Source organism: Streptomyces alboflavus, assembly GCF_000716675.1.
Classification (GTDB): Bacteria; Actinomycetota; Actinomycetes; order Streptomycetales; family Streptomycetaceae; genus Streptomyces; species Streptomyces alboflavus.
Map to the genome: position 1 here is coordinate 1 of NZ_JNXT01000056.1, position 55,308 is coordinate 55,308.

Consider the following 55,308-nt stretch of genomic DNA (forward strand, 5'->3'; position numbering starts at 1 on the left):
CACCGCAACCCCCCACCCCCCAATCCCCCTTTCGGGTTTCGATCGTTGGGCTTTCCGGGCATGCCGTCCACCGTCCGTACAGGCTGGTGACCCCACCCGCACACCCGGAGGACAGCCATGAGCAGCCCCCCGCCCCTCGCCGGAGGACCCCAAGGCCCCGACGCCCTGCGGCCGCTGCTCGCCACGGTCCTCGACGCGCTCGCGGCGGGCGCCGAGGCCCGCGGCGGCCCGCTGCCGCCCGGCGGCCCGGAGGCGGTGGCGGCGAGGGTCAGGGAGGCGGCGGGCGACCTCCTGCCGGAACGGGGCACCGGCGCGGAGGAGGCGCTGCGCGCGCTCGTGGGCGCGGTGGGGGAGGGCGCGGCAGACCCCGCCGACCCCCTGTGCGCGGCCCACCTGCACTGCCCACCCCTGGCCGTCGCGGTGGCGGCGGACCTCGCCGCGTCCGCCCTGAACCCGTCCATGGACTCCTGGGACCAGGCCCCCGCCGCGTCGGCCCTGGAAGCACTCCTCACCGAGGCGATCACCACCGAGGTCCACGGCGACGGCGGCGACGCCCTCATCACCACCGGCGGCACCGAGTCCAACCAGCTCGCCCTGCTCCTGGCCCGCGAACGAGCAGCCGCCCACGGCCACCCCGTGCACCTCCTCGTCGGCGCCAACGCCCACCACTCACTGCGCCGCGCCGCCTGGCTCCTCGGCCTCCCCGAGCCCGTGACCGTGCCCGCGCCCGCAGGCGTCCTCGACCCCGCCGCCCTCGACGAGGCCCTCACCGAACTCCCCGGCCAGCGCGGCCACTTCCTCGTCGCCGCCACCGCGGGCACCACCGACGCCGGCCTCATCGACCCGCTCACCGACATCGCCGACCTGTGCGCCACCCACGGCGCCCGCCTGCACGTCGACGCCGCCTACGGCGCGGGCCTGCTCTTCAGCGACACCCGCAGAACCAAGCTGCACGGCCTCGACCGCGCCGACAGCGTCGCCCTCGACCTGCACAAACTCGGCTGGCAACCGGCCGCAGCCGGACTCCTCACCGTCCGGGACCGCGCCGACACCGCCGCCCTCCGCCACCGCGCCGACTACCTGAACGCCGACGACGACACCGAAGCCGGACTGCCCGACCTCCTCGGCCGCTCCCTGCGCACCACCCGCCGCCCCGACGCCCTGAAGATCGCCGTCACCCTGAAGGCCCTGGGCCGCACCGGACTCGGTGACCTGGTCGACCAAGTCTGCGACCATGCCAGGGAGTTCGCCGACCTCGTCGCCGACCACCCCGGCTTCGAGCTGTACGACAAACCGGCCATCAGCACCGTCCTGTTCCGGCCCACCGACGCCGACGACGACCACATCGCCCACATCCGGAGGAAACTCCTCATCGACGGCACCGCCGTCCTCGGCCGCGCCCAGCTCGACGGCCGCCGCTGGCTCAAAGTCACGCTGCTCAACCCGCACACCCGCCCCGAAGACCTCGCGGCCCTGCTCACGCTCGTGGAAGGAACCACTCCCCGATGACGGCGACGCCCGAACTGCCCGACCGACCGCCCCAGGCACCCACCGCCCCCAGCGCACCCCGCGACCTGGTCGGCATCGGCATCGGCCCGTTCAACCTCTCCCTCGCCGCCCTCGCCCAACCCCTGGACGGCCTCGACGCCGCCTTCTACGAACAACGACCCTCCTTCCACTGGCACCCCGGCCTCCTCATCGACGGCGCCACCCTCCAAGTCCCCTTCCTCGCCGACCTGGTGACCCTCGCCGACCCCGCCAACCCCTGGTCGTTCCTCAGCTACCTGCGCGCCCGCGACCGCCTCTTCCCCTTCTACTTCGCCGAGCGCTTCCACATCCAGCGCGCCGAGTACGACGCCTACTGCCGCTGGGTCAGCGAGAACCTGCCCGCACTCCACTTCGGCCACCAGATCGACGCCGTCCGCTGGAACCCCGAACGGAACCTCTTCGAAGTCGACTTCACCCAACTCGACTCCGAAGGCGAAGCCGAAGCACTCGGCCGCACCCACGCCCGCAACATCGCCATCGGCGTCGGCACCGCCCCCTACGTACCCGAACCCCTCAGGCCCCTCGCCGACGCCCCCACCGTCCCCGTCATCCACGCCGCCGACTACCTCCTGCACCGCGACCGCTTCCTCACCGCCGACCACATCACCGTCATCGGCTCAGGACAGTCCGGCGCCGAAGTCTTCCTCGACCTGCTCCGGCACCGCCCACCCGGCGCCGAACGACTCCACTGGCTGGCCCGCACCCCCGCCTTCGCCCCCATGGAGTACTCCAAACTCGGCCTGGAACACTTCACCCCCGACTACACCCGCTACTTCCACGCCCTGCCCGAACCCGTCCGCGACCGCCTCGTCCCCGGCCAGTGGCAACTCCACAAAGGCATCGACGCCGACACCATCGCCGCCATCCACGACGAGCTGTACCAGCGCACCCTCCACGGCGGCTGGCCCGACGCCGTCCTCACCCCCGGCGTCGCCGTCCGCACCGCAGGCCGCGTCGGCGCCACCCGCGTCGAACTCCACCTGGAACACCTCGAACAAGGCAGCCGCTCCCGCATCACCACCGACGCCGTCATCCTCGCCACCGGCTACAAGGAACGCCCCCTCGACCAACTCCTCGCCGGCCTCGACCCCTACATGCGCCGCGACTCCTCCGAACGCCCCCGCATCGACGAGCAGTACCGCCTCGTCCTCGACCCCTCCATCACCGGCACCGGGGCATCCGTCTACGTCCAGAACGCCGAACGCCACACCCACGGCGTCGGCGCCCCCGACCTCGGCCTCGCCGCCTGGCGCAGCGCCACCATCCTCAACACCCTCACCGGCAAGAACCCCTACCCCCTGCCCGACCGCACCGCCTTCACCAGCTTCGGCCTCGCCGACCCCCACCCCCGCACCCCGGACCGGCCCACCACCACGACCCACCCCAACCTCGTACGCCTCAAGAACTGACACCCCGCCGCCCCACCCCGGGCGCGCCCGACTCCCCGAGCGCGCCCACCGGCGCCACCACCCGCCGCGACCGGGGACACGACCACACAGCCACACCCCCGGCCACCGACGCGTCCAGCGGATGCGACGCCGGATGATCCGGACACTCCGGCCACGTCGCGGGCAGCAACTGCGCGGCCAGCGCCTCCACCGCCCAGTCCTTCACCTGCTCCGCGAGACTCGCCACCTGCTCGGCGGCCGCGGCACCCTCCGGCACCGAGACCCCCACCCCCGAACCATCGGCCTCATAGAGCACGACCAGCGGCTCGTCGTCGAAGTCCAACTCCTCACGGACAATCGGCTGCACCACACACGTCGCCCTCAGATCGCGCTCCACGACAGCCAGCGCCACGGCCAGTTCCTCGTTCATACGGCCGAGGCTAGCCTCGGGCTTTCACGCGGCAGGTGTCCGGTGAGTGATCAGAAACGCGAAGAGCGCTCCTGACCAGCAACGATGGAACTTGGCAAGGTGCCAGGTCGTCGCATGAAAGAAGCACTCTCCGGGGTGGACAGGGTGCTAACAGCGGTACTGGCGCCATGGCGCGAACCACGGATGGTGCTCGACCCGGGCAAGGTCCTGCTTGATGTAGCGCTCGCGGTCGCACTGGGCGGTGACTGCCTTACAGGCGCCGGTCTGCTGTATTTCGAGAGTGCGCTTCAGTAACCTGCGGCAAGTTGCACAGCGGCGGCGGCGCCGGCCAGGTAGGCCGACGCCATGGCGGCCGCCATGGACGGCGGGACCGAGGTGGCCGCATCCCCGGCCGCGTACAGCCCGGAGACACCGGTCCGGAACATTGCGTCCACCTTGATCGCCTCGACACTGAGCATCTCGTCCGGTTCGGTCAGGGACGCTCCAAGGTCGCGGGCCAGCGTGGAGCGCTGGTAGAGAGTCGTCTTGACCAACAGCGCACCGATGGGGAGTTCTCCGCCGTCGGCGAATACCACGGCCCGCAACTCGGCCCCCGGCCCATCGAGACCGTTGATCGGCCGCTCGTCGAGGCCCACTCCGCCGACGGCCAATTGCTCGCGGTGCTGGTCGGTCAGCTCGCTGCCGTTGGTCAGCAGCGTGATCCGATCGCTCCAGGCACGGAGGTTCAGCGCTCCGTGCACGCCGACCGCGCCGACCGCAAGAACACCCATGGGGCGATCGCTGACTTCCCAGCCGTGGCAGAACGGACAGTGGAAGACCGAATGACCCCAGCGCTCGTTCATGCCGGGCAGCGATGGGTAGCGGTAGTCCATTCCTGGGGCCAGGACCATGCTCCGGGCTCGCTCACGACGGCCGTCGCTGAGGGTCACAGTGAAGCTTCCGTCGTCCTCCTGCACACCATGGGCGACCTCGCCCTGGCACAGCTCGACGGACGGGTAGGCCATAAGTTCCGCGCGCCCTGCGGCATAGAACTCAGCGGGAGGGCGTCGATCGTGCCCGAGCAGGCCTCCGATAGCCGCGGCGGCGAGGTTGCTCTGTCGGCCGGCGTCGATGACCAGGGTGCTTCGCCGGGCCCGGGCGAGTGTGAGCGCGGCACTCATCCCGGCGGCTCCCGCGCCGACCACGATGCAATCCCTCATGCCGGTGTCGTTTCGTGTCATGACACTCACAGAACCAGCTGCTGAGGTGCGCGGACATACACAGTTGGTGCGGCTGAATACGAGCTTGTACGGCGCATAGAATCGAGCGGGTGGACATGATCAGTCAGGCGATCACCAGCCTCCGGGTCGGACGTGGAACCGTCCGACGATTCCGGCAATCGGGTTCGTGGGGTATGCGGTACTCCGGCTTGACCGGGAGCGGTTTCCACGTGGTCCTCCGGGGCAGCGGCTGGCTCATCGCCGTTGACGCGCCGCCCGTCGCACTCCGGCCGGGCGATGTCGTCCTGATCACGTCCGGAGCAGACCACGGGCTCAGCTACGCTCCGTGTGCGCTCCGCGGGCTGCCACAGGTGGTGTTGAGCCTGGACCAGCCGGTTTCCGGCCCCGCCGACTTCGAGTTCCTCTGCGGCGCCTACCGGCTGGACCATGGTCAGGTGCACCCGTACCTCGGGGCGATGCCGGACCTGCTCGTGGTGTCTCCCGACTATGAGCGGTTCCCGGCGTTGCGATCGGTCGTCAGCCTGCTCGACGACGATGCGTCGCAAGCACGGACGGGTACGGAGGTGACGCGGTCGGCGATACTCGATCTGATGCTCATTCACGTCCTGCGTCAATGGATGGAGGATGAAAGCTCGAAGGGCCGGCCCGCGACTTCCGACCCGGCTATCGCTGCCGTCCTGCACACGATCCACAACAGTCCGCAGACGCAGTGGACGGTTTCGCAACTCGGCGAGACTGTGGGCATGTCCCGGACGGCGTTCACAAGACACTTCACGTCAGTGGTCGGCAAGCCACCCATGACGTATCTGAGGGACTGGCGACTCAGTTGTGCCGCGCGCCTGCTTCGAGAAACCGACGCATCATTGGCCGCGATAGCCCGGCAGATCGGCTACTCAACGGAATTCGCTTTTGCAGGGGCGTTCCGTCGCGAGTACGGCGTCTCACCGGGTCGGTTCCGGCACCGTGAACAAGGCACCCCATCAGCAATCCAGCGGGAGATGACGATGAGCATCACGCAGAGTCACACGGCAGGGGCGTCCGGTGGGTGATCAGAAACGCGAAGCGTGCTCCTGACCTGTATCGATGGGACTTGTCCAGGGTCCAGGTTGTCATGAAAGGAGCACTCTCTAGGTGAAAAAGCGTCCCGGGTCCTACCCGCGTGTCCGCGTCGAGAGCGGTGGCCGCGGGGTGGTGTCCCAGGCCGGCGGTGTGCTGCTGGTCGAGACGATCCGCAAGTCCGGTCTGGATCAGGCGGTATCGGCGGCACTGTCACCGTGGCGCAAGCCGCAGGCGGTGCATGATCCGGGCAAGGTCCTGCTGGATGTGGCGCTCGCGGTCGCGCTGGGTGGGGACTGCCTGGCAGACGTGGGCCTGCTGCGGGCCGAACCGTCGGTGTTCGGGCCAGTGGCTTCCGACCCCACGGTGTCCCGGCTGATCGACGCGCTGGCAGCGGGCGGGAAGAGCGCGCTGACCGCACTGCGGCAAGCCCGCGCTCAAGTCCGTGAATACGTATGGACGTTGGCCGGTGACGCGGCACCGGACACGACGGGGCAGGTGGTCGTGGACCTGGACGGGGTGCTCGTCATCGCGCATTCCGAGAAGCAGGACGCGGCCGCCACCTGGAAGAAGACCTTCGGCCACCATCCGCTGATGGGGTTCGTCGACCACGGCCGAGGCGGGTCCGGGGAGCCAGTGGCCGGGCTGCTGCGGCCCGGGAACGCGGGCAGTAACACCGCGGCCGACCACATCGAAGCCGCCCGCCTCGCCCTGAAGCAGCTGCCAGCGAAGTACCGACGAGGACGGCAGACGCTGGTCCGCACCGACTCGGGTGGGGGCACCCACGAATTCGTCGATTGGCTGTCGGCCCGCGGCCGGTGGCTGTCGTACTCGGTCGGTATGACCATCACCGACGCTATCCACGCCGCCGTGCTGAAGGTCCCGGCATCGGCCTGGACGCCGGCCGCCGAACCCGACGGCGAGATCCGTGACGGCGCCTGGGTCGCCGAACTCGACGGCGATTGCCTGACCGGCTGGCCCAACGGGATGCGGCTGATCGTCCGCAAGGAACGGCCGCACCCCGGCGCCCAGTTGCGTTTCACCGACGCCGACGGCATGCGCCTGACCTGCTTCGCCACCAACACCAAGAACGTCGCCATCGCCGCACTCGAACTGCGCCACCGCCAGCGCGCGAGGGCCGAGGACCGCATCCGCGCCGCCCGCGCCACCGGCCTGCGCAACCTCCCCCTGCACGACGCCGCACAGAACCAGATCTGGCTGGAGATCGTCCAGATCGCCCTCGACCTGCTCGCCTGGATGCCCATGCTCGCTCTGGCCGGCCCCGCCCGGCTGTGGGAGCCCAAACGTCTGCGTCTGCGGCTGTTCTCCATCGCTGCCCAGTTGGTCGCCACAGGAAGGCGCCGCATCCTCCGGCTCGCGAAGCACTGGCCCTGGACCAACCTGATCACCGACGCCGTGGCACGACTCGAAGCCCTCCCCAGCCCCGGCTGACCAGTACTTTCTCGTCCCTGCGAGCAGTACCACCCCACCGGAGCCGTGGAACCCGGCGCCCACCCGACGCGACTGCGGGGCCGATGTCGTGCCCGAAACCCGCAGCACAGACAGAATCAGCCCGCCAGATGAACCGGCGAGCTGTCGTGAAAGCCCGATGCTAGACCTCAGAACACCGGAGCGCCCTCACGGGTCAGCCGCCACCCCACCGACGCGAACTCCGCCGGATCCACCGTGCCCTTCGCCTTCACCCACGAAATGATCGTGTTGCGGATCTCGTCGGAATTCGCCCACACCTGCTTACCCGCCGCCACATGCGGGAAATTGCCGCCACCACTCGCCCGGTAGTTGTTCACCGCGAGCACGAACTCCGCCTTCGGGTCCAGGTCCTTGCCGTCGAATCGCAGTTTCGTGATCCGGGACCCGACCGGCTGCGCGATGTCTATCTCGTACGTCACCCCGTACAGCGCGTCGTAGTTGTAGTCCGGAATGGCATCCGCATTCGTCAGCTTCGCCGGATTCACCGGCGCACCCACCGCCGTCCGCACGTAATAGCGCGCCGAGAACTCCAGATAGTCCTTCAACTGCGCACCCGTGATCAGCCGCGCCTCAAGGGTGTTCTCGAACGGATACAGGCCCGCCGCGTCCCGGATCGTCACCTCACCCGCCGGGATCTTCGCCGTCCGCGAGAAACAGGACGCCTGCGAGAGGACCGGCAGCTTCGCGTACGCGCCACCCGCGAGCGCCGCCCGCACCGTCTCCGCCTGCACATGGTTGATCAGGTCGATGATCGCGACGTCCTTGTACGGGCCCTCGGCCGTGCTCATCGCCTCCTTGGAGGTGCCGATGACCTGGTTCACGTACGCCACGACCTTCTTGTGCTCGTCCCCGAGCAGCCGCGTGATCCGCCGGTCCTCCGCCACCGCGTTGGAGTTCAGGACCTTCGCCCCCGCCTTCACCACCCGCCAGCGGCCCTTCGACCACTCCACGTCGAAGTCGAACAACGTCAGCCGCTGCCCCCACTTCAACGGCTCGGACAGCACCACCTTCTTGCCCGTCTTCTTGTTCTCCACCAAATACTCGGGAATCTCCGTGTGCGCGTGCCCCACCAGAATCGCGTCGATCCCCGGCACCTGCTCCGCCACCAACGCCGCCGCGTTCTCGATGTACGGCAACTGATCCCCGTACGACGACGTACCACTCGACCCCGAATGCGCCGACACGATCACCACATCCGCACCCATCGAACGCAGCCGCGGCACCCACTTCGCCGCCTGCTCCTCAAGACCCGGGAACGTCATCTTCCCCTGCACATTCGCCTTGTCCCAGATCGCGATCCCCGGATTCGTCAGACCGAGCACCGCAACCCGCACATCACGGCCGTGCGGAGTCCACAGACGATGCATGCTGTACGGCGCGAACGCCGGCCGCTGCGTCTTCGCGTCCAACGCGTTCGCCCCCAGCAGCGGGAAGTCACACTGCTGCTCGAACTTCCGCAGCACCGGAATGCCGTAGTTGAACTCATGATTGCCGAGCGCCGCCGCGTCATAGCCGATCGCGTTCATCGCCTGCGCCATCGGATGCACCGGACCCCGCGCCGCCGTGATCGGATCGACCTTCGCGTAGTAGTACGACAACTGCGTGCCCTGGATCGTGTCGCCCGCGTCGATCAGGAGCGTGTTGCGGCGGCCCTTCTCCTTACGGACCGCCGACACCAGCGTAGAGATCTTCGCCAGACCCACATCGTTGTGGTCCTTGTCGTCGAACTCCTTGTCCGTGAAGTAGTCCCAGTTGAAGACATTGCCGTGCAGATCCGTCGTCCCCATCACCGTGAACGAGTAACGCCGCGGCCGCTTGCCCGGACGAGCCGCACCCGGCACCACGGCCGCATCGGCCGCATCGGCCGCTTCGGCCGCCTCGGCCAGGGGGGCCGCCACCCCACCCGCGAGCGCCACCCCCGCACCCGTCGCAGCGGACCGCCCCAGGAACTTCCTGCGGTTCAGTGGCATCTCGGCTTCCTCCAACACGTCGTACGACAACAACGAACAGTGGTAACGCGCGTAGATTCTGACCTGCCCGACCCGCTCGCGACAGACCCGCCAGGTTTCGATCCGATGACTGTCCGCCACCCGCCACCGATGCGAGAGTGGGCCCATGACCACCGACGAACCCCAGCAGAGCGTCCCCTACGGCACCCCCGAAGCCCCCCGCCTCGCCGTCCGCGGCGAAGCCCACCTCGAAGTCGACCCCGAGATCGCCCGCATCGGCATCACCGTCAGCGCCCGCGGCACCGACCGCCGCGATGCCCTCGCCGACCTCACCCGCCGCAACACCACCGTCATCGACCTCGTCAAGACCTACGGCGAAGCCGTCGAACGCGTCGAGACCGGCTCCTTCTCCATCACCCCCGAACTCACCAAACGCGGCAAAGGCGAACGCGTCCGCACCTACCACGGCCGCGTCCACATCACCGCCGAACTCAGCGACTTCACCGCCCTCGGCGAACTCACCACCCGCATCGCCGACCTGGACCTCACCCACGTCGACGGCCCCTGGTGGTCCCTGCGCCCCGACTCACCCTCCCACCGCCGCGCCCGCCAGGAAGCCGTCAAGGAAGCCGTCCAGCGCGCCCGCGAGTACGCCGAAGCCCTCGGCACCGCCCTCGCCGCCCTCGTCGAGATCGCCGACATCGGCGCCGACAACGCCCCCTACCCCCCCTTCGGCGGCGGCCCCGCCGCCCCCGGCATGGCCCGCGCCGCCTACGGCGGCGCCCCCGAAGCCGCCGCCCCCCTCGACCTCGAACCCCAACGCCAGACCGTCTACGCCCAGGTCAATGCGCGCTTCACGATGAACCCTCCACGACTCTGAGCAACCGCAACCATCGCAACTGTGACCGCACGACGCCCCGTTGACCTCTGAACGCGCTCATCAGAGCAGGCGCGCGCACACTTCAACACTTGTCAAGACCCTTTCATGCAAAGGACGTTGAGTAGTCACCCACGGCCAAACCTCTACCCACCAGTAAGGCCTAGGCTCGACCCATGCGCCGAGCGAAAATCGTTTGCACCCTGGGACCCGCCACCGACACCTACGACCAGATCAAGGCCCTGGTCGAAGCCGGAATGGACGTGGCACGCTTCAACCTCAGCCACGGCACCTACGCCGACCACGAGGAGCGCTACCAGCGCGTGCGCAAGGCCGCCGACGAGCTCGGCCGCAGCGTCGGCATCCTCGCCGACCTTCAAGGCCCGAAGATTCGCCTCGGCCGCTTCCACGAAGGACCCGTACTCCTCGAGCGCGGCGACGAGTTCACCATCACCGTCGAACCCGACACCCAGGGTGACCGCCAGCTCTGCGGCACCACCTACGCCGGCCTCGCCGAAGACGTCACCCCCGGCGAACGCATCCTCGTCGACGACGGCAAAGTCACCCTCGAAGTCACCGCCGTCGAAGGCCCCCGCGTCACCACCACCGTCATCGAAGGCGGCATGGTCTCCGACCACAAGGGCCTCAACCTCCCCGGCGTCGCTGTCTCCGTCCCCGCACTCTCCGACAAGGACGAAGCCGACCTCCGCTGGGCCCTGAACACCGGCTTCGACGTCATCGCCCTCTCCTTCGTCCGCAGCGGACGCGACATCGAAGACGTCCACCGCATCATGGACGAGGAGAACCGCCGCCTCCCCGTCATCGCCAAAGTCGAAAAACCCCAAGCCGTCGACAACATCGACGACATCGTCGCCGCCTTCGACGGCATCATGGTCGCCCGCGGCGACCTCGGCGTCGAAATGCCCCTGGAACAAGTCCCCATCGTCCAGAAGCGCGCCGTCAAACTCGCCAAGCGCAACGCCAAACCCGTCATCGTCGCCACCCAGATGCTCGACTCGATGATCGACAACTCCCGGCCCACCCGCGCCGAAGCCTCCGACGTCGCCAACGCCGTCATCGACGGCACCGACGCCGTGATGCTCTCCGGCGAGACCAGCGTCGGCAAATACCCCATCGAAACCGTCCGCACCATGGCCCGCATCGTCGAAGCGGCCGAAGAAGACATCCTCGCCAAGGGCCTGCCACCCCTCACCGAACGCAGCAAGCCCCGCACCCAGGGCGGCGCCGTCGCCCGCGCCGCCGCCGAGATGGGCGACTTCCTCGGCGCCAAGTTCCTCGTCGCCTTCACCCAGTCCGGCGACACCGTCCGCCGCCTCTCCCGCTACCGCTCCCCGATCCCCCTCCTCGCCTTCACCCCCGTCGCCGCCACCCGCTCCCAGCTCAACCTCACCTGGGGCGTCGAGACCTTCCTCGGCCCCCACGTCGAGTCCACCGACGCGATGGTCCAGCAGGTCGACGAGCACCTCCTGAAGATCGGCCGCTGCCAGAAGGGCGACATGGTCGTCATCACGGCGGGCTCACCCCCCGGCGTGGCGGGCTCCACCAACCTGGTCCGCATCCACCGCATCGGCGAGGACGACGGCGCCCAGTAGGCGCCCGCTCTCAGTACTTGGGGCCGACGTGGGCGTCCATGAGGGCCACGGAGGCCTTGCGGGCGACAGAGATGTTGTACGCGTTGCCTTGGCGGGTGCAGTGCGTCCAGGCGACCCCGAGTTTGTCGAGGGTGTCGGTGTAGAGCTGACGGATGTCGTCGGACTTGTTGGTGAAGAAGTACCGGGGGTACTCGTAGCGCTTGCGCTCGCTGCCGATGAGCCGGGTGGTCCAGTTCGTGAGGCGGCAGCCGTCGGAGTGGATGAGCCCCCGGATGAAGTCCCACGGGTGAGCGTCGACGATCTCCTGCTGCCAGGGTTCGAGGGCGATGACGCGGTCGTGCTTTTTGCCGGGGCTGTGCTGGGGGAACAGGCAGGGCCAGTGTTTGCTGCATGCAGTGACTGCGACGTAGCCCTGTCGCTGGACGCGGAACACCTTGTTGTCAGGGCGTACAGAGCGCACCGCTTCCTCGCACGCCTGGATTAGCCCAGGCCAGGCGTCGGCGCAGGCGACTCGTAGGAAGGGCACGCCGTTCGGCAGCGTACTGACGCACCCGTCGCCGAGGTAAAGGCCCAGGAGGTACGAATACGCCAGCTCATCCAATGGCGCTTCGTCACACCGTGGGCACTTCGGACTGGGCCTGCCCGGGCATTCGCCGCGTAAGGACCGGTCGACATGGAGCCACTTACCGATGGTGCCCACGGGGATGTTCAGTTGGCGAGCGACATCCGCGTTCCTGGCGCCCCCGCGCAACAAGGTCAGCGCATTTTGTCGCGCCTCTGTGCTGTGATTGACCATGGGGCCACTCTGTGCGACTGATCGTGGCCCTGCGTAGCAAAAGGCGGAGGTTCACGAGAACGTGAACCTCCGCCTTAGCGAAATTGTGCCCGGTGTGGGATTCGAACCCACATGCCGCGATGGGCACGGTGGTTTGAGCACCGCGAGTATGACCAGTTCCTCCAACCGGGCTGGTTGTGAAGCTGCAGGGAAGCATACCGGGTCACCGCACAGCGCCGCAGCTAGGTACCCTGACGAGGCAGTGCACCTGCCATGAACGAGGAGCCCCCGTGACCACCCCCGAGTCGCCCGAGCCCGCTGACGTGTCCGACGAGCAGTCGCACGTGCCGCCGCTGACGACCCGCGTCGTCATCGCCGAGGACGAGGCCCTGATCCGGCTCGACCTCAAGGAGATGCTGGAGGAGGAGGGCTACACCGTCGTCGGTGAGGCCGGTGACGGTGAGAAGGCCATCGAGCTGGCCCGTGAGCACAAGCCGGACCTCGTGATCCTGGACGTGAAGATGCCCGTCCTCGACGGGATCTCCGCGGCGGAGAAGATCGCCGAGGAGTCCATCGCGCCGGTGCTCATGCTCACCGCGTTCTCGCAGCGGGACCTCGTCGAGCGGGCCCGCGACGCCGGTGCCATGGCGTACCTGGTGAAGCCGTTCAGCAAGAGCGACGTGGTGCCGGCCATCGAGATGGCGGTGTCCCGGTTCACGGAGCTGAAGGCGCTGGAGCAGGAGGTCGCGGACCTCACGCAGCGCCTGGAGACCCGCAAGCTGGTGGATCGGGCGAAGTCGATTCTCCAGACGGAGTACGGCCTGACGGAGCCCGCCGCGTTCCGCTGGATCCAGAAGACGTCGATGGACCGCCGCCTGTCGATGCAGCAGGTGGCTGAGGCGGTCATCGAGGACGCGGAAGAGAAGAAGGCGGCCAAGGGCTAAGCCCCGTAAGGGGCGCGGGGAACTGCGCGACCAGCCCCCACCGGCGCACAGCCAAAGAACGCACAAGGAGGGCGGTCACCCCGACACCGGGGTGACCGCCCTCTTCGCTGCTCAGGGCCCAGGGGCCAGGTCAGTCCTCGCCTAGGTACGCCTTGCGTACCGACTCGTCGTGCAGCAGGTCCTGCCCCGTACCGGAGAGGACGATGTTGCCGACCTCCATGACGTGACCTTGGTCGGCGAGGGACAGCGCGGCCTGGGCGTTCTGCTCGACGAGCAGGATGGTGGTGCCTTGGGCCTTGAGTTCGCTGATGGTCTGCATGATCTTCTGCATCATGATCGGCGAGAGTCCCATGGAGGGTTCGTCGAGCATGAGGAGTTTGGGCCGGGACATCAGGGCGCGCCCCATGGCGAGCATCTGCTGCTCGCCGCCGGAGAGGGTGCCAGCGGCTTGCTTGCGGCGTTCTCCGAGGATGGGGAAGAGGTCGTAGGCGCGCTGGATGTCCTTCTCGATGCCTGCCTTGTCGTCGCGGAGGTAGGCGCCGAGTTGGAGGTTCTCGGTGATGGTGAGCCGGGGGAAGATGTGCCGGCCTTCGGGGGAGTGGGCGAGGCCGAGTGCGACGATCTTGTGGGCGGGGATGCCGTTGAGCGGCTGCCCGTCGAACATGATCTTTCCGGCGAGTGGTTTGAGGAGGCCGGAGAGGGTGCGCAGGGTGGTGGTCTTGCCGGCGCCGTTGGTGCCGATGAGGGTGACGACCTGCCCGGCTTCGACGCTGAAGGAGATGCCCTTGACGGCTTCGATCTTGCCGTAGGCGACCCTGAGGTCCTCGACCTCTAGCAGTGTGGTCACAGGCTTTTTCCTTCCGAACCGGTGGTGCTGGTACCGGAGTTGCCGGTCCCGGTGGCGCCTGGTGTGTCGCTGGGCGCGTCGTCGGGTGCGGCCGCGGCTTCGGCTTCTGCCTCGGCTGCTTCGACCTCGGCGACTTCTGCCGCGCCGGGGGCGCCTTCGAAGGGGGTGCCGAGGTAGGCGGCGACGACGCGTTCGTCGGCCTGGACGGTTTCGGAGGTGCCTTCGACGAGTTTCTCGCCTTGGACGAGGACGGCGACGCGGTCGCAGAGGTTGAAGATGAACCGCATGTCGTGCTCGATGACGAGGACGGCGATGCCTTGGTCGCGGATGGCGAAGACGAGTTCTTCGGCGGCCCGGGTTTCTTGCGGGTTCATGCCCGCGGTGGGTTCGTCGAGGAGGAGGAGTCCGGGTTCGCTGGCGAGTGCGCGGGCGATTTCGAGCTTGCGTTGTTCGCCGTAGGGGAGGTTGCGGGAGAGGTGGTCGGCCTTGTGGGCGAGGCCGATGAATTCCAGGAGTTCCATGGCCCTGGCGTGGGAGGCGGCTTCGGCTTTCTTGAAGCCGGGGCCGCGCAGCAGCGCCGACCAGAGGCCTTCCTTGGTCCTCGTGTGCCGCCCCACCAGCACGTTCTCCAGGACGGTCATGTTGGCGAAGAGCCGGATGTTCTGGAAGGTGCGGGCGATGCCGGCGTCGGTGACGAGGTGGGGTTTGGCGGGCAGGACGGTGCCCTTGTAGGAGACCTTGCCTTCGGTGGGGACGTAGAGGCCGGTGAGGCAGTTGAAGAAGGTGGTTTTTCCGGCGCCGTTGGGTCCGATGAGGCCGACGATTTCGCCGCTGTTGACGGTGAGGTCGACGGAGCGTACGGCGGTGAGGCCGCCGAAGCGCATGGTGACGCCGCTGGCTTCGAGGACGGTGGTGGTGGTTGTGGTGGTCATGGTGGTCACGCCCCCGCCTTGCTGGCGCCGACGGTTCCTTCGGGCAGTTTCTGCTGGTCGGGTACGTCGAGTTGGTCGGTCTCGTGGTATTCGAGCTGTGCGCGCTTGTTGGCGACGAGGCCTTCGGGCCGGAAGCGCATGAGCAGGATGAGCGCGAGGCCGAACAGCAGGAGCTGGTAGTCCTCGAGGAATTGGAGTTTGGCCGGGATGAGGTAGAGCAGGGCCGCGCCGATGAGGGGTCCGCTGATGGTGCCCATGCCGCCGAGGATGACGGCGGCGAGGAGGAAGGCGGAGTTCGGGGGCACGGTGTTGGCGAAGAGGTATTGCTCGGGGGTGATGCTGTAGGAGACGTGTGCCTGGACGGTGCCGGCGAATCCGGCGAGGGTGGCGCCGAGGGCGAAGGCGATGAGTTTGACGCGGAAGCCGTTGATGCCCATGGCGGTGGCGGCGGTCTCGTCTTCGCGGATGGCGACCCAGGCGCGGCCGATGCGGGATTCCCCGGAGCGGCGGAAGACGAGGACGACGACGGCGGTGAAGAAGAGCATCAGCAGGTAGTAGTTGGCGGGCCTGCTGAGGGTGAAGCCGAGGACTTCGTGTTCGATGCCGAGGTTCCAGCCGAAGATTTCCAGGTCGGGGATGTTGGGGATGCCTTGGGCGCCGTTGGTGAGGTCGGGGCCTGCGCTGCCGTTGAGGTTGTTCATGGTGATGCGGAAGATCTCGCCGAAGCCGAGGGTGACGATGGCGAGGTAGTCGCCGCGCAGTCGCAGGGTGGGGGCGCCGATGACGATGCCGAAGACGAGGGATGCGGCGGCGCCGGTGAGGACGGCGGCCCAGAAGGGGAATTTGACGTCGAAGGTGGAGGCGGGGGACCCGGAGACGAGGGCGGCGGTGTAGGCGCCGACGCCGAGGAAGGCGACGTATCCGAGGTCGAGGAGTCCGGCGAGGCCGACGACGACGTTCAGGCCGAGTGCGACGGTGGCGAAGATGAGGATGTTGACGCCGATGAGGGCGTAGCTCGCGTCGCTCTGGGTGAAGGGGAACATGGCCGCGGCGATGATCGCGGCGGTGAGGGTGACGTTGCGGTGTTTGGCGGTGAGCGCGTTGAGCCGGGGGATGAGGCCTGCCCGGTTGAGTGCGGTGGCGCCGAAGACGGTGGTGATGAGGAAGCCGATGAAGAGTTCGGAGTAGGCCTCGATGCCGTAGGCGAAGACGTAGAGGCCGATGCCGAAGGAGGCGGCGATGATGAGGATCTCGACCCAGTCCGGGAGGGTTTTGGCGCGTTTGGGCGCGGGTGCCTTGAGGCTGGCGCGGAGGCGTTCCCAGGGGTTGTGGTGGGGTTCGTCGGCGGGCAGGTCGGAGGGGAGTCCGAGGGCGCCGATGGTGGCGATGAGTGCGCCGATGCCGGAGATCCAGGCGCCGGGTTCGAGGTTGACGATGCCGCCGAGGTGTTCGGCGATGGCGCCCATGGTGTAGCCGGTGGAGCCGAGGACGCCGAGGCTGAGCAGGACGACGGGGCTGTTGGTGCCGCCGGGGGTGAGCCAGCCGAGGCCGCGGATGCCGTGGCCGGAGAGGGCGAAGAGCAGGGTGAGGGCGGCGCCGACGAGGGTGATGATCTGGAGGCCGCCGGGGTAGCCGGTGACGGTGAGGTCGCCGGGGAAGGCGGTGGTCCAGGTCCAGGCGAGGAAGGTGCCGATGAGGGCGGCGGCGGATCCGGCGTAGACGGCGATGCGGGCGATGTGGGGCGGGATGGGGAGGGTGGAGGTGGGGAGTGCGGCGGGGGTCTTGGCTGTGCCGCCGTTGTTCCCCGTGCCTCCCGGGTTCCCGGAGTTCTTGGTGGTGTTGGTGGTCATGGGTATCACGCCCGATCCGCGACGCGTTCGCCGAGTAGGCCTTGGGGCCTCAGGAGCAGGACGAGGATGAGGAGGGCGAAGGCCCACACGTCCTTCCAGGCGCCGCCGCCGAACTGTTCCATGCCGGGTACGTCGGCCATGTAGCCGGTGGCGAGGGCTTCGGCGACGCCGAGGACGATGCCGCCGAGCATGGCGCCGTAGATGTTGCCGATGCCGCCGAGTACGGCTGCGGTGAAGGCTTTGAGGCCCATGATGAAGCCCATTTTGAAGCCGACCTGGCCGTTGTGGAGGCCGTAGCCGACGGCTGCGACGGCGGCGAACGCGGCGCCGATGGCGAAGGCCATGACGATGATGCGGTCGGTGTTGATGCCCATGAGCTTGGCGGTGTCGGGGTCCTGGGCGGTGGCCTGCATGCCGCGGCCGGTGCGGGTCTTGTTGACGTAGTAGGCGAGGGCGACCATGCACAGGGGTGCGGCGAGGATGAGGAAGAAGTCGCCGCGTTGGATGTCGGCGCCGAAGATGTGCACGGGGTCGCCGCTGAACTGCGGGAATGTGCGGTCCTTCTTGGCTTCGGGGTACCACTTCCAGATGGCCTGCTGGAGCAGGATGGACAGGCCGATGGCGGTGATGAGGGGTGCCAGGCGTGGGGCGCCGCGCAGGGGTCGGTAGGCGAAGCGTTCCGCTGCGGTGCCGACGGCGACGGAGCATATGACGCCGCCGATGATCATGAGTGGGATCGCGGCGAGCAGCGAGAATCCCTCGGGGAGCCACAGGGAGACGGTCAGGGCGCCGAAGCCGCCGACCATGAAGATCTCGCCGTGGGCGAAGTTGATGAGCTGGACGATTCCGTAGACCATCGTGTAGCCGATCGCGATGAGACCGTACATCGCGCCGAGGATGAGTCCATTGGCCAGCTGTTGCGGCAGTTCGTTCACCGCAGGGCCTCCGTTGGTTCGGATATGGCACCGCGCGGGAGCGCTGGTAGCGCTTCCCGCGCGGTCTTTGTCAATGGGTGTGCGTGGGATTTACCGGGGCTTGTAGGCCTCGCTGAACTTCGACTCCCACTTGTTGTTCTTGATCTCGTACGCGGTCATCATCGTGTTCGTGGTGTCGCCGTACTCGTCGAAGGAGACGCTGCCGGTGACGCCGTCGAACTTGACCTTGCTCATGCTGGCGAGGACCTTTTCGCGGGCGTCGTCGGGGAGTTCTCCGTCATTCTCGGAGACGGCGAGTTTCACGGCTTCGATGAGCGCCCAGGTGGCGTCGTAGGTGCCGCCACCGTAGGTCTCCATGTTTTCCTTGTAGTTCTTGTTGTATTCCGCGATGTACTTCTTCGCTGAGGGGAGTTCCTCGACGGGGGCGCCGACGGAGGTGCCGAGGTCGCCTTCGGCCTTCTTGTTGAGCTTCGGGAACTCGTCGCTCTTCATGCCGTCGCCGCCCATGAAGGGGATGTCGGCGCCGGATTCCTTGATCTGCTGGCTGAGGGGAGCTGCGGCGGGGTACTCACCGCCGTAGTAGACGGCTTCGGCGCTGGTGCCCTTGACCTTGGAGGCGACGGACTTGAAGTCGCGGTCCTCGGGGTTGACGTGGTCCTGGCCGACGATCTTGCCGCCGAGGTCGGTGAAGGTGTCCTTGAAGGACGCGGCGAGGCCGGCGCCGTAGGTCTTCTGGTCGTCGATCAGATAGACCTTCTTGATCTTCGCCTTCTGGTACAGGTACTGCGCGGCGAACTGGCCCTGGACCTGGTCGGTGGTGGCGGTGCGGAAGAAGGTCTTGAACTGACGCTTCTTGTCGCCCTTCTTCCAGCCGTCGCCCTGGGTCAGCTCGGTGCCGGTGTTGGCGGGCGAGATCTGGGTGAGGTTGGCGTCGTTGAAGGGTTTCTGCATCGACTGGGAGACGCTGGAGTTCAGCGGGCCGATGACGCCGACGACGTCCTTGTTGCTGATGAACTTCTGCGCGTTCTGGCCGCCGACGGAGGGCTGGGCCTGGTCGTCGAGGGGCTGCAGCTTGAATTCGACGCCGTCGACCGTCTTCTCCTTGTTGGCGGTCTTGACGGCGAGCTCGGCGGAGTTGCGCATGCCGATGCCGAGCGCGGAGAGGTCGCCGGTGAGGGGGGCGTCGAAGCCGATGGTGACCGTGGTCTTGTCCCCGCCGCCGTTGTCGCCGGAGTCCTTGTCCTTGTCGCGCGACCCGCAGGCGGTGAGGGTCAGTGCCCCTGTGGTCAGCACCGTGGTGAGGATGAGCGCGGAACGGTTTCGCACGATGGGTCCTTTCCCTGGCGCGGTCCCCTCTGCGGAGGAGCCGTGAAGATCGCCGGGCCGTACTGGTGGTGGTACCGGGCCGTGCAATTCAGTTCGCGCCCGGCGGCGCGGTGACTGGCCGTGACTCTAAGGGGGCAATTGATCCAGGTGGAGTGGTCGAGCCAAGGCTGTGACGCTCTTGTTATGCCACGGAGTATTCCGCGCTGGAACGCAGGGGTCGGTTGTGGCGGAATCTGCACGCTTCGGCAGATGTCGCCCCTGGAAATCGGCAGGACCGTTAAGTGGTTTCACTCATGACAGCCGTGTTCGGGGGGTATGCGGAGCCGAACGCCCGGAAATGATCTTTTGCGGTGCGCGGTGTGCTTCCCGCGGGTCGCGAGCGGATTGCGCGCGCATTACGCAGCGTTACTCCGGAAGAAAGGGAGCCAGGCATTCCGTGCCACTTTTCCGCTTTCGCGAATGTGCGCGGTCAGGAGTGTTTTTGCGTAGCACTCCTGTTTTTGAGGTGAAGACCACGGCGTGCGCACGGGTGCGCGCGGGTGCCGCCCGCCGGCGTGCTCCGGATACGGTTGGTGACGACCCGTGTCCGCTATCCGGGCATCCTCGGGGTGGATCCGCCTCTCGAAGGCCCGGGCGGGCGCCCGGAGTTGGGCGGCGAGGACACGTCCCCTCCGGTCTGCCCCGGCCCGGACGGACCGAAGGCCTGAGACTCGGATTCGAGCCTCAGGCCTCAGGCCTCGCGTGCACGTCTCAGACGGCCGGGGAGCCGCCGTCCGCGTCGATGCCGGGCATCGCGTCGACCGGCCGCAGCAGGCAGGTCAGGCGCGCCGTGCACACCCGCTTGCCGTCCTCGTCGGTGATGACGATCTCGTACGTCGCCGTGGAGCGCCCCCGGTGCACGGGCGTGGCCACGCCCGTGACCAGGCCCGAGCGCGCGCCGCGGTGGTGCGTGCAGTTCAGGTCGACGCCCACGGCGATCTTCGTGCTGCCGCCGTGCAGCATCGAGCCGACCGACCCGAGCGTCTCGGCGAGGACCGCGGACGCGCCGCCGTGCAGCAGGCCGTACGGCTGGGTGTTGCCCTCGACGGGCATGGTGCCGACCACGCGCTCGGCGGCGGCCTCCAGGATCTGCACGCCCATGCGCCGGCCGAGGTTCCCGGCCGAGAACAGGGCGGGCAGGTCGACGCCGAGCGCGGCGTACTCGTCGATGACCTCCTGCGGGAACTTCGTCGTGTGCTGCTCACCCATCGGCCGTGCTCCGTTCGTCGACGACACCTGACACCAACCGCGGCGGCCACCGCGGTGGGCGCGCCGATCGCTGAGCGAACGCTCAGTCGGTCGTCGATTGTTCCAGGCGTACGACCACGGACTTGCTGGCGGGGGTGTTGCTGGTGTCGGCCGTGGCGTCCAGCGGCACCAGCACGTTGGTCTCCGGGTAGTACGCCGCGGCGCAGCCCCGCGCCGTCGGGTAGTGCACCACGCGGAAGCCCGGCGCGCGCCGCTCGACGCCGTCCTGCCACTCGCTGACCAGGTCGGTGTACGAGCCGTCGGCGAGGCCGAGCGCGCGGGCGTCGTCGGGGTTGACCAGGACGACGCGGCGGCCGTTCCTGATGCCTCGGTAGCGGTCGTCCAGGCCGTAGATCGTGGTGTTGTACTGATCGTGGGAGCGCAGCGTCTGGAGCAGCAGGCGGCCCTCGGGCAGGTCGGGATACTCCACGGGCGCGGCCGTGAAGTTGGCCTTGCCGGTGGCCGTGGGGAAGCGGCGCTCGTCGCGCGGGGCGTGCGGCAGGGCGAAGCCGCCCGGTTCCGCGACGCGCGCGTTGAAGTCCTCGAAGCCGGGGACCACGCGCGCGATGCGGTCGCGCACCGTGGCGTAGTCCTTCTCGAACTCCTCCCAGGGCGTCGCCGACTCGGGGCCGAGGACGCGCCGCGCGAGACGGCACACGATCGCGGGCTCGGACAGCAGCTGCGGACTCGCCGGGTCCAGGCGCCCGCGCGAGGCGTGCACCATGCCCATGGAGTCCTCGACGGTCACGAACTGTTCGCCGCCGCCCTGGAGATCGCGCTCGGTGCGCCCCAGCGTGGGCAGGATCAGGGCGCGCGCGCCGGTGACGACGTGCGAGCGGTTCAGCTTCGTCGACACGTGCACCGTGAGGCGGGCGCGCCGCATCGCCGCCTCCGTGACCTCCGTGTCGGGCGACGCGGAGACGAAGTTGCCGCCCATCGCGAAGAACACCTTCGCCTCGCCGTCGCGCAGCGCCCGGATGGCACGCACGACGTCCAGGCCGTGGTGGCGTGGCGGCGCGAACCCGAACTCCTTCTCCAGGGCGTCGAGGAACGCGGGCGCGGGCCGCTCGAAGATGCCCATCGTGCGGTCGCCCTGCACGTTCGAGTGGCCGCGCACCGGGCACACGCCCGCGCCGGGCCGCCCGATGTTGCCGCGCAGGAGCAGGAAGTTGACGACCTCGCGGATCGTGGGCACCGCGTGCTTGTGCTGGGTCAGGCCCATCGCCCAGCACACCACCGTGCGCTCGGAGGCGAGCACCATGCGCAGCGCCTCCTCGATGCGGGCGCGGTCGAGGCCGGTCGCCGTCAGCGTCTCGTCCCAGTCGGCGGCGCGCGCGGCGGCCACGAACTCCTCGTACCCATGGGTGTGTTCGCGTACGAACTCCTCGTCGACCGCGCCCTCCGTCTCCAGGACCAGCTTGTTGAGGAGGCGGAAGAGGGCCTGGTCGCCGCCGAGGCGGATCTGCAGGAACAGGTCGGTGAGGGCGGTGCCCTTGAGCATGCCCTGGGGGGTCTGCGGGTTCTTGAACCGCTCCAGGCCCGCCTCGGGCAGCGGGTTCACCGTGATGATCTTCGCGCCGTTGTTCTTCGCCTTCTCCAGGGCGGAGAGCATGCGCGGGTGGTTCGTGCCCGGGTTCTGCCCGGCGACGATGATCAGGTCGGCCTTGTAGAGGTCCTCCAGGAGGACGCTGCCCTTGCCGACGCCGAGAGTCTCGGTGAGAGCCGAGCCCGACGACTCGTGGCACATGTTCGAGCAGTCGGGGAGATTGTTCGTGCCGAGCTCGCGGGCGAACAGCTGGTACAGGAACGCCGCCTCGTTGCTCGTGCGCCCCGAGGTGTAGAAGAGGGCCTCGTCGGGGGAGCCGAGGGCGGCCAGCTCCTCGGCGACGATGTCGAAGGCGCGCTCCCACGGCACCGCCTCGTAGTGGTCGGAGCCCTCCGCCAGATACATGGGGTGGGTGAGGCGGCCCTGCTGGCCCAGCCAGTACCCACTGCGGATGGCGAGGTCGGAGACCGGGTGCGCGGCGAAGAAGTCCGGCGTGACGCGGCGCAGCGTCGCCTCCTCGGCGACCGCCTTCGCGCCGTTCTCGCAGAACTCCGCCTTGTGCCGGTGGTCCGGCTCGGGCCAGGCGCAGCCGGGGCAGTCGAAGCCGTCCTTCTGATTGACGCGCAGCAGCGTCAGCGCCGTGCGCCGCACGCCCATCTGCCGCTGCGCGACGCGCAGCGTGTGACCGATGGCGGGCAGCCCGGCCGCGGCGTGCGGGGCGTCCGTGACCTGGGGCGCGTCCTGGACCGGATCACCCTTGGGCGGCTTCCTTGCCATGGCCTGCTCCTCTTCGAGCGCATACGTGACGTACGTCTCCGATCCTCCCACGCAGGGCTGACACCGCGGCGCCCCGGTCCCCGCGGATGGCCTGAGTGTCAGTGGGGCGTGGCAGGATCGGGTGCGTGGCAGAAACAGCAGCGAAGAAGAAGTCCGCGTCCGTCGAGAAGACGGCGAAGACGGCGAAGAAGGCGACCCCGGCCGCCGGCGGCGAGCGTCCGCGCCTGCTCCTGATGGACGGGCACTCGTTGGCGTACCGGGCGTTCTTCGCGCTGCCCGCCGAGAACTTCACGACGGCGACGGGCCAGCCGACGAACGCGATCTACGGCTTCGCGTCGATGCTGGCGAACACGCTGCGCGACGAGGCGCCCACGCACTTCGCGGTGGCCTTCGACGTCTCGCGCAAGACCTGGCGCTCCGAGGAGTTCTCGGAGTACAAGGCGAACCGCTCCAAGACCCCGGACGAGTTCAAGGGCCAGGTCGAGCTGATCGGCGAGCTGCTCGACGCGATGAACGCCGTGCGGTTCGCCGTCGACGGCTTCGAGGCGGACGACGTCATCGCCACGCTCGCCACGCAGGCCGAGGCGGCCGGTTTCGAGGTCCTGATCGTCACCGGTGACCGCGACTCCTTCCAGCTGATCACCGACCACGTGACGGTGCTGTATCCGACGAAGGGCGTCTCGGAGCTGACGCGCTTCACGCCGGAGAAGGTCGAGGAGAAGTACGGCCTGACGCCCGCGCAGTATCCGGACTTCGCGGCCCTGCGCGGCGACCCGTCGGACAACCTCCCGGGCATCCCCGGCGTGGGCGAGAAGACGGCCGCGAAGTGGATCAACCAGTTCGGTTCGTTCGCGGAGCTGGTCGAGCGCGCCGAAGAGGTCAAGGGCAAGGCCGGACAGAACTTCCGCGACCACCTGGACGCGGTCAAGCTCAACCGCCGCCTCACGGAGATGGTGCGCGACGTCGAGCTGCCCAAGGGGGTCGCCGACCTGGAGCGCGCTCCGTACGACCGCAAGGGCCTCGCGATGGTCCTCGACACCCTGGAGATCCGCAACCCCTCGCTGCGCGAGCGGCTCCTGGCCGTCGACCCGGGCGCCGAGGAGGTCGAGGAGGCGCCGCCCGCCGAGGGCATCGACCTGGACGGTTCGGTGCTCGGCTCCGGCGATCTTGCGCCCTGGCTCGCCGAGCACGGCACGGCGGTCCTGGGCCTGGCCACGGTCGACACCTGGCAGCTCGGCACGGGCTCGGTCACCGAGGTCGCGCTCGCGGCGGCCGGGGGAGCGGCCGCCTGGTTCGACCCGGCGGGGCTCGACGAGGCCGACGAGAACGCCTTCGCGGCCTGGCTCGCCGACGCGGACAGGCCCAAGGTCCTGAACAACGCCAAGGGCGTCATGCGGGTCTTCGCCGAGCACGGCTGGAGCGTCGCCGGCATCACGATGGACACCGCCCTCGCCGCGTATCTGGTCAAGCCCGGGCGCCGCTCCTTCGACCTGGACGCGCTGTCCCTGGAGTATCTGGGCCGTGAGCTGGTGCCCGCGGCGGCCGACGGGCAGCTGGCGTTCGGCGCGGAGGACGAGGGGGCCGAGGCCGACACGCTGATGGTGCGGGCCCGCACCATCCTCGACCTGGGCACCGCCTTCGGTGACCGCCTCAAGGAGGTCAACGCCGAGGGCCTTCTGAAGGACGTCGAGCTGCCCACGTCCACGCTCCTGGCCCGCCTGGAGCGGCACGGCATCGCGGCCGACCGGGCGCATCTGGAGGCCATGGAGCAGCAGTTCGCGGCCGCCGTGCAGCAGGCCGTGAAGGAGGCGCACGCGGCCGCGGGCCACGAGTTCAACCTGGGCTCGCCCAAGCAGCTCCAGGAAGTCCTCTTCGGCGAGCTGGGCCTGCCCAAGACGAAGAAGACGAAGACGGGGTACACCACGGACGCCGACGCCCTCGCGTGGCTCGCCGCCCAGACGGACAACGAACTCCCCGTGATCATGCTCCGCCACCGTGAGCAGGCCAAGCTGCGCGTCACCGTCGAGGGCCTGGTCAAGTCCATCGCCGCGGACGGCCGCATCCACACGACGTACAACCAGACGGTGGCCGCCACCGGCCGTCTGTCCTCCACGGACCCGAACCTGCAGAACATCCCCGTCCGCACCGACGAGGGCCGGGCGATCCGCCGCGGCTTCGTCGTCGGCGAGGGCTTCGAGTCCCTGATGACCGCCGACTACAGCCAGATCGAACTGCGCGTCATGGCCCACCTGTCGGAGGACGAGGGCCTCATCGAGGCGTTCACCTCCGGCGAGGACCTGCACACCACCGTCGCCTCGCAGGTGTTCGGGGTGGAGCGCTCCGACGTCGACGCGGAGATGCGCCGCAAGATCAAGGCCATGTCGTACGGCCTGGCGTACGGCCTCTCGGCCTTCGGCCTGTCCGGGCAGCTCGGCATCGAGGCGGGCGAGGCGCGCGCCCTGATGGACACCTACTTCGAGCGCTTCGGCGGGGTGCGCGACTATCTGCGCCGCGTCGTCGACGACGCCCGCGCCACGGGGTACACGGAGACGATGCTCGGCCGCCGCCGCTATCTCCCCGACCTCAACAGCGACAACCGCCAGCGGCGCGAGATGGCCGAGCGGATGGCGCTGAACGCGCCGATCCAGGGCACCGCCGCCGACATCGTCAAGGTCGCCATGCTGAACGTGGACCGGGCGCTCTGCGACGCGGCGCTGAGCTCGCGGATGCTGCTCCAGGTCCACGACGAAATCGTCCTGGAGATCGCCCCCGGCGAGCGGGCGGCCGTGGAGGAGCTGGTCCGCCGGGAGATGGCCGGGGCGGTTTCGCTGCGAGCGCCGTTGGATGTGTCGGTGGGCGTGGGGGCCGACTGGGAGTCGGCCGCGCATTAGCCTCCGGCTCGGTTTGGGGTGCCTCTGGGCGTGGGGCTCTGGTCCCGTTGGCCGGGGGTGCCCCTGGTCGCGCTGCGCGCTCGTCCTCAAGCGCCGGACGGGCTTGATTGGGGTCGCTCTTGGTCGCGCCGCGTGCTTGTCCTCAAGCGCCGGACGGGCTCTTGCTGCCTGGGCCGGGCTCTTACTGTCTGGGCCGGTCTGGACACGGGCCCGGTGAACGAGAAGCATCCGCAGGGGAACCGTGGGGAACCGGGACAGGACCGTGACGCGCCAAGACGGGAAAAACGGTCACGAACGGGTGTCTGGGCTCCGGAAGTTGTCGTAGTGTCGCCTGAGTCGTTCCGTCAAGGGCGCGCGGGTGCGCCGGGATGTACGGGCCGGGTCGTCAAGGGGAGGGGTTCACGGACATGGCGGCGGTATTCGGCAGTCGGGTGCGCAGGACCGCGGTGACCACCGCGGTCGCCGCGGCCGCGGTGGCGGCGCTGGCCGCCTCGCAGGCCCCGGGCGCGACCAACGACCAGGCGCGGGACGACCGGGCGGGCGCCGCGGACACCACGCCGTCCCCGGACGGCGACTCCGCCACCGGTGACTCGCCGTACTACACGGACCTGCCACCGCTGAAGAGCCCCGTCCCGCCGAGCTCCAAGCCCGGTGGCGGCGTGGCCATAGGCGACAAGGAAGCGGGCCTGCCGGCCACGGTCCTCGACGCGTACAAGAAGGCCGAAGCGGCCGTGCGCGAGTCCCGGCCCGGCTGCAACCTGCCCTGGCAACTGCTCGCCGCCATCGGCAAGGTCGAGTCCGGACAGGCCCGCGGCGGCCGCGTCGACGCCGACGGCACGACCCTCACGCCCATCCTCGGCCCGGTCCTCGACGGCAACGGCTTCGCGAAGATCACCGACACCGACCGCGGCGCCTTCGACGGCGACACCACGCACGACCGCGCCGTCGGCCCGATGCAGTTCATCCCCTCGACGTGGGCGAGCTGGAAGCAGGACGGCAACGGCGACGGCGCGAAGGACCCGAACAACATCTACGACGCCGCGCTCGGCGCCGCCCACTACCTGTGCGCGGGCGGCCGCGACCTCGCCGACAAGGACGACCTGCACGCGGCGATCCTCAGCTACAACCGCTCCACGGAGTACCTGAACACGGTCCTGTCGTGGCTGGAGTACTACCGCGAGGGCACCCACGAGGTCCCCGACGGCACCGGCGTCCTGCCCGACGACCGCAGCGACGACAACCGGCCCTCGCCCGGCACGTCGAACCCGCCGCTGCGACCCACGCCGCCGCCGAGCACCCCGCCCAAGCAGCTGCCCGAGCCCCAGGAGCCCGGCAAGACGCCCGGCGGGGACAAGCCGGACAAGCCCGGTACGAGCCCCGGGACCCCGAAGCCGCCGGACAAGCCCGGCAAGCCCCACGAGCCCAAGCCCCCGAGGCCGCCCAAGCCTTCGCCGGCCGAGCAGGTCAGCCGCCTGGAGAACGCGGGCGCCGCGAAGTTGACGGCGACCGCGGGCGACACCTTCGCCGGACGGGTCGCGGCCAAGGCGGAGAACCGCACCGGCCTCGGCGTGCCCAAGGTCAAGGTCCGGTTCACCATCTCCGGCGACACGGACACCCGGTTCGAGGGCGGCGCGCGCAGCGTCACCGTCACCACGACCGGCAGCGGCACGGCCACGGCACCCGTCATCGAGGCGGGCGAGCGGACCGGTGAGTTCACCGTCCGCGCCCGGGTCGTGGAGCGCTCCCTGACCGCCGTCGAGGTGCCCGCGACCGTCACCGCGCGCCAGGCCGACGAGCTGGCGCGCGTCGGCGACAAGGCGCTGGTCTGCGAGCCCGGCAAGGAGTTCGCCGACCAGGTCGAGGTCAAGGCGACGTACAAGGGCGAGAGCGCCGCAGGCGTCGCCGCCACCGCCACGATGGTCAAGTCGGCGCAGGACAGCACCGCCAACGACAAGGGCCCCTACTTCAAGGGCGCGGACGGCAAGCCCGTGCGCACCCTGAAGGGCCTCAAGACCGACGAGGACGGCAAGCTCCTGCTGCCGAAGATGTACGCCGACGACACCGCAGGGACGTACCTCCTGCGGATCGTCACCAACGGCGGCGCCACCCTCACCGTCGAACTGAAGGTGGCCGCGTCCGCTTCGCCCAGCGCGTCCGCCTCGCCCACCGCGTAACCAGCCACCCGCCCGCGCCCCGCGCGAGCACCGCCCGCGCGCAGCACCCGACCGCCTCCGGCCCACCACGGGCCGGGGGCGGTCGCCGTGTGTGCAACGTGTTCTCATCTGGCCTGTCCGTTGCTACGGTGCCCCCGCTCTGACGCACAGTCAGTTCCCGGTCCACGCCGCCTCGGGAGGCCCGCATGCGTGCCCTCATCGCCGCCGCCACCGGCCTCGCCGTCGCCCTCGCCCTGGTCCTGACGATCACGGCCGTCGGCGCCCCGTCCGGCGAGACCTCGCCCAAGCCGCTGCTCACCACCGTCCCCAAGCACCCGTAGGGAGGGCCGAGATGCGCCGCAAGGCCAGCCTGGTCCTGCTCGCCTTCGCCGTGTTCTGCGCGGCCATGTCCCCGCTCATGCGCTGGTACGCCTTCCCGCGGCTCGCCAAGATCCCGCCGAGCCAGTACCAGGACGCGGTCCTGGAGGCGAAGAACCCGACGCTCATCGACTACAGCACGATGAAGGCCAAGAAGGTCCCCAAGGTCACCATCGTGCAGACCCTGAAGGGCAACGTGGAGGCGTCGGAGAAGATCGAGAAGAGCGCCGACCGTGACGTCGTGGTCTGGGACGCCCTGTCCTACATCCAGGACTCCAAGGGCAAGATGGTCTCCAAGATCCCCGAGCGGTACATCTTCGACGCGCACAGCCAGGAGCCCGTGCACGCCACCGGCGAGATGGTCGACGGCGACCCCGTCAAGCGCGAGGGCATCGAGTTCAAGTGGCCCTTTTTGACCGAGAAGCGCGACTACGAGTACTTCGACGCGCAGGCCCGCATCACCAGGCCCATCCACTACAAGGGCACCCAGACCTTCCGCGGCGTGAAGGTCTACTACTTCGAGCAGACCATCCCCTGGACCAAGGTCCCCTTCCCCAAGACGATGCCGGTCAAGGACATCACCCCGGAGTCCCTCGCCAAGACCGGCACCACCCGCTGGTACACCACGGTCCGCAAGTTCTGGGTCGAACCGACCACCGGGGCGCCCGTCTACGGCGAGGAGATCCAGCGCAACGAACTGCGCGGCGGCACCCTGCTCGGCGACCGCGACCGGCTCACCGTCTTCGCCGGGCACGTGAAGATGCGCGAGGACTACATCAAGAGCACGGTCGACCTGGTCAAGTCCCAGCGCGTCCTGGTGCTCCTGCTGACCTCGTACCTCCCCTGGGGTTTCCTGGGCCTCGGCGGGCTGCTGCTCGCGCTCTCCCTCTGGCTGGAGGCCCGCAGCCGCAGGCCCGGCGACCCGGCACCGACGGCGGAAGCGGAGCCGGAGCCGCAGCCGGCCAACGCGTGACCCCCGGCCCCGGCGGCGGGCGGCGACCCCGGGCTCACCCCCGCTGGGCGCGCTCCTGCCGGGCCTTGGTGTACCGGGTCGGCGCCGCCCCGGCCGGATCCTCCGGCCACGGGTGCTTGGGGTAGCGCCCGCGCAGCTCGGCGCGGACCGCGCGGTAGCCGTCGTGCCAGAAGGAGGCGAGGTCGGCGGTGACGGCGGCCGGGCGCCCCGCGGGGGACAGCAGATGCACCAGGAGCGGTACGCCCGCCACGCGCGGGGTGTCGTCGAGCCCGAACATCTCCTGCAGTTTCACGGCGAGAACGGGCTGCTCGGGGTCGGTGTAGTCGACCCGCACCCGTGACCCGCTCGGCACCTCCACCCGCTCCGGCGCGAGCGCGTCCAGGCGGACCGCCTCACCCGTGGCCCACGGCAGCAGCCGCGTCAGGGCCTGCCCGGCGTCGATCCGGCCCAGGTCGGCGCGGCGCCTGGCCCGGCTCAACTCGGGTTCGAGCCAGTCGTCGGCGCGCGCGAGGAGCGCCGCGTCCGACACGTCCGGCCACGGCTCCCCGAGGTGGCGCCGCAGGAACCGCAGCCGGTCGCGCAGCGCGCCCGCGTCCCTGCTCCACCGCAGCAGCCCGAGCCCTTCCCGCCGCAGCCCCTCCAGCAGTCCTTCCCGTACGAGACCGGCGTCCGGCTCCTTGATCGGCCGCACCACGAGCTCCACCGCGCCGAGCCGCTCCACGCGCCGCGCCACCAGGTCCCCGTCCACCCACGCGACCTCGTCACCCTCGGCGTACGTCGAGGCGGCGGCCGCCCGCGCGACCCCCTCGTCGACGACGGCCCCGAGCCGCACCCGCGCGTGTCCCGCCCCCGCGGCCCGATCAGCCACAGCCACGGCGACCCACCGGGCTCCCGCGAGCCCCGACCCACCCCCGACCTCGGCCCGGGTCCCCCCGACCATCAGGTAGGTCCCGTCGTCGGCGCGCCGGGCGATGCGCTCGGGGAAGGCGAGGGCGGCGACGAGGCCGACTACGAGGTCGTCGGGGGCGTTGCCTTTGGGGGCGTGGGCGGGTGGGTTTCCTGGGGTCGGGGTGTGGCTGGCCTGCTTGCTTTGGGGTGCGTGGGCGGGTGGGTTTCCTGGGGCCGGGGTGTGGCTGGCCGACGTGCTTCGGGGAGCGTGGGCGCGTGGGTTCCCCGGGACGGAGGTGTGGCCGTCCGACCCGCTCTGGGGAGCGTCGGCGCTGGGTTCCCCCGGTGCCGAGTCATGGGCGGGTGGGTGGGAGATGTCCCGCGCCGAAGGCGCGGGCGCCGACGCGGAGGTGACGTCCACGGTGCCCCCGGCGAGGGGCCCGGCGCCGCCGGAGGACGTGGATACGGCCGATGTGAGGCGCCCCACCTCGCCCCGCCAGCGCGCAGCATAGGCGTCGGCGCCCCGCCGGGCGGCCCGCAGCCCGGCGGCCAGGTCGTCCCCGTACTCCCGCGGAGGCTCCTCGCTGAGCAGGGCGACGGCTTCCGCGGCCCGCCGGGCGCCGACCCGGGGCGCGGCGTCCAGGAGGGCCCGGGCGAGCCGCGGATGCACCCCGGCCCGGGACAGCCGTACGCCCCGCCCAGTGACGCGCCCCGTCACCCCGTCCACCGCGCCGATCGCGACGAGCACGTCCCGCGCGGCGGCCATCGCCCCGGCGGGCGGCGCGTCGAGCAGCGCGAGCCCGGCCGCGCCGGGGTCACCCCAGACGGCGGCCTGGAGCGCGAACGCCGTCAGGTCGGCCACCTTGATCTCGGGAGAGGGGAACCGGGGCAGGCGTCCGTCCTCGGCCTCGGCCCAGCACCGGTACACCGCCCCCGGGGCCTCGCGCCCGGCCCGCCCCGCCCGCTGCCGCCCGGCCGCCTGCGAGGCCCGCACGGTGGTGAGGGAGCTGAGTCCGCGCGCATGGTCGACCCGCGGCTCCCTGGCGAGCCCGGAGTCGACCACGATCCGCACCCCCGGCACCGTCAGGGACGACTCGGCCACGGACGTGGCGAGGACGACGCGGCGCCGCTCACCGCCCGCGAGGACCGCGTCCTGCACGGCGGCCGGAGCCCGCCCGTGCACCTGGAGCACCTCGACGCCGCCCAGGTCCCCCAGCTGCCCGGCCACCCGCCCGATCTCACCGACCCCGGGCAGGAAGCACAGCACGTCCCCGTCCCGCTCCCGAAGGGCCCGCCGCACCACGGACGCTGTGTGGGTGAGCAGCGCCGGATCCACACGCATGCCGTGCGGCGGCCGAACGGGCCGCGCGGGCGCGGCCCACACCACGTCCACGGGGTGCGCGGTCCCCGCAGCCTCCACCACGGGCGCCCCGCCGAGGATCCGCGCCCACCCCTCGGCGTCCGTCGTCGCCGACGCGGCCACGAGCCGCAGCTCGGGCCGCAGCGTCTCGCGCACGTCGACCAGGAAGGCGGCGACCGTGTCCGCGTCCAGATGCCGCTCGTGGCACTCGTCGATCACCACGGCGTCGACGGCGCGGCCCCCGCCGCCGCCCGCGAGCTCCTGGTCCCGCTGCAGGCGCTGGAGCAGCACTCCGGTGGTGACGACCTCCACGCACGTCTGCGGCCCCACCACGCGCTCACCGCGCACCGTGTAGCCGACGCTCCGGCCGACCTTCTCGCCGAGCAGCCACGCCATCCGCCGTGCGGCGGCGCGGGCGGCGATGCGCCGCGGCTCGGCGACCACGACCCGGCGTACCGCACCGTCCCCGGCACCGAGCCCGGGCACGAGACCCGCGAGCGCCAGCGGCACGAGCGTCGTCTTGCCCGTGCCGGGCGGCGCGCACAGCACGGCGCACCCCGGCCCGTCCAGGGCATCGCGCAGCGCGGGCAGCGCCTCGCGCACGGGCAGTCTCAGGGCGTCGTCACGGATCACGCCCCCAGTCTCGTACGCCACGACGCGCCGCCGGAACCGAGGCCGGAAGGCGACCACGGCCCCGCCCGCCCAGGAAGACCGGCGTCAGCCCCGCTCGCACACAAAGATCGCCGTCCCGGGGATCAGGTTCCCGCGCAGCGGCGACCACCCGCCCCACTCCTGCGTGTTCCACGCCGGCCACTCCGGCTCCACCAGGTCCACCAGGCGGAACCCGCCCGCGACCACGTCCCGCACCCGGTCCCCGACCGTCCGGTGGTGCTCCACGTACACCGCGCGCCCCTGCTCGTCCTGCTCGACGTACGGAGTGCGGTCGAAGTAGGAGGCCGCCACCGAGAGCCCCTCGGGCCCCGGCTCGTCCGGGAAGGCCCAGCGGATCGGGTGCGTGACGGAGAAGACGAACCGGCCGCCCGGACGCAGCACCCGGTGCACGTCGCGCAGCACCCGCACCGGGTCGGCGACGAACGGCAGCGCCCCGTACGCGGAGCAGGCGAGGTCGAAGGAGCCGTCCGCGAACGGCAGCGCGCCCGCGTCGGCCTCCACCAGCGGCACCGGGGCCCCGAAGCCCTCCTGGATGCGCAGCGCGTGCTGGAGCTGGCGGTGGGAGAGGTCGAGGGCCACCGGCCGGGCGCCCTGCGCGGCGAGCCAGCGCGAACACTGGGCCGCGCCCGCGCCGATCTCCAGGACGTCCTTGCCCTTCAGCTCCTCGGGCGGGCCGAGCAGCTCCGCCTCCACCTCGTCGAGCCCCTCGGGGCCCCACACGAAACGGTCGTCCCCGAGGAACGTGCCGTGCTCGATCTGGTACTCGTCCGCGTTCCGGTCCCACCAGCCGCGATTGGCGCGGCTGCTCTCCGTGACGTCGGCGTCGCGCCGGGTGGCCTCAGGCTCCGGTGCCTCGGGTGCGTCGGGCTCTTGGATGATCCGCTCCATCGTCGTTACTGTGCCGTCTGACGTCCTCGTTGCCGTGGCGTCCGGCGTCGGCGGGTGCGTCGCGGCAGGGCGCGATGCGGCCGGTGTGGCCTCATGCAACACGTTTTGTGCCGGGTATGCGGCGATCCGCCCCGGGTGTGCGCCTTCGCGCATTGACCCTGTACGACAGCCCCCGTATGCTACAAGTTGCGCTGCGGGCCTGCGTTCCTCAGACATAGCAGGTTGCGCTCGCGTCTGTTGTATGTCCCCTCGGTTGTCGAGGCGCTTTTCGTTTCCTTCGGGAATCCTGGAAGTCGCGTCTCCCAAGCTGTCCGGCTTCTGCAGACCGAAACGGGCTCCGGCGTAAGCAGTACCTACGACTTCAATGTCCGTACCGGAGCCCTTTCCCACATGACGAGCAGCACCGAGACCACCGCCACCACTCCGCAGGTAGCGGTCAACGACATCGGTAACGAGGAAGCCTTCCTCGCCGCGATCGACGAGACGATCAAGTACTTCAACGACGGCGACATCGTCGACGGCGTCATCGTGAAGGTCGACCGGGACGAGGTCCTGCTCGACATCGGTTACAAGACCGAAGGCGTCATCCCGAGCCGCGAGCTCTCCATCAAGCACGACGTCGACCCGAACGAGGTCGTCGCCGTCGGTGACGAGATCGAGGCCCTTGTTCTCCAGAAGGAGGACAAGGAAGGCCGCCTGATCCTCTCGAAGAAGCGCGCCCAGTACGAGCGTGCCTGGGGCACCATCGAGAAGATCAAGGAAGAGGACGGGATCGTCACCGGTACCGTCATCGAGGTCGTCAAGGGTGGTCTCATCCTCGACATCGGCCTCCGCGGCTTCCTCCCGGCCTCCCTGGTCGAGATGCGCCGTGTCCGCGACCTTCAGCCCTACGTGGGCAAGGAGCTCGAGGCCAAGATCATCGAGCTGGACAAGAACCGCAACAACGTGGTCCTGTCCCGCCGTGCCTGGCTCGAGCAGACCCAGAGCGAGGTCCGCCAGACCTTCCTCACGACCCTGCAGAAGGGCCAGGTCCGCTCCGGCGTCGTTTCCTCGATCGTCAACTTCGGTGCGTTCGTGGACCTCGGCGGCGTCGACGGTCTCGTCCACGTCTCCGAGCTCTCCTGGAAGCACATCGACCACCCCTCCGAGGTTGTCGAGGTCGGCCAGGAAGTCACCGTCGAGGTTCTCGACGTGGACATGGACCGCGAGCGCGTCTCCCTGTCGCTCAAGGCGACGCAGGAAGACCCGTGGCAGCAGTTCGCCCGCACGCACCAGATCGGGCAGGTCGTTCCCGGTAAGGTCACCAAGCTCGTTCCGTTCGGTGCGTTCGTGCGCGTCGACGAGGGCATCGAGGGCCTGGTCCACATCTCCGAGCTGGCCGAGCGCCACGTGGAGATCCCGGAGCAGGTCGTCCAGGTCAACGACGAGATCTTCGTCAAGGTCATCGACATCGACCTCGAGCGTCGCCGGATCTCGCTGTCGCTGAAGCAGGCCAACGAGTCCTTCGGCGCCGACCCGTCGGCCGTCGAGTTCGACCCGACCCTGTACGGCATGGCCGCGTCCTACGACGACCAGGGCAACTACATCTACCCCGAGGGCTTCGACCCCGAGACCAACGACTGGCTCGAGGGCTACGAGACCCAGCGCGAGGCCTGGGAGACCCAGTACGCCGAGGCGCAGCAGCGCTTCGAGCAGCACCAGGCTCAGGTCATCAAGTCCCGCGAGGCCGACGCCCAGGCGGCGGCCGAGGGTGGCAACGAGGCTCCGGCCGGTGCGGCTCCCGCCGCCTCCGGCGGTGGCTCGTACTCCTCCGAGGGCCCGGACAACTCCGGTGCGCTTGCTTCGGACGAGGCGCTTGCCGCTCTGCGCGAGAAGCTGGCCGGCGGTCAGAGCTGACCGCGCGCCGCTCTCTTAGGCGGTAGCTGAGTACTGTGGGCCCGCACCTTTTGGTGCGGGCCCACAGTGTTTTTTGTGCGCTTCGCGCTCGAGGGCTCGGGGGGTTGTTGGTCCCCTGCGGGTGCGTGGGGGCTGGGCGCGCAGTTCCCCGCGCCCCCTACGGGGCCCAGCTGTCCCTTAGGGCTTGCGGGGGCTTCACGGGGTTACCGGGACGTTCGTCAGGCCCTTGCCGCCCTTGACCGTGTTGCTTGCGTGGACCGTTGTCTTGCAGCTTGAGCTGTTGTTCGTCACGTTGATGGCCAGTTGCTTGTCGCCGGACGCGCCCGTCAGGTCGGACTTGTTGTCGCGGAAGACCGTGCCGCAGCCCCAGCCCGACTGCTGGGTGTGGGTCTCGAAGCCGTTGTTCGTGGTGTTCTTGCCGGTGTTGCCCTCGACGACGTAGCCGTTGCCCTTCACGTCGACCCAGGAGTCGTCGTAGTTGTTGCCGGTCAGGCCCTTGCCGTCGAAGGTGTTGCCGGAGACCCTGCCGTTCTTCGTGCCTTCCTTGAGGTCGATCGCCTCACCGCCGACGTCCGGGCCGATGGCATTGTTCAGTATCTGTACGTTGTCACTCTTGTCGGAGAGGCCGCCCGCGCTGCCGACGTACACGCCCTCGCCCATGCCGCGGTTGTCGTTGCCCGTGTCGTAGATCCTCGAATTCTTGATCACGCCGTCGGGGCTCGACTTGCGGAAGTGGACGCCCTCCATGTCCAGGCCGTGGACCGTCACGCCGTCCACCACGACCCCCTTCGCGGAGTCGATCATGATGCCTTTCTGGCCGCCGGTGACGGTGATGCCCTTGACGGTCCAGTACGAGGCGCCGTTCAGGTGCAGCCCGTAGCCGCCGCCCGCGGTGAGGACGGCCTTCGACGAGCCGGTGAGCGTGATCCGGGAGCCGGAGCTCGCGGCGATCGCGGTCTTGAAGTTCCCCGAGTACGTGCCGTCGGCGAGGCGGATCGTGTCGCCCGGGCCCGCCGAGCCGAGCGCCGACTTCAGCTGGGCGGCCGTGGAGACGTCGATGGTGGCGGCCGGGCGGGGTGCCGAGGGCGCCGGAGTCGCGTACGCGGCCGCCGTGAGGCCGCCCGTGGCGGTGGTGGCGGCGAGCGCGGCGATGAGGAAGCGGGTGCGCATCGTGGGGTTGCCTTCCCGTTGGTGGCTGCTCCGATGGATGAAGTGGTTCTGGTACATGAACTTTGGACGTCAGTCTGAACGCTGTGCTGCTTCGTGACGGTAAGGGTGGGGCATGTTCGCGTCAAGGTCTGTACCTGGAGGGGTGAGAACAAGGTGGTGAGCGTGGGGTGCGCTCCGAACTCCCCGTGATGTCCGGGGAGTTCAAGGATGCGAACCCGGGTGGGGTGGCCGTAGGAAACGGATCAGCCGTGGCTGTGAATGCGCGGACAGGGGAATGCCCGCCCCGCGAGGCGCGTTCTGCTCAATGAACACGAGGAGGAGCGGTCACAGTGCTAGATCCGCAGGGTTTGTACGCATGGGAGCCGAAGGGCCTCGCTGTTGTCGACATGGCGCTCGCCCAGGAGTCGGCCGGTCTTGTCATGCTCTACCACTTCGACGGATACATCGACGCGGGCGAGACCGGCGACCAGGTCGTCGAGAAGCTCGCGGACAGTCTTCCCGGGCAGGTCGTCGCGCGCTTCGACCACGACCGGCTCGTGGACTACCGCGCCCGGCGCCCGCTGCTCACGTTCCGGCGCGACCGCTGGAGCGACTACGAGGTGCCGACGCTCGACGTCCGCCTCCTCCAGGACGCCACCGGCGCGCCCTTCCTGCTGCTCTCCGGCCCCGAGCCGGACATAGAGTGGGAGCGCTTCGCCGCGGCCGTCAGGGAGATCGTGGAACGGCTCGGCGTGCGGCTCTCGGTGAACTTCCACGGCATCCCCATGGGCGTACCGCACACGCGGCCCGTGGGCCTCACCCCGCACGGCAACCGCACGGACCTGGTGCCGGGCCACGCCAGCCCCTTCGACGAGGCGCAGGTGCCCGGCAGCGCGGAGGCGCTGGTCGAGTACCGCCTCGCGGAAGCGGGCCACGACGTGCTCGGCGTCGCCGCGCACGTCCCGCACTACATCGCCCGCTCGACCTACCCCGACGCCGCCCTGACCGTCCTGGAGGCCATCACCGCCGCCACCGGCCTGGTCCTTCCCGGCGTCGCGCACGCGCTGCGCACCGAGGCGCACCGCACCCAGACCGAGATCGACCGGCAGGTCCAGGAGGGCGACGAGGAGCTGGTCGCGCTCGTCCAGGGCCTTGAGCACCAGTACGACGCGGCGGCGGGCGCCGACGCGCGCGGCAACATGCTCGCCGAGCCCGTCGACATCCCGTCCGCGGACGAGATCGGCCGCGAGTTCGAGCGCTTCCTCGCCGAGCGCGAGGGCGACGGCTGACGGGGGTTCCGGCAGACACGGGGAGGGCGGGCGCATAAGCTGCCGGTCATGCTGAAAGTGGGGCTGACCGGCGGGATCGGTGCCGGCAAGAGCGAAGTGTCACGGCTGCTCGTCGAGCGGGGCGCCGTCCTCGTCGACGCCGACCGAATCGCCCGCGAGGTGGTGGCGCCCGGCACCGAGGGCCTGGCCGCGGTCGTGGAGGCCTTCGGCCCCGGGATCCTCGCGGCCGACGGCTCCCTCGACCGCCCGAAGCTCGGCACGATCGTCTTCGCCGACCCGGAGAAGCTGGCCGCGCTCAACGCGATCGTGCACCCCCTGGTCGGCGCCCGCTCTGCGGAGCTGGAACGCGCCGCCGCCGAGGCCGCCGACGACACCGTGGTCGTGCACGACGTGCCGCTGCTCGCCGAGAACGGCCTCGCGCCGTTCTACGACGTCGTGGTCGTAGTCGACGCCCGCCCCGAGACCCAACTCGACCGCCTGGTGCGGCTGCGCGGCATGACCGAGGACGACGCCCGCGCGCGGATGACCGCCCAGGCCACCCGCGAGAAGCGCCTGGAGATCGCCGACCTCGTCATCGACAACGACGGGCCCCTGGAGCGGCTCGTGCCGCGCGTCGACGAGGTGTGGCGGGACCTGCGGCAGCGGGCCGGGGCGGCGTAGCGCGCGAGGGCAGGGAGAGCGGCGAGAAGGGCGGGCTTTGTGGTCGTACTGGCGGCGTTCACCTCCCTGGGCGGGCTCGTCGCGCTCCTCGCGGGCGCGTACGGGCTGCACCGCACCCGGCACCTCACCGAGGCGGGCGAGATCACGGACGCCCTGGTCAAGGCCGTGCTGCAAGGCGCCGACCGGCCGACCCTGCAGTTCGAGACCGCCGACGGGCGCGTCCTCGAAGTCGTCTCACCGGTGCCCCCGAACCGGCGGCGGCCCCTGCGCGCCGGGGAGCGCGTGCGCATCGCCTACGACGCCGACGACCCGCGCGAGGTCGTACTCATCGGCCGGGAACGGCGCGGCCTCGACCGGGCCTTCGTGGCGGCGGGCGCGAGCCTGGTGGTCGTGGGGCTCGCGCTGGGGATGGCGGGCTGACCCCGGGGGCGCGGCCGGGGGTGCGGGTCCCTTCCGGCCACGGAATATGCCGGATCGGGTGGTGTGTTGACGCTGAGGAGTGAGGGAAGGAGTCCGGCGTGCCCGAAAGCAGCCCGGAGAGCCATGTCATCGACTTCCGCGCGGCCGAGCAACTGCTCGCCGCCCGGGATCCGCGGGGTGCGGTGAAGCTGCTCGACTCCGTCATCGCCGCGCATCCGGAGAACACCGCGGCGCGGCTCCTGCGCGCCCGCGCCTTCTTCGCCTCCGCGCAACTGCGCGCCGCCGAGCTGGAGTTCAGCATCGTCCTGGAGCGCGAGCCGGACAACGCGTTCGCGCACTTCGCCCTCGCCCGCACCTACGAGCGTGCCGCCAGACCCGACCAGGCCCGCCGCCACTTCCGCCTCGCCGCCGCGCTCGACCCGCAGCCGGAGTACCTGGCGGCGGCGCGGTTCGACGAGGCCACCGGCGAGGCCGGGCCCGCGGAGGCGGGCGGCAGCTAGGGCGTCGGGGCTGCCCGGGGGCGCCGGGCGGTGGGGCCGCGCGCGCCGCGGGGTCAGGTTCGAGGCGGGTCGTACGGCGGTACGTCCCGGCCCGGCTGGAAGTGTGCGCCCTGGCGGATGTGCCGTACGACCAGCGTCATGTCGACGACCACCACCAGGCACAGCACCCCGCACGCCACCGCCCACGCGGTGCGCCCGGCGAGCGCGAACGCCACCGTGCCCGCGGCCGCCCACGCCAGCCCCCATACGCTGAACCAGAAGCGCATGCGCAGCGGACTGCGTGCCGTCACGGGTTCACTGCCTGTGCGCATGGAAACGTCATCTCCTCCTTCCAGGGTCCACCCGGTACGGGGTGAACGGAAGGGCCGACCGAGGGGCAGGTGGAGCCGTGCTGGACGCACTGCGGGCCGCGGCCGAGCACGACGAGCAGCTCGCCGCGTGGCTGAAAGGGCTCGACGACCCGGGCGCGCCGGTCGCCGACGTCGTCCTGCCGGAGACCGACGACCTGCCCGACGTCCTCCTCGACCTCGCCGTGCCGCACGAGGACATCAACGCGCTGCTCGGCCTGCGGGCGCGGATCCTCGGCGACCCGGACGCGCGGTGGCTCCTCGCCCGGTGCGTCGGCGCGCTGCTGCGGGACCTCGGCCGGCCCGAGACCGAGGTGCGGCTGCCTGTCCTGCCCGCCAGCCTCGGTGATCTCGGCAGCTGCTTCCACGTCTTCGTCTTCGTCGCCGCGCTGCCCGACGTGCGCGCCTACCACCGGCGCCACGGCATCCCCGACGACGTGTCCCGGCGCACCCTCGCCGACCTGGGGCGGCACATGGCCGTCCACCGTCGGCGCCACGGCACCCGGGGCGTGCCGGTGCCCGGCTGGCACGCGCTGCACTTCCGCGGTGAGCTCTACCAGTTGGGGCGGTTGCAGTTCCAGCGTGCGGTGCTCGGGGAGCGGATGGCGGCCGACGTCGCCGCGTCGGGGATCGGGGCCCGCGCCGGGGATCCGTGCCTGAGCGTGCACATCCCCGACTTCCTCGGGCCGATGTCCGACGCCGCGTGCGAGCGGTCCGTGGAGTGGGCCCGGGAGTTCTTTCCCCGGCACTTTCCCGGGGAGCGGCACGACGTGGTCGTCTGTCACTCGTGGCTGCTCGATCCGCAGTTGAAGCGGTATCTGCCGGGGGCGGCCAACATCGTGCGGTTCCAGGAGCGGTTTCGGCTCGCCGGGACGTATGCGGGGCAGGAGCCGGATGATCGGTTGCCGGTGGGGTTCGTGTTCGGGGACCGGGATCTGGAGGTGGCGACGTTGCCCCGGCGTACGCGGGTGGAGCGGGCCGTGGGGGATCATCTTCGGGGTGGGGGGCATTGGTACGAAGGCCATGGCTGGTTTCCGCTGGAGCGTCCCCAATCCCGCCCCTTCCCGTAACCAGGGGCGCTGCGCCCCCTGGACCCCAGCGCTCTCGCCGATGTCCCCTTCGGGTGGGACGGGCCGCCGCCGATCGGCCTGCGGCCTCGTCCTCAAACGCCGGACGGGCTGAAATTACGCCGACGTCGGGCTGAGAGTCCCGGGGTGGGCTAAGGGGTTTCAGGCTCGTCCCCGCGCGTCGGCGGTGTCGAAAGCGTGGGGCCCGTGCGGGAGTTGAGTGCCCGTAGGCGGTCCATGTCGCGGCGGTCGCGTTTGGTGGGGCGGCCCGTGCCGCGGTCGCGGATGCCCGCGGGGGCCACGGCCTCGCGCGGGGGCGGGGGCGGGCTGTTGTCCACGTAGCACTCGACGGCCACGGGGGCGCCGACCCGCTTGCGGATGAGGCGCTTGACGATCACGACGCGCTCGCGGCCGCCCGCCTGGCGTAGGCGGACCTCGTCGCCCTCCTTCACGCCGTGCGCGGGCTTCACGCGTTCGCCGTTGACCCGCACATGGCCGCCCTTGCAGGCCGCCCCGCCCGCCGAGCGGGTCTTGACCAGTCGTACGGACCAGATCCAGCTGTCGACGCGCACGGTGCCGCCGCCCGTGCCCGGTGAAGTCTCCGAAGCCATGTGTCGACCTTAGTGCGGCATCGGTGCGGGCGGCCCGGCTGATCGGCGAGCCGTCCGGAATCCGCGAGCCGCCGCACTCGATAATTCGGGCTATTCACGGCAAATCACTTATTCGTTCGCCCCTCAGATCGCAGAGGTGCTCCCATGACGCCCGAAGAGCTCGCCGGTACGGTCGACGGACTGATGGACGGCCTGCGCGCCGACCTCGTCCGGCTCGCCGAGATCCCTTCCATCGCCTTCCCAGGGTTCCCGGACGGACCGGTCCAGGAAGCGCACGACCTGGTCGCGGAGCTGCTGCGCGACGCCGGTGTGCCGCACGTCGAGCGCCTGGACCTGCCGGACACCGCGCCGGTCGTCTACGGCGAGATCCCGCCACCGGATCCCGGCGCCCCGACCGTGCTGCTCTACGGGCACTACGACGTCCAGCCGCCCGGCGACGAGAAGCTGTGGCGGTCGCCGCCCTTCGAGCCCACGCCCATCGACGGAGGCGAGCACGGCGACGGGCTGCGGGCGCGCGGCATCGCCGACGACAAGTCCAACGTCATCGCGCACATCGGGATGCTGCGGGCCTACGGCGGACGCCCGCCCGTCGGCGTCAAGATCGTCATCGAGGGCCAGGAGGAGTACGGCAGCGCCTTCGACGGCTATCCGCCCACCGACCCCGACCGCTTCGCCTGCGACGCCATGGTCATCGCCGACCTCGGCAACCTCCGCCCCGGCACCCCCACCCTCACCACCGGCCTGCGCGGCGCCGCCGAGGTCGTCGTCGAGGTGCGCACCCTGGACGAGCCGCGGCACAGCGGCGAGTTCGGCGGCGCCGCCCCCGACGCGCTGCTCGTGCTGCTCAAGGCGCTCGCCACGCTGCACGACGTGCACGGGGACGTCGCCGTCGAGGGGCTGCGGCGCGAGGAGTGGGCCGGGACCTCGTACACGGAAGAGGAGTTCCGGTCGCTCGCCGGGGTGCGCGAGGGGATGCCGCTCATCGGCAGCGGCGGGCTCGGCGAGCGGCTGTGGAGCGGGCCCGCGATCACCGTGATCGGCCTGGACGCGCCGGGCGTCGAGCACGCGGCGTCCGCGGTCGTGCCGTACGCCCGCGCCAAGCTGAACCTGCGCTTCCATCCCCGGCAGGACCCGGTCGAGGCACGCGGGCGGCTCGTCGACCATCTGCGCTCGCTGCGCCCCTTCGGCGTCCCGCTGACCGTCACCCCCGGCGACACCGGGCCCGGCTACGAGGCCGAGACCGGCGGCCCCGCCTACCGCGCCGCGCTCACCGCCCTGAAGGAGGCCTGGGGCAAGGAGGCCGCGTACGTGGCGACCGGCGGGTCCATCCCCCTCGTCAACGGGCTCGCGCAGGCGGCACCCGGTGCCGAGGTGCTGCTCTTCGGCGCGCAGGACAGCATGTGCAACCTGCACGCCCCCAACGAGCGCGTGCTGCTCTCGGAGCTGCGCGACACGGTGGTCGCGATGGGCGCGTTCGTACGGGAGTACGCGGCCGCCGCCCGCGGCGGCGACGGGAGCCGCGCGTGAGCACCACCACGACCGAGCCGGGCACCGAGGAGCCCGCGCCCAGGAGCAGGTTCACCTTCCCCAGCGCCCTCACCGTGCTCGCGATCGTCACCGTCGCCGTGTGGCTGCTCGCCTTCCTGGTGCCGCCGGGTGCCTACGACCGCAACGACAAGGGCGCGCCCGTCCAGGGCAGTTACCACCGCGTCCCCGACGACCAGTCCTTCGTCGACCGCCTGAACGACCTCTTCCTCGCCCCCGTCAACGGCCTGTACGGCGTGCAGGACACCGAGTCGGGCCAGGTCGGCCCGGACCTGACCGGTGAGCTGTACGGCAGCGCGGGCGTCTTCCTCTTCGTCCTCGCCATCGGCGCGTTCATCACCGTCGTCTTCGCCACCGGCGCCCTCGACCGGGGCATCGGACGGCTCGCCCACCGGCTGCGCGAACGCGGCGCCCTGCTCATCGCGGGCGTCATGGTGGTCTTCTCCGTCCTCGGCACCGTGGAAGGCTTCGCCGAGGAGACCCTGGGCTTCTACGGCCTGATCGTGCCGCTGATGCTCGCCCTCGGCTACGACCGGATGACCGCCGTCGGCGCCATCATCCTGGGCGCGGGCATCGGCGTGCTCTGCTCGACCGTCAACCCCTTCGCCACCGGCGTCGCCTCGTCCGCGGCGGACATCTCGCTCGGCGACGGCATCGTCCTGCGGTTCGCGATGTGGCTGGTGCTCACGGCCGTCACGGTCGCGTACGTCATCCGGTACGCCCGGCGCGTACAGAAGGACCCCGAGCGGTCCCTGAGCGGGTTCCTGCCGGGCGACCGGGACGGCGCCGCCGCCGAGCAGTCGGGGGAGGTGCCCGAGCTGACCGGGCTGCACAAGGCCATCCTGGTCGTGGTCGCCCTGGTCTTCGCGTTCATGATCTTCTCGGTGGTGCCGTGGTCCAGCGCCCTGACGGGCGACGCGGACGCCGATCCTTACGGCTTCGAACTCGGCTGGTCCTTCCCGCAGTTGGCCGCCCTGTTCCTGTGTGCGGCGGTCCTCGTGGGCCTCGTCGCGCGGATGGGCGAGCAGAAGCTCAGCTCCACGGTCATCCAGGGCGCGGCGGACTTCATCTCGCCCGCGCTCGTCATCGTGCTCGCGCGCGGCGTCACGGTCATCATGAACAACTCACGGATCACCGACACCGTGCTGCACTCGATCGAGGGCGTCGTGAAGGGCACGTCGTCGGCGCTCTTCGCCGTCATCGTCTTCCTCGTCAACCTGCCGCTGGCCTTCCTCATCCCCTCCACGTCCGGGCACGCCACCCTCGCCATGCCCATCCTCGCGCCCCTCGCCGACTTCGCCGGCGTCTCCCGGTCCGTCGTCGTCACCGCCTGGGCCGCGGCCAGCGGCTGGATGAACCTGTGGGTGCCGACGACCGCCGTCACCATCGGCGGGGTCGCCCTCGCCAAGGTCGGCTACGACAAGTACCTGCGGTTCGTATGGCCGTTGCTCGCCATCCTGTTCGTCCTCATCTGTGGCTTCGTGGCCGTGGGCGCGGCGGTGACCTGAGGGCGGTTACCGTGCCGGGATGAGTCTTTACCCGGAGATCGAGCCGTACGACCACGGCATGCTCGACGTCGGTGACGGCAACCGCGTGTACTGGGAGGTCTGCGGCAATCCGCTCGGCAAGCCCGCCGTGATGCTGCACGGCGGGCCCGGGTCCGGCTGCACCCCCGGATTCCGGCGCTACTTCGACCCTGACGCCTACCGCATCGTGCTGCTCGACCAGCGCGGCAGCGGGCGCTCCACGCCGCACGCGAGCGACCCCGCCACCGACATGTCCGTCAACACCACCAAGCACCTGCTCGCCGACCTCGAACTCCTGCGGCGGCACCTGCGCGTCGAGCGGTGGCTCGTCTGGGGCGTCTCCTGGGGGTCGGCGCTCGGCCTCCGCTACGCCCAGACCTACCCCGACCGGGTGTCCGAGCTCGTCCTCACCGGGCTCGCCACCGGGAGCCAGGCCGAGGTCGACCTGCTCACCCGGGGGCTCGGGCGGGTGTTCCCCGAGGCGTGGGCCGCCTTCCGGGACGGGGTGCCCGAGGCGGAGCGGGACGGCGACCTCGCCGGGGCCTACCTGCGGCTGCTGTCCTCGGGGGACGCGGAGGTGCGGGCCCGGGCCGCGCGGGCCTGGACCGACTGGGAGACCGCCTTCGCCATGGCCGCGCCGCGCTCCGTCGCCCGGTACGAGGACCCGGTGTTCCGGGCCGGGTTCGCCCGGACCGTCACCCACTACTTCGCCAACGGACACCGGCTGGGCGAGGACGGGGTGGTGCTGCGGGACGCGGGCGCCCTGCGGGGGATCCCCGGGGTGGTGGTCCAGGGCGCCCTCGACTTCGGGAATCTGCTGGGGGTGCCGTGGCGCCTGCAGCGGGGCTGGAGGGACGGGGAGTTGGTCGTGGTGGGGGACGTGGGGCACGACGCGAGGGCGGAGGGGATCGCCGCGGCGTTGGTGCGGGCCACGGACGGGTTCCGGTAAGGGCTCCCCCCGTGTGTGCCCGCCGTCGGGGTGATCTTCCGGGGGCGGGCGGCGGTTCGGGCGTTCCGGTGGGCACGTTCTGCGCAACGCGTCGGGGATCGCCGGCGCCTGGCGAGTGGAGCGGCCTGTGGTGCGCGGACGTCTGTCGCGGGGGCTTGTCGGTGGCGCCGCTCTGGTCGCGCTCGCCGTCTTCGGCGGGGTGGGGGCGGCGGCCGGCGCGGACGCCCGCGGGGTGCCGGGGGACGTGGAGTTCTGGGTGAACCCGGACACCGCGGCCGCGCGGCAGGTGGTCGAGTGGCGGCAGCGGGGGCGGATCGCCGACGCCTGGTTCATGGGCCGCATCGCCGGGCGGGCCCAGGCCGAGTGGCTGTACGAGGACACCGCCGCGAACGCGGACGGCACGGGCGGCACCCGGGACGTGGTGCGGGGGTACGTCGAGAAGGCCACCGCCGCCGGGCGTACCGCCGTGCTCGTCGCCTACTTCGTGCCGCACCGCGACTGCGGGGACTACTCGGCGGGGGGCGCCCGCGACGCCGCGCACTACCGCGCGTGGATCGACGCCTTCGCCGACGGCATCGGCACGCACGCCGCGTACGTCGTCGTCGAACCGGACGCCGTCGCCCAGGAGGTCGCCGGGTGCGAGGGCGCCGACGCCACCGAGCGGTACGCGCTGCTCGCCCACGCCGTCGCCAGGCTGGGGCAGCAGCCCGGCGCCAAGGTCTATCTCGACGCGGGCAACGCGAGCTGGATCCCCCAGGAGAGCCGCCTTGTCGAACCGCTGCGCCAGGCCGGTGTCGACCAGGCCGACGGCTTCGCGCTGAACGTCTCCAACTACCGCACCACCGAGGAGAGCACGGCCTACGGCCATCGCCTCGCCCGCGCCCTCGGCGGCGGCAAGCACTTCGTCATCGACACCAGCCGCAACGGCAACGGGCCCTACACAGGGGACGACAAGGCGTGGTGCAATCCGCCGGGACGCGCCCTCGGCACCCCGCCCACCACCCGCACCGGCGACCCCGCCGTCGACGCCTACCTGTGGATCAAACGTCCGGGCGAGTCGGACGGCACCTGCCGGGGCGGTCCCGCCGCCGGGACATGGTGGCCGGAGTACGCCCTCGGGCTGGCCGTGCGGGCGCGCGGCGCGCACCCGGTGACTCTCGCGCCTCCCGGGGACTCCGGTGTGCGGGACGTGCCCGGTGCTCAGGGGCGCCAGACGTAGCGGACGTCCGGCTCCCGCTCCTCGTTGTCCGCGCCGTCCGTCCAGGCGTCCGCCGTGAAGCCGTGGCGTTCGTAGAAGCGGTGCGCGGGCTCGTTGACCTGGAAGGTGTGGAGGCAGAGTCCGGTGGGGGCCTGCTCCTTGGCCAGGGCGACGAAGCGGTCGCCGATGCCCCGGCCGCGCCACTCGGGCGCCAGGTACAGCTGGCTCAGGTCCGTCGGTGCGGGACCTCGTTCCGGTGCGGGGGCCGGGCCCGGTTCGGGGGCCTGAAGGACCATCATGCCCACGACCTCGCCCGCCGCCTCCGCCACCCAGGTGCCGCCCCGGCCCACCACCACGTACCGGAAGAAGTCCCGGACCTCGTTGTCGGAGTGGGCGCGGCGCACCGTCGGCAGCGCGGCGTCGTACGAGCGCAGGTACACGTCGGCCACGGCCCGCGCGTCCGCCTCGGTGGCGGGGCGCAGGGTGACGGCGGCGGGGTGGCTCACGCGTCCGGCCCGGCGGGCACGACGGCCGTGACGGTGATCTCCACCAGCTGGCCCGGATAGCCGAGGACGGTCACGCCGAGGAGCGTCGAGGTGTGCGGGCGGTCGCTGAGCAGCTCGGAGGCGCGGACCACGTCCCACACCCGCGACAGCGCCTCGGGCTCGTCCCCGACGACGTACACCGTGCTCGCCACCACCTGCGACAGGTCGCTGCCGACGGCGCGCAGGGCCTCGTCGAGATTGGCGATGACCTGGTGCGCCTGGCCGACCGGGTCGTCCTCGCCGATGAGGTTGCCGTCGGGGTCCAGGGGGACGGAACCGGCCATGAACGCCAGGCGCGTACCGGCTTCCACCACGGCCGCGTGGGCGTATCCGGGGGGCGGGAAGAGGCTGGGGACGACGGTTCGCTGGACGGGGGCGGCGGGGCCGGTGGGAGCGGCGGGGGTGGAGTCGGAGGTCATGGGGGCATCGTGCGGTGTCGGGCGGGGTGGGCGCATCCGGATTTCCGGGCGCCCGCCCCGGGGACGGTGACCGTGCCGGACTCAGCGCACCTGCGCCGGTGAACTGGCCCCCGGCACCCGGAGTTTCGGGGTGCCTGTGCCGTCCGCCCGTACCGTCCAGATGTCCTGCTTGCGGCCCTCGCGGCCCGGCAGCGCGTACGCCAGCGTGTCGTCGTCCAGCCACGCCGCCTGGTCGTCGACGCTGTGGCGTTCGGCGAGGGGGTGCTCGCGCAGGGTGCGCAGGTCGAGGACGTACAGGCGCCAGGGGTTCTTGGTGCCGCCGCGGACCCGCTTCTTGAAGGCGATGCGGGTGTTGTCGGGGGAGAGGGACGGGCACTCCACGTTCTCGCGCAGGGCGCGGGCCGTCCACTTCCGCATGTCGCCCTGGACCAGGTACGTCTTGCCCTTCGTCGAGACGGTGGCGTAGAAGCGGTTGTCGTCGCGGGCGAAGGTGACGCCCCAGTAGTTGACGTCGGGGGAGTGGTAGCGGCGTCCTTCGAGGGTGAGTGGGATCTCCTCCATGTTCTTGACCAGGTAGCCGGTGCGGGTGTCCAGGATCGAGGTGCGGGTGGAGAAGGACGAGCTGCCGCCCGCGTACGAGTCGCCGGTGGTGAACATCGTCCACGACAGCATCCGGCCGGACGCCGAGACCCGCGCCCGGTTCGGGATGCCGGTGAGCGCCACGCGCCGCTTCTCGCGCAGCCGCTCGTCGAGGACCACGGCGTACGACTTCGGCGGGATGCCGGGGCGGCGCAGCAGGCACAGGGCGGTGCCCCCGGCGGCGTAGAAGCGTTCGCACGAAGGGCCATTGGGCGTGCGCGGGCCGGTGCCGGACGCGGGGAGGCGGGCGACGCGGCCCGCTCCCGCCTGCGTCGAGCGGAAGTAGAGGTGGCCGGGGTCGAGGGCGAACTCCGAGCTGGAGGCGATCGGTTCGGCCCGGTGGACGGCGCGCACGGTGTACGTGACGGCCACGGCGGCGAGCAGGGCGGCGGCCGCCACGACGGAGACGACGCGCAGACGGGTGGACGCCTCGGGCGGGGTGAGGGTCATGGGGTGCCTTCCGGTGGTGCGTGCGGCTCTTCGAGGGGCGGTGCTTTCTCCGACGTGACCTCCGTCGACCGCAGCAGCGCCGCCCCGCCCGCGAGCGCCACCGTCAGCGCGAGCGCCGCGCACGTCAGGGCCGCGCCGATGCCCCACAGGGTCCAGGCCGCGCCGAACCCTGCAGCCGCGAGCAGCCGGCTGAGCGCCTGGCCCGTCTGGAGCACCGCCATGCCGCTCGCCCGCCGTCCCTCCGGCAGGCACGGCGTGGCCAGGGCCATCAGGACGCCGTCGGTCGCCGCGTAGAACACGCCGAGCGCGAGCAGCACCCCGACGAGCAGCGTCCGGCCGCCGGTGGGCAGGAGCAGCAGCACGTACGCGGCGAGCAGCGCGCCGTGCCCCGCGAGGAACGGGCCGCGCCGCCCGACGCGGTCGGCGAGCCGTCCCACCGGCACGGCGAGCAGCAGATACACCGCCGCCGTACCGAGCGGAAGCAGCGGGAACCAGCTCTCCGCGAAGTCCAGGCGCCGCTGCAGCAGCAGATAGAGGAAGGCGTCCCCGACGGTCGCCGCGCCGAGCAGCGCGGCGGCCGCGCAGACGCGGCGGAAGGCGGGGACGCGCAGGAGCGTGAGCGCCTTGCGGGGGCGGGACGCCCGTGCCGCGGCGGGCGCGGCGGGCAGCGCCCCCCGGCCCGGCACGAACGCCACCAGGAGCAGCACCCCGAAGAGCCCGAAGCAGAAGCTGACGACGAACACCGCGTCGTACGCGTCCGCCGTCACCCACAGCAGCGCGAACGCCGCGAGCGGGCCGAGCAGCGCCCCCGTCGTGTCCATCGCCCGGTGCACGCCGAACGCCCGGCCGAGCCCGTCCGGCGGGCTGCTCAGCGAGATCAGCGCGTCCCGTGGCGCCGTCCGCACGCCCTTGCCGAGGCGGTCCGCGGCGATCGCCGCCCCGATCCCGGCCGTGGCGCCGCCCGCGAGCAGCAGCCCGAGCCGGGACAGCGCGGACAGCAGATAGCCGGAGCCCGCGACGAGCTTGTGCCGCCCGCCGCGGTCGGCCGCGTACCCGCCGAGGAGCCGTACGAACGCCGTGGCGCCGTTGTAGAGACCGTCGAGGAAACCGAACGCCAGCGGTGACAGGCCGAGGCCGAGGACGAAGTACAGCGGGAGGATCGCCGCGACCATCTCCGAGGAGATGTCGGTGACGAGGCTGACGGCGCCGAGCGCGAGGACGGGTCCGGTGACGCGCCCGCGCCCCTGGCGCCCCCTGCCCTTCGTGGCGTTGTCGCCCTCGCCCTTCTTCTTGTCCTTGGCCGTGGCGACCGCGTCCGTGGTGGCCAGATACATGTGCGCGACACCCCGGCCGGGTCAGCGGCAGCTGTAGGACGGGCTGGTGTCCTTTGTCGACCCGTCGGTGCCGATCAGCTTCCAGGAGAAGCCCGTGTCGGTGAAGTCGAGTTTCACGACGCCGTAGGTGTCGGTGATCCGCTTCTGGCTGTTGGGCTGGACCTCCTCGATCTTGTACGGGTTCGCTCCGCCCGTACCGGCGAGGATCTCCACGATGCCGCCCGAGTCGGCGGAGCCGTTCGCCTTCTGCGGCGCGAACCGCTCGTAGTGGTGGTCGTGGCCCCCGAGGACCAGCTCCGCCTTCGCCTCGTCGAGCAGCTTCCAGACCGGCTTGCCGACCGGGTTGTTGCCGTGCTCGCCGGAGGAGAACAGCGGGTGGTGCCAGTACGCGGCCACGCACTTCTTGGAGTTCGCGGCCAGGTCCTTCTTCAGCCAGTTGATCTGCGAGCTGCTGTCGAAGCTGTTGGAGTCCAGGGCGATGAAGTGCCAGTTGCCCTGGTCGTAGCTGTAGTAGCTCTTGCCGTCGGGGTAGGCGACCGAGCCGAAGTAGGACTTGTAGCCCTTGAGCGGGCCCGCCGGGTCGTATGTCTCGTGGTTGCCCGGCACGGGCTTGGTCTTGTCCTTGAAGGCGCCCCAGGTGGTCGCGTAGTACTTCTGGAAGTCCTTCAGGCGCGCGTCGTCGTACTGGTTGTCGCCCATCGTCATCACGAACTGCGGGTTGAGCTGCTTGACGAGCGCGGCCGTCTTCGGGTGCGCGCAGTCGCTGTCGCTCTTGGTGCACTGCTCGGCGATGTCGCCCACGGCCACGGCCGAGAAGGCGGCCCGCGGGGTCGCGGCGGCGTCGGCCTCGTCGGCCGGCGACCACAGGAGCACGCCGCCGACCACGGCGAGGGCGGTGGCCGCGGCGGCCGGGACGATCCAACGGGCCTTGGGCGTACGGGAGTTGGGGTTGGGGGTGGGGTCGGAGCTGGGGGTGGTGGTGGCTCGGGGGGTGAGCGGCATGTCCGTCTCCTGATCGCGTGGGGGGTGGCGCGTGGGGGTGCGGGAGATCCGTCTGGTGTTGCTGTCCCAGGAATGGTGGCGAGGGGGCATGTGCGCGTCAAGATTGCTGACCAATAATTGTTAGGAAAGTTTCCTACCGGCGGTGCGGAGGTCGCGTGGAGGCCGGGTCGGGGCCGCGCCGGGCGTGTGGGCGGACTCGGCGCCGGGGCGGGGTGCGGGGTCGCCTTAGGGTGGCGGTGGGAGCTGAGTGGTGCGTGAGTCATGGGTGAGGTGGTGGCGGTGACGGCTGGGGGTGTCGGGGTTGCCTCGCCCGTCGGCGGCGGTCCGGTCGACGAGGGTGCCGCCCTCGCCGCACTTGTGCGTACCTGCGCCGTCGTCTTTCTGCCTGCCGAGGTGCCCCGTGACGGTGTGCTCGCGTGGTGGCGGCCGGACGGCGGGGAGCCGCCCGAGGTGCCTGGTGCGGGAGGCGCGGGGACGTGGGGGCGGGGGGAGCTGACCGTCGTACGGCGTCATGGCGCCGGGGTGCGCAGGCGCGTCGTGCCCGCGCTGTTCGCGCCGGTGGGGGAGGGTGTGGGGGTGTTGCTGGGGGGTGCCGAGGGCGGGGCGGCTCACGCTCCTGCCCGCACCCGTGTCCGCGCCGACGCCCACGGCCGTCACACCGCCTCCGCGCACCCCGCCGCCGCGTGCTGGGGTGCCGCCGCCCGGCACGCCCTGCACCTCGCCGCCCGGGGCAAGCTGCTGCCCGGCCTGACCGACGCCGACACGGACGCCTGGCGGGCCGGGCCCCTCGCCGCCGAGGACGTCGCGCACCTGCGGGCCGTCGCCGCCGCCATGCCCCCGGAAGCGCACGCCGCGCCCCTGCCCGGCACCCGGGCACCGCTGCTGCTGCCAGAGCCGTATGCGCTGGTCAGGGCCTTCGTGGACGCCGTCGTCGACGTCCTGCCGCGCACCCCGGCCGCCGCGTACGCCGTCGGCGCGCCCTTCGCCGCCCACGCCCCGCAGGTGCTGCCCCGGGCGCGCGAGTGGGCGGCGGAGGTGGCGGCCGGGCAGGACGCGGGGGTGCGGGTGTCGCTGCGGGTGGATCTGCGGGCGCACGACTTGTTCGACGGGGAGGGGGACGGTGCCGGGGCCGGGGTCGATGCGGCTGGGGCGGGCGAGGGTGCGGGGGCCGGTGCGGCCTGGGGTGGGGGTGCCGGTGTGGCCGGGGGTGCCGATGCGGCCGGGGGTGCCGGGGTCGGTGCGGGCGTGGCCGGGGCGGCCGGGGGCGTCGGGGCGGCTCACGGGGCCGGGGGCCGTGCCGGAGTCACCGCCGGGGCCGCTGCCGCCGTGCTCCAGGTGCACAGCCTCGCCGACCCCACCCTCGTCGTCGACGCCGCGCGGCTCTGGGAGGGCGCCGAGCACTTCGGGCCGCGCGCCAAGGCCCAGACGCTGCTCGCGGTGCGCCGGGCCGCCCGGGTCTGGGCGCCGCTCGGGCGCCTCGTCGACCGGCCGCGCCCCGACGTGCTCCCGCTCACCGAGCCCGAGCTGTACGACCTCCTGGGCGCCACCGCGACCCGGCTCGGCGCGGCCGGGGTCGACGTGCACTGGCCGCGGGAGCTGTCGCGCGAGCTGACCGCGACGGCCGTGGTGCGGCCCGCGCCGGGCACCGCCGCCGACAACTTCGACTTCTTCAAGACCGAGCAACTCCTCGAATTCCGCTGGCAGTTGGCGCTCGGCCCGGACCGGGGCGGGGCCGAGGGCGCCGACGGCGCGGAGGGCGGATCGCCGCTCACCGAGGCCGAGATGGACGCGCTCGCCGAGGCCCACCGCCCCATCGTGCGGCTGCGCGACCAGTGGGTCCTCGTCGACCCCGATCTCGTCCGCAAGGCCCGCAAGCGCGACCTGGGCCTGCTCGACCCCGTCGACGCCCTCACGGTCGCGCTCACCGGCGCCGCCGACGTCGACGGCGTACGCGTCCCGGCCGTACCCACCGGCGCCCTCGCCCACCTGCGCGAACGCCTCACCGGTGAGCCGCACCCGGTCCCGCAGCCGCCCGCGCTCAAGGCCACCCTGCGCGACTACCAGCTCCGCGGCCTCGCCTGGCTCGACCGCATGACCGCCCTCGGCCTCGGCGGCTGCCTCGCCGACGACATGGGGCTCGGCAAGACCGTCACCCTCATCGCCCTGCACCTGCACCGGGCGCGCCCCGAGCCGACCCTCGTCGTCTGCCCCACCTCCCTGCTCGGCAACTGGCAGCGCGAGATCGAGCGCTTCGCGCCGCACGTCCCCGTACGCCGCTTCCACGGCACCGGCCGCAGCCTCGACGGCGTCCCCGACGGTGCCATCGTCCTCACCACGTACGGCACGATGCGCACCAGCGCCGCCGAACTCGCCGCCCGCGACTGGGACCTGGTCGTCGCCGACGAGGCGCAGCACGTGAAGAACCCGCACGCGGCCACGGCCCGGGCGCTGCGCACGATCCCCGCCGCGGCGCGGGTCGCCCTCACCGGCACGCCCGTCGAGAACAACCTCTCCGAGCTGTGGGCCCTCCTCGACTGGACCACCCCCGGGCTGCTCGGCCCGCTCAAGGCGTTCCGCGCCCGGCACGCCCGCCTCGCCGAGACCGGCGGCTCGCCCGAGAGCGACGAGGCCGTGGCCCGGCTGGCCCGCCTGGTCCGCCCCTTCCTCCTGCGCCGCAAGAAGTCCGACCCGGGCATCGCCCCCGAACTGCCCCCGAAGACGGAGACCGACCACCCGGCGCCCCTCACCCGTGAACAGACCGCGCTCTACCAGGCGGTGGTGCGCGAGACGCTCGCCCGCATCGAGGCCGCCGACGGCATCGCCCGCCGCGGCCTGGTCATGAAGCTGCTCATGGCCCTCAAGCAGATCTGCAACCACCCCGCGCAGTACCTGAAGGACGGTGCGGCGCGCACGGGTGCGGGCGCCTCCCGTACCGGCGCGGGGCGCTCCCGCTCCGGCAAGCTCGACCTGCTCGACGAACTCCTCGACACGATCCTGTCCGAGGACGCGTCGGTGCTCGTCTTCACCCAGTACGTGGAGATGGCCCGCCTCCTTCAGTCCCACCTCGGCGCGCGCGGCGTACCCACCCAACTCCTGCACGGCGGTACGCCGGTGGCCGCGCGCGAGACGATGGTGGACCGCTTCCAGGCGGGCGAGGTCCCCGTCTTCCTCCTCTCCCTCAAGGCGGCGGGCACCGGTCTGAACCTGACCCGCGCAAGCCATGTCGTGCACTACGACCGCTGGTGGAACCCCGCCGTCGAGGACCAGGCCACCGACCGCGCGTACCGCATCGGCCAGACCCAGCCCGTCCAGGTCCACCGCCTCATCACCGAGGGCACGGTCGAGGACCGCGTCGCCGAACTCCTCGCCGCCAAGCAGGCCCTGGCGGACGCGGTACTCGGCGACGGCGGCGAGGCGGCCCTCACAGAGCTGTCGGACGCGGAGCTGTCGGAGCTCGTGGCGCTGCGGAGGGTGCGATGAGCTCCGCTCCGGGCGACGGCGCCCACTCCCCGATGTTCCCCGGCGTCGGCGGCGGCGCCCGCTCCCGGGTCTTCCCCGCCCTCCCGCCGCGCACCGACCCCGACGCCCCCTTCGCCTCGACGTGGTGGGGCAACGCGTGGATCGCCGCCCTGGAGGCTTCGGCCCTCGACCCGGCCCGCCTGGCCCGTGGCCGCACGTACGCCCGCGAGGGCCACGTCGACACGATCACCGTCGAGCCGGGCCGCATCCGCGCGTACGTCCACGGCAGCCGCCCCCGCCCCTACCGTGCCGAACTCCGCATGCGCACCCTCACCCCCACCGACTGGGACCGCCTCCTCGACGCGGCCGTCGCCGACCCCGCCCACCTCACGGCCCTCCTCACCCGCGACATGCCCCAGGCCCTCGCGACCACCGCCGACCACACCGGCGTCCCCCTCCTCCCCGGCCACGGCGATCTCGTCCCCACCTGCACCTGCCCCGACCGCGGCCACCCCTGCAAACACGCCGCGGCCCTCACCTACCAGACGGCCCGCATCCTGGACGCCGACCCCTTCGTCCTGCTCCTCGTACGGGGCGCCGAGGAGACGCGTGTACTGGACGAACTCGCCCGCCGCAACGCGCACTTCGCGGCCCGGGAGGCCGGGCCGCGCGCTGGGGCGGTCGACCGGGGGGAGGTCTCGGCGCTGCCGGACGGGGAGACGCCGGAGCCCCGGGCCACGTCCGACGACGGCTTCGGTTCGGTGGCTGGGGTGGGGGATGGGTTCGGGTCGGTGGTTGGGGTGGGCGATGCCTACGGCTTGGCGGCTGGGGTGGGCGATGGTTTCGGTTCGGCGGCCGGGGCGGGTGACGCCTTCGATCCGGCGGTTGGGGCGGGTGACGCCTTGCGCGCGCCGACGTCCGCCCAGGGGGACGCCGCCCGCCCGTCGGACGCGGCGCGAAGGGCCATCCGGTCGGCTGCCCGGGTGGGGGAGGGGGCTCGTCCGGGACCGGGAGGGGGCGACGGCGTTCGTCCAGCGGCTGTGGCAGGGGGCGTTGCTCGCCCGGCTGGTGCGCCGGGGGACGTCGTCCGTCCGTCGGACGCGGTGCGGGCGGCTGTTCGGGACGCCAGGGCGGGGGATGACGTTCGCTCCATGCCCGACGAGGGTGACGCCACTGCCTCGACGCCCGCAGCGGGTGGCGCCATCCGCCCGTCGGACGCCGCACGGAAGGCTGTCCGGGGCACCACGGCTGGGAACGCCCTTCGCCCGGTGGCCGCCGCCGACACCGCCGCCGACACCGACCCCACGAC

General features: G+C 71.2%; 44 protein-coding genes, 1 tRNA gene and 1 pseudogene. 24 read left to right on the forward strand and 22 right to left on the reverse strand.

The window, feature by feature from the left end:
- Positions 1-117 precede the first annotated feature (117 nt).
- Positions 118-1,509, forward strand: a complete 1,392-nt coding sequence (locus tag OO63_RS32105) for a pyridoxal phosphate-dependent decarboxylase family protein (protein ID WP_031192653.1) — start codon at positions 118-120, stop codon at positions 1,507-1,509.
- Entirely contained in the window at positions 1,506-2,957 is a 1,452-nt protein-coding gene (locus tag OO63_RS32110; RefSeq protein ID WP_033264667.1) for a lysine N(6)-hydroxylase/L-ornithine N(5)-oxygenase family protein, read from the forward strand. Before OO63_RS32105 ends, OO63_RS32110 begins: the two co-directional genes overlap by 4 nt.
- Here OO63_RS32110 and OO63_RS32115 read toward each other — a convergent pair.
- The gene (locus tag OO63_RS32115; RefSeq protein ID WP_030362903.1) at positions 2,947-3,366 is read right to left on the reverse strand and encodes a hypothetical protein; all 420 of its coding nucleotides are present in this window, start codon (positions 3,364-3,366) and stop codon (positions 2,947-2,949) included. The two genes, OO63_RS32110 and OO63_RS32115, sit on opposite strands and share 11 nt — an antisense overlap.
- Before the next feature lie 129 nt (positions 3,367-3,495).
- On the opposite strand from OO63_RS32115, the pseudogene OO63_RS45020 reads away from it, so the two are divergent.
- Positions 3,496-3,651, forward strand: a pseudogene (locus OO63_RS45020) (IS1380 family transposase); the annotation flags it as partial.
- A 2-nt stretch (positions 3,652-3,653) separates the two neighbouring features.
- Here the strand turns inward: OO63_RS45020 and OO63_RS32120 are convergent.
- The gene (locus tag OO63_RS32120) at positions 3,654-4,586 is read right to left on the reverse strand and encodes an NAD(P)/FAD-dependent oxidoreductase (RefSeq protein ID WP_234311417.1); all 933 of its coding nucleotides are present in this window, start codon (positions 4,584-4,586) and stop codon (positions 3,654-3,656) included.
- Positions 4,587-4,681: 95 nt separating this feature from the next.
- On the opposite strand from OO63_RS32120, the gene OO63_RS32125 reads away from it, so the two are divergent.
- Both OO63_RS32125 and OO63_RS32130 read left to right on the forward strand, forming a co-directional pair.
- Positions 4,682-5,635, forward strand: a complete 954-nt coding sequence (locus OO63_RS32125) for an AraC family transcriptional regulator (RefSeq protein ID WP_106983517.1) — start codon at positions 4,682-4,684, stop codon at positions 5,633-5,635.
- An 82-nt stretch (positions 5,636-5,717) separates the two neighbouring features.
- The gene (locus OO63_RS32130; protein WP_030362906.1) at positions 5,718-7,094 is read left to right on the forward strand and encodes an IS1380 family transposase; all 1,377 of its coding nucleotides are present in this window, start codon (positions 5,718-5,720) and stop codon (positions 7,092-7,094) included.
- Between the two features lie 167 nt (positions 7,095-7,261).
- Here OO63_RS32130 and OO63_RS32135 read toward each other — a convergent pair whose 3' ends face one another.
- Positions 7,262-9,103 (reverse strand): bifunctional metallophosphatase/5'-nucleotidase, encoded by a 1,842-nt coding sequence (locus OO63_RS32135; protein WP_030362907.1) that lies wholly within the window; start codon positions 9,101-9,103, stop codon positions 7,262-7,264.
- Between the two features lie 145 nt (positions 9,104-9,248).
- Between OO63_RS32135 and OO63_RS32140 the strand changes: the two genes are divergently transcribed.
- Both OO63_RS32140 and pyk read left to right on the forward strand, forming a co-directional pair.
- Positions 9,249-9,962, forward strand: coding sequence for an SIMPL domain-containing protein (locus OO63_RS32140; RefSeq protein ID WP_030362908.1), 714 nt, complete (start codon positions 9,249-9,251; stop codon positions 9,960-9,962).
- Between the two features lie 173 nt (positions 9,963-10,135).
- Positions 10,136-11,572: a pyruvate kinase gene (pyk, locus tag OO63_RS32145; protein ID WP_030362909.1), complete on the forward strand. Its 1,437-nt coding sequence runs from the start codon at positions 10,136-10,138 to the stop codon at positions 11,570-11,572.
- Between the two features lie 10 nt (positions 11,573-11,582).
- Here pyk and OO63_RS32150 read toward each other — a convergent pair whose 3' ends face one another.
- Complete coding sequence (locus tag OO63_RS32150; RefSeq protein WP_030362910.1) at positions 11,583-12,368, reverse strand: hypothetical protein; 786 nt, start codon at positions 12,366-12,368, stop codon at positions 11,583-11,585.
- Between the two features lie 86 nt (positions 12,369-12,454).
- A tRNA-Leu gene (locus OO63_RS45680) sits at positions 12,455-12,539 on the reverse strand.
- Between the two features lie 98 nt (positions 12,540-12,637).
- On the opposite strand from OO63_RS45680, the gene OO63_RS32155 reads away from it, so the two are divergent.
- Entirely contained in the window at positions 12,638-13,291 is a 654-nt protein-coding gene (locus OO63_RS32155; RefSeq protein WP_030362911.1) for an ANTAR domain-containing response regulator, read from the forward strand.
- Between the two features lie 130 nt (positions 13,292-13,421).
- Here OO63_RS32155 and OO63_RS32160 read toward each other — a convergent pair whose 3' ends face one another.
- The 7 genes from OO63_RS32160 to OO63_RS32190 all read right to left on the reverse strand — a co-directional run bounded on the left by OO63_RS32160 (position 13,422) and on the right by OO63_RS32190 (position 22,791).
- Positions 13,422-14,138, reverse strand: a complete 717-nt coding sequence (locus OO63_RS32160) for an ABC transporter ATP-binding protein (protein ID WP_030362912.1) — start codon at positions 14,136-14,138, stop codon at positions 13,422-13,424.
- Positions 14,135-15,079 (reverse strand): ABC transporter ATP-binding protein, encoded by a 945-nt coding sequence (locus OO63_RS32165; RefSeq protein ID WP_030362913.1) that lies wholly within the window; start codon positions 15,077-15,079, stop codon positions 14,135-14,137. The genes OO63_RS32160 and OO63_RS32165 overlap by 4 nt, the downstream gene beginning before the upstream one ends.
- Positions 15,076-16,920 (reverse strand): branched-chain amino acid ABC transporter permease, encoded by a 1,845-nt coding sequence (locus tag OO63_RS32170; protein ID WP_397622229.1) that lies wholly within the window; start codon positions 16,918-16,920, stop codon positions 15,076-15,078. Before OO63_RS32170 ends, OO63_RS32165 begins: the two co-directional genes overlap by 4 nt.
- 5 nt (positions 16,921-16,925) lie before the next feature.
- Complete coding sequence (locus tag OO63_RS32175; RefSeq protein WP_030362915.1) at positions 16,926-17,855, reverse strand: branched-chain amino acid ABC transporter permease; 930 nt, start codon at positions 17,853-17,855, stop codon at positions 16,926-16,928.
- A 90-nt stretch (positions 17,856-17,945) separates the two neighbouring features.
- Positions 17,946-19,181, reverse strand: a complete 1,236-nt coding sequence (locus OO63_RS32180; protein WP_030362916.1) for a branched-chain amino acid ABC transporter substrate-binding protein — start codon at positions 19,179-19,181, stop codon at positions 17,946-17,948.
- 750 nt (positions 19,182-19,931) lie between these two features.
- Positions 19,932-20,429: a PaaI family thioesterase gene (locus OO63_RS32185; RefSeq protein ID WP_030362917.1), complete on the reverse strand. Its 498-nt coding sequence runs from the start codon at positions 20,427-20,429 to the stop codon at positions 19,932-19,934.
- Positions 20,430-20,511: 82 nt separating this feature from the next.
- Positions 20,512-22,791 carry an FdhF/YdeP family oxidoreductase gene (locus OO63_RS32190; protein ID WP_030362918.1) on the reverse strand — a complete coding sequence of 760 codons (2,280 nt, stop codon included), beginning with the start codon at positions 22,789-22,791 and terminating at the stop codon, positions 20,512-20,514.
- Positions 22,792-23,024: 233 nt separating this feature from the next.
- On the opposite strand from OO63_RS32190, the gene polA reads away from it, so the two are divergent.
- The 4 genes from polA to pgfA all read left to right on the forward strand — a co-directional run bounded on the left by polA (position 23,025) and on the right by pgfA (position 29,186).
- Positions 23,025-25,682 (forward strand): DNA polymerase I, encoded by a 2,658-nt coding sequence (gene polA, locus OO63_RS32195; RefSeq protein WP_234311421.1) that lies wholly within the window; start codon positions 23,025-23,027, stop codon positions 25,680-25,682.
- Between the two features lie 407 nt (positions 25,683-26,089).
- The gene (locus OO63_RS32200) at positions 26,090-27,856 is read left to right on the forward strand and encodes a lytic transglycosylase domain-containing protein (protein WP_030362920.1); all 1,767 of its coding nucleotides are present in this window, start codon (positions 26,090-26,092) and stop codon (positions 27,854-27,856) included.
- Positions 27,857-28,041: 185 nt separating this feature from the next.
- Positions 28,042-28,176 (forward strand): SPW_0924 family protein, encoded by a 135-nt coding sequence (locus tag OO63_RS45025; RefSeq protein ID WP_106983515.1) that lies wholly within the window; start codon positions 28,042-28,044, stop codon positions 28,174-28,176.
- An 11-nt stretch (positions 28,177-28,187) separates the two neighbouring features.
- Positions 28,188-29,186, forward strand: a complete 999-nt coding sequence (pgfA, locus tag OO63_RS32205; protein ID WP_030362921.1) for a cell envelope lipid trafficking protein PgfA — start codon at positions 28,188-28,190, stop codon at positions 29,184-29,186.
- Between the two features lie 34 nt (positions 29,187-29,220).
- Here pgfA and OO63_RS32210 read toward each other — a convergent pair whose 3' ends face one another.
- Entirely contained in the window at positions 29,221-32,067 is a 2,847-nt protein-coding gene (locus OO63_RS32210; RefSeq protein WP_030362922.1) for an ATP-dependent helicase C-terminal domain-containing protein, read from the reverse strand.
- A gap of 84 nt (positions 32,068-32,151) precedes the next feature.
- Positions 32,152-32,994 (reverse strand): class I SAM-dependent methyltransferase, encoded by an 843-nt coding sequence (locus tag OO63_RS32215; RefSeq protein WP_030362923.1) that lies wholly within the window; start codon positions 32,992-32,994, stop codon positions 32,152-32,154.
- A gap of 390 nt (positions 32,995-33,384) precedes the next feature.
- Here OO63_RS32215 and rpsA point away from each other — a divergent pair, with 390 nt between their 5' ends.
- Complete coding sequence (gene rpsA / locus OO63_RS32220) at positions 33,385-34,890, forward strand: 30S ribosomal protein S1 (protein ID WP_030362924.1); 1,506 nt, start codon at positions 33,385-33,387, stop codon at positions 34,888-34,890.
- A 195-nt stretch (positions 34,891-35,085) separates the two neighbouring features.
- On the opposite strand, the gene OO63_RS32225 is transcribed toward rpsA, so the two are convergent.
- The gene (locus OO63_RS32225; RefSeq protein ID WP_030362925.1) at positions 35,086-36,060 is read right to left on the reverse strand and encodes a right-handed parallel beta-helix repeat-containing protein; all 975 of its coding nucleotides are present in this window, start codon (positions 36,058-36,060) and stop codon (positions 35,086-35,088) included.
- Between the two features lie 329 nt (positions 36,061-36,389).
- Between OO63_RS32225 and OO63_RS32230 the strand changes: the two genes are divergently transcribed.
- The 4 genes from OO63_RS32230 to OO63_RS32245 all read left to right on the forward strand — a co-directional run bounded on the left by OO63_RS32230 (position 36,390) and on the right by OO63_RS32245 (position 38,908).
- A complete protein-coding gene (locus OO63_RS32230) occupies positions 36,390-37,328 on the forward strand; it encodes a PAC2 family protein (RefSeq protein WP_030362926.1) in 939 nt (312 codons plus the stop codon).
- A gap of 48 nt (positions 37,329-37,376) precedes the next feature.
- On the forward strand, positions 37,377-37,988 hold the full coding sequence (gene coaE / locus OO63_RS32235) for a dephospho-CoA kinase (protein ID WP_030362927.1): 612 nt from the start codon (positions 37,377-37,379) through the stop codon (positions 37,986-37,988).
- Positions 37,989-38,027: 39 nt separating this feature from the next.
- Positions 38,028-38,408 carry a DUF3592 domain-containing protein gene (locus OO63_RS32240; protein WP_030362928.1) on the forward strand — a complete coding sequence of 127 codons (381 nt, stop codon included), beginning with the start codon at positions 38,028-38,030 and terminating at the stop codon, positions 38,406-38,408.
- A 98-nt stretch (positions 38,409-38,506) separates the two neighbouring features.
- A complete protein-coding gene (locus OO63_RS32245) occupies positions 38,507-38,908 on the forward strand; it encodes a tetratricopeptide repeat protein (protein ID WP_030362929.1) in 402 nt (133 codons plus the stop codon).
- 53 nt (positions 38,909-38,961) lie between these two features.
- On the opposite strand, the gene OO63_RS32250 is transcribed toward OO63_RS32245, so the two are convergent.
- Positions 38,962-39,219, reverse strand: coding sequence for a DUF6343 family protein (locus OO63_RS32250; RefSeq protein ID WP_030362930.1), 258 nt, complete (start codon positions 39,217-39,219; stop codon positions 38,962-38,964).
- Between the two features lie 77 nt (positions 39,220-39,296).
- Between OO63_RS32250 and OO63_RS32255 the strand changes: the two genes are divergently transcribed.
- A complete protein-coding gene (locus OO63_RS32255) occupies positions 39,297-40,325 on the forward strand; it encodes an acyltransferase domain-containing protein (RefSeq protein ID WP_033264669.1) in 1,029 nt (342 codons plus the stop codon).
- Between the two features lie 149 nt (positions 40,326-40,474).
- Here OO63_RS32255 and OO63_RS32260 read toward each other — a convergent pair whose 3' ends face one another.
- Positions 40,475-40,933, reverse strand: a complete 459-nt coding sequence (locus tag OO63_RS32260) for an RNA-binding S4 domain-containing protein (RefSeq protein ID WP_051811387.1) — start codon at positions 40,931-40,933, stop codon at positions 40,475-40,477.
- Positions 40,934-41,077: 144 nt separating this feature from the next.
- Here OO63_RS32260 and OO63_RS32265 point away from each other — a divergent pair, with 144 nt between their 5' ends.
- From OO63_RS32265 to OO63_RS32280, 4 genes are all read left to right on the forward strand, one after another.
- Positions 41,078-42,460 (forward strand): M20/M25/M40 family metallo-hydrolase, encoded by a 1,383-nt coding sequence (locus OO63_RS32265; protein WP_030362933.1) that lies wholly within the window; start codon positions 41,078-41,080, stop codon positions 42,458-42,460.
- The gene (locus OO63_RS32270; protein WP_030362934.1) at positions 42,457-43,986 is read left to right on the forward strand and encodes a YfcC family protein; all 1,530 of its coding nucleotides are present in this window, start codon (positions 42,457-42,459) and stop codon (positions 43,984-43,986) included. Before OO63_RS32265 ends, OO63_RS32270 begins: the two co-directional genes overlap by 4 nt.
- Before the next feature lie 19 nt (positions 43,987-44,005).
- Positions 44,006-44,953, forward strand: a complete 948-nt coding sequence (gene pip / locus OO63_RS32275; RefSeq protein ID WP_030362935.1) for a prolyl aminopeptidase — start codon at positions 44,006-44,008, stop codon at positions 44,951-44,953.
- Positions 44,954-45,083: 130 nt separating this feature from the next.
- The gene (locus OO63_RS32280; protein WP_397622231.1) at positions 45,084-46,172 is read left to right on the forward strand and encodes a glycoside hydrolase family 6 protein; all 1,089 of its coding nucleotides are present in this window, start codon (positions 45,084-45,086) and stop codon (positions 46,170-46,172) included.
- On the opposite strand, the gene OO63_RS32285 is transcribed toward OO63_RS32280, so the two are convergent.
- From OO63_RS32285 to OO63_RS32305, 5 genes are all read right to left on the reverse strand, one after another.
- Positions 46,154-46,657, reverse strand: coding sequence for a GNAT family N-acetyltransferase (locus OO63_RS32285; protein ID WP_030362937.1), 504 nt, complete (start codon positions 46,655-46,657; stop codon positions 46,154-46,156). The genes OO63_RS32280 and OO63_RS32285 overlap by 19 nt on opposite strands.
- Positions 46,654-47,115 (reverse strand): RidA family protein, encoded by a 462-nt coding sequence (locus OO63_RS32290; RefSeq protein WP_051811388.1) that lies wholly within the window; start codon positions 47,113-47,115, stop codon positions 46,654-46,656. Before OO63_RS32290 ends, OO63_RS32285 begins: the two co-directional genes overlap by 4 nt.
- Before the next feature lie 81 nt (positions 47,116-47,196).
- Positions 47,197-48,204, reverse strand: a complete 1,008-nt coding sequence (locus tag OO63_RS32295; protein WP_030362939.1) for a TolB family protein — start codon at positions 48,202-48,204, stop codon at positions 47,197-47,199.
- Positions 48,201-49,538, reverse strand: coding sequence for an MFS transporter (locus OO63_RS32300; protein WP_051811389.1), 1,338 nt, complete (start codon positions 49,536-49,538; stop codon positions 48,201-48,203). Before OO63_RS32300 ends, OO63_RS32295 begins: the two co-directional genes overlap by 4 nt.
- Positions 49,539-49,559: 21 nt before the next feature.
- Positions 49,560-50,540: a metallophosphoesterase family protein gene (locus tag OO63_RS32305; RefSeq protein WP_030362941.1), complete on the reverse strand. Its 981-nt coding sequence runs from the start codon at positions 50,538-50,540 to the stop codon at positions 49,560-49,562.
- Between the two features lie 261 nt (positions 50,541-50,801).
- Between OO63_RS32305 and OO63_RS32310 the strand changes: the two genes are divergently transcribed.
- Together OO63_RS32310 and OO63_RS47105 are read left to right on the forward strand one after the other, a co-directional pair.
- Positions 50,802-54,020 (forward strand): DEAD/DEAH box helicase, encoded by a 3,219-nt coding sequence (locus OO63_RS32310; RefSeq protein ID WP_078619497.1) that lies wholly within the window; start codon positions 50,802-50,804, stop codon positions 54,018-54,020.
- Positions 54,017-55,308, forward strand: a 1,292-nt coding sequence (locus OO63_RS47105; RefSeq protein ID WP_428835935.1) for an SWIM zinc finger family protein, incomplete at its 3' end; no start/stop codon positions are given. The genes OO63_RS32310 and OO63_RS47105, both read left to right, overlap by 4 nt.

Bases quoted from the DNA above. Each gene is read 5' to 3' on its own strand.
- OO63_RS32170 (WP_397622229.1), bottom strand. From the start codon at position 16,920: ATGACCACCAACACCACCAAGAACTCCGGGAACCCGGGAGGCACGGGG.
- OO63_RS32265 (WP_030362933.1), top strand. From the start codon at position 41,078: ATGACGCCCGAAGAGCTCGCCGGTACGGTCGACGGACTGATGGACGGC.
- OO63_RS32115 (WP_030362903.1), bottom strand. From the start codon at position 3,366: ATGAACGAGGAACTGGCCGTGGCGCTGGCTGTCGTGGAGCGCGATCTG.
- OO63_RS32290 (WP_051811388.1), bottom strand. From the start codon at position 47,115: ATGACCTCCGACTCCACCCCCGCCGCTCCCACCGGCCCCGCCGCCCCC.
- OO63_RS32120 (WP_234311417.1), bottom strand. From the start codon at position 4,586: ATGACACGAAACGACACCGGCATGAGGGATTGCATCGTGGTCGGCGCG.
- OO63_RS32215 (WP_030362923.1), bottom strand. From the start codon at position 32,994: ATGGAGCGGATCATCCAAGAGCCCGACGCACCCGAGGCACCGGAGCCT.
- OO63_RS32190 (WP_030362918.1), bottom strand. From the start codon at position 22,791: ATGGCAAGGAAGCCGCCCAAGGGTGATCCGGTCCAGGACGCGCCCCAG.
- OO63_RS32300 (WP_051811389.1), bottom strand. From the start codon at position 49,538: ATGTATCTGGCCACCACGGACGCGGTCGCCACGGCCAAGGACAAGAAG.
- OO63_RS32305 (WP_030362941.1), bottom strand. From the start codon at position 50,540: ATGCCGCTCACCCCCCGAGCCACCACCACCCCCAGCTCCGACCCCACC.
- OO63_RS32110 (WP_033264667.1), top strand. From the start codon at position 1,506: ATGACGGCGACGCCCGAACTGCCCGACCGACCGCCCCAGGCACCCACC.
- OO63_RS32225 (WP_030362925.1), bottom strand. From the start codon at position 36,060: ATGCGCACCCGCTTCCTCATCGCCGCGCTCGCCGCCACCACCGCCACG.
- OO63_RS32125 (WP_106983517.1), top strand. From the start codon at position 4,682: ATGATCAGTCAGGCGATCACCAGCCTCCGGGTCGGACGTGGAACCGTC.
- OO63_RS32260 (WP_051811387.1), bottom strand. From the start codon at position 40,933: ATGGCTTCGGAGACTTCACCGGGCACGGGCGGCGGCACCGTGCGCGTC.
- OO63_RS32105 (WP_031192653.1), top strand. From the start codon at position 118: ATGAGCAGCCCCCCGCCCCTCGCCGGAGGACCCCAAGGCCCCGACGCC.
- coaE (WP_030362927.1), top strand. From the start codon at position 37,377: ATGCTGAAAGTGGGGCTGACCGGCGGGATCGGTGCCGGCAAGAGCGAA.
- OO63_RS32250 (WP_030362930.1), bottom strand. From the start codon at position 39,219: ATGCGCACAGGCAGTGAACCCGTGACGGCACGCAGTCCGCTGCGCATG.
- OO63_RS32140 (WP_030362908.1), top strand. From the start codon at position 9,249: ATGACCACCGACGAACCCCAGCAGAGCGTCCCCTACGGCACCCCCGAA.
- OO63_RS32295 (WP_030362939.1), bottom strand. From the start codon at position 48,204: ATGACCCTCACCCCGCCCGAGGCGTCCACCCGTCTGCGCGTCGTCTCC.
- OO63_RS45025 (WP_106983515.1), top strand. From the start codon at position 28,042: ATGCGTGCCCTCATCGCCGCCGCCACCGGCCTCGCCGTCGCCCTCGCC.
- rpsA (WP_030362924.1), top strand. From the start codon at position 33,385: ATGACGAGCAGCACCGAGACCACCGCCACCACTCCGCAGGTAGCGGTC.
- pgfA (WP_030362921.1), top strand. From the start codon at position 28,188: ATGCGCCGCAAGGCCAGCCTGGTCCTGCTCGCCTTCGCCGTGTTCTGC.
- pip (WP_030362935.1), top strand. From the start codon at position 44,006: ATGAGTCTTTACCCGGAGATCGAGCCGTACGACCACGGCATGCTCGAC.
- OO63_RS32185 (WP_030362917.1), bottom strand. From the start codon at position 20,429: ATGGGTGAGCAGCACACGACGAAGTTCCCGCAGGAGGTCATCGACGAG.
- pyk (WP_030362909.1), top strand. From the start codon at position 10,136: ATGCGCCGAGCGAAAATCGTTTGCACCCTGGGACCCGCCACCGACACC.
- OO63_RS32200 (WP_030362920.1), top strand. From the start codon at position 26,090: ATGGCGGCGGTATTCGGCAGTCGGGTGCGCAGGACCGCGGTGACCACC.
- polA (WP_234311421.1), top strand. From the start codon at position 23,025: ATGGACGGGCACTCGTTGGCGTACCGGGCGTTCTTCGCGCTGCCCGCC.
- OO63_RS32310 (WP_078619497.1), top strand. From the start codon at position 50,802: ATGGGTGAGGTGGTGGCGGTGACGGCTGGGGGTGTCGGGGTTGCCTCG.
- OO63_RS32135 (WP_030362907.1), bottom strand. From the start codon at position 9,103: ATGCCACTGAACCGCAGGAAGTTCCTGGGGCGGTCCGCTGCGACGGGT.
- OO63_RS32150 (WP_030362910.1), bottom strand. From the start codon at position 12,368: ATGGTCAATCACAGCACAGAGGCGCGACAAAATGCGCTGACCTTGTTG.